The sequence below is a fragment of the Bradyrhizobium sp. genome (assembly GCF_050014615.1).
In the GTDB taxonomy this organism is placed as follows: domain Bacteria; phylum Pseudomonadota; class Alphaproteobacteria; order Rhizobiales; family Xanthobacteraceae; genus Bradyrhizobium.
The window spans coordinates 1-40,907 of the sequence record NZ_JBEKCZ010000037.1 but is presented as its reverse complement, the minus strand read 5'-3'; the positions used below and the strand labels follow the sequence as shown (position 1 = coordinate 40,907).

Genomic DNA, 40,907 nt, shown 5'->3' with positions numbered 1-40,907 from the left:
GCTTCCGCGCGCACGATCTCGGCAAAGCTCGAGGCCGCCCGTTCCTTGATGCCGGCGTCGCTGGAAATTCCCGCCGACAGCCGGGCCTCGCGCATCGCCGCGGCCAGCAACGACGACAACACACTGTCCTTGGCGCCGAGCGCGAATTGCGCCTCCGCCAGCGACCTTGCGTCGCTGATCTTGACGAGGGCCGCGCGGAGCCCGCGCTGGATCAGCCACAGCTCGATCATTTTGGCGATGAAGATTCACCAGCGAGGCGAAAGCAAGGCCGATCATGACCGCCTTGACCAGGATATCCGCCGACAGGAACATCGACCACGGCGACAATTCGCGCAGCGCCACACCCGTCGATTTCAGCGATCGGCCGCCATCGACTGACGTTGCAGCGGCTGGCGCCGCGGTCGCGTCGGCGGCTACGGCCGGCGCGGGCTGAATAGCGGCGGCGGGCGATGGAGCCTGCGCCGGCGCAACGGATGGCTGAGACGACACCGGAACCTGCTGCGGAGGCGGCGCGGTTTTCTGTTGCGCGAATGAAGGCTGCGCCAGCGACAGCATCGCCAGCGCCAACAGCACGCGATAGATCGCCCGAAGAGGTGACGTGTTCATATTCATATTTCGGCCCAGCAGCAGAAAGGATTTGCGACAGATACCGGTCAATTTGACCGTTTCAGGGTCAACTCGCCAACACACTCCACCAGACTCTGAATTGCAGCATCGAGATCGATCAGGCCGCGGGGCGCAGGCATCCCGTATCATGCGGCTGGTTCCGAAAAAAGGCGCAACGCGCCATTCAGCGCCCAATCGAAACGATTCTAATCTGTAGTTTGAAACTGTTCTAAACAGGATTTGTGCGCGTCGCAGAATGCATACAAGACCGGGGCAAACCGGCGGCCAATGGCATCGGCAATGTTCAAGTAACCCTGATTACTTGACCGCGACGTTGCCGGGGGGCTCGGCAAAGCTCTTGATCCGATCCTTGATCTCCCTGAGTGTTTCGAGGCTGGCCTCGATCGCCACATCTGGAATATCCTGCAACACATCGGTTGCAATGGAGTCGCGCAAACTGTCGAGGTCATCAGCCAGCTGACGGCCGCTCGCCGTGAGAAACAATCGGTTGGCGCGGCGATCCCTGGGATCGTGCCGGCGCTCGACAAGTCCATGTTCCACCAGGCGATCGAGCAGCCGCACCAGCGAGATCGGTTGCAGTTCGAGCACATCCGCCAGATCGACCTGCGACAACCCCTCCTGCTCACGCAGTCTGAACAGGACGATCCACTGCGCGCGCGTGGAACCGCGGCCCTTGGCGCGATGATCGATATAATTGCGCAGCAGCCGCGAACTTTCGACAAGTTGCGCAATCAGCTGTTTTTTCAGATCGAGAGACATGGTCTCGGCGGTCCCCAAATCTTTCAAATAGTTTAGAATTCTCAAGTTATAGTGTGTTTACACATTAAGTGCATGCATACTATATCTAGGGTGCCTATGAACGTTTTTGAAGACCCGATAATCTAATATTTTCTTGAACCGACAGGCCAACATGAAGAAGTCGCGGACGATGCGTTGGGTTTTACTGCTCCTGGCCGCGGTCGCGCTGGGCTATTATGGCTGGCAGCGATTTCACGGCGAGGACCAGGCAACGGCCGCCAGTAACGCCCAAAAAGCGGCACGCAATGCGGTGCGCGTATCCATCGCCCCCGTCGAGAAGACCGACTTTCCGGTCTATCTGACCGGGCTCGGAACCGTTCAGGGCTTTAACACCGTCGTCGTGCGCACCCGGGTCGATGGCCAGATCGACAAAATCGCCTTCACGGAAGGCCAGGAGGTCAAGCAGGGCGATCTGCTCGCCGAGATCGATCCCCGGCCCTACCAGGCCACGCTCGATCAGGCCAAGGCCAAGAAAGCGCAGGACGAGGCCAACCTGTTCAATGCCAATCTGGACCTCGACCGCTACACCAAGCTCGGCGAATTCGCGACCCGGCAGCAGCTCGATACCCAGCGTTCCACCGTCCAGCAATTGACCGCGCAGATCGCTGCCGACGTGGCGGCCATTGCCAACGCCCAGACCCAGCTCGACTACACCGCGATCAAGTCACCGATCTCGGGCGTCGTCGGCCTGCGCCAGGTCGATATCGGCAACATCGTCAATGCCGCGACCCAGACCGGGATTGTGACGATCGCCCAGATCGAGCCGATTGCCGTGATTTTCACCGCGCCGGAGGAGAACTTACCGTATATAAACGAGGCGCAGACGATTCAGCCGCTCAAGACCATCGCGATCACAACCGATGGCAAGAAGCCTCTCGCAGAAGGAAAACTGGCGGTGGTCAACAATCAGGTCGACTCCACCAGCGGCACCATCCGCCTCAAGGCGGTGTTCGAGAACAAAAACCACGCCTTGTGGCCGGGCCAGTCGGTATCGACGCGGCTTCAGGTGAATACGCTGAAGGATGCCACCGTGGTTCCGGACGAAGCCATCCAGCACGGAACCGATGGCCTCTACGCCTATGTCGTCAACCCGGACAACAAGGCTGAGCTGCGCAAGGTCAAGGTCAGCCAGTCGATCGACGGACGCTCGGTGGTCGATAGCGGCCTATCGCCCGGACAGAAGGTCATCACGGCAGGTGTGTACAAAGTACAGCCTGGAACCCTCGTGAGCACCGCGGTGGCGAGTTCGGATCCGGCACAACCCAAGGTACGGCAGGAATGAGCCAAGCTCCGACAGGAACGAACGAAGGGATTTCAGCGCCCTTTATTCGCTATCCCATCGGCACCTCGCTGATGATGGCCGGCATTCTCTTTGTCGGCCTCGTCGCCTATCCGCTGCTGCCCGTCGCGCCGTTGCCGCAGGTGGACTTCCCCACAATTCAGATCACCGCGACACTGCCGGGCGCGAGCCCCGAAACCATGGCGTCGTCGGTGGCGCAGCCGCTGGAACGGCAGTTCGCGCAGATTCCCGGCATCGCCCAGATGACCTCGACGAGTTACCTGGGAACCGCCGCGGTCACGATCCAGTTCGACCTCAATCGCAACATCGACGGCGCCGCCAACGACGTCCAGGGCGGGATCAACGCCGCCGCCGGCCAGTTGCCCAAGAACCTTCCGACGCCGCCGACCTATCGCAAGGTCAATCCGGCGGATTCGCCGATCCTGCTGTTGTCGGCGGTATCGGAGAGCCTGCCGCTGACGACGGTCAGCGACGCCGTCGACGCCCAACTCGCCCAGCAGATCAGTATGATTTCGGGCGTGGCGCAGGTCACGATCGGCGGCCAGCAAAAGCCGTCGATCCGTGTCCAGGTGGATCCGGCGAAACTGGTCGCCAAGGGCCTGTCGCTCGAGGACGTGCGCAACCAGATTTCGATCGTGACGGTCGATAGCCCGAAGGGCAACATCGACGGCGAGACGCGCGCCTTCACCATCTACGCCAACGACCAGATGCTGGATTCGAAGGACTGGAACGACGTCATCGTCGCCTATCGCAATGGCGGCCCGTTGCGGGTACGCGACATCGGCCAGGCGGTCACTGGGCCCGAAGATGCCAAGCAGGCGGCGTGGGCCAACGGCAAGCGCGGCGTGTTCCTGGTGGTCTACAAACAGCCCGGCGCCAACGTCATCGACACCGTGGACAAGATCAAGTCGCTACTGCCGAGGCTGGTGGCCGCGATTCCACCGGCGATCAAGATCGAGGTCATCAGCGATCGCACCCAGACCATTCGCGCCGCCGTCGAGGACGTTCAATTCACACTACTGCTGACCATCGCGCTCGTCGTCATGGTCATCTTCGTGTTCCTGCGCAGTTTCTGGGCCACGGTGATTCCGACCGTGACCGTGCCGCTTGCGTTGCTCGGCGCCTGCGCCCTGATGTGGGTATTCGGTTACACGCTCGATAATTTGTCGCTGATGGCCTTGACCATCGCCGTCGGTTTCGTGGTCGACGACGCGATCGTGATGCTGGAAAACATCACGCGCTATATCGAAGAGGGCGAGAAGCCGATGGCCGCCGCGTTCAGGGGCGCCAGCGAAATCGGATTCACGATCGTGTCGATCAGCGTCTCGTTGGTCGCGGTGCTGATTCCGCTGCTGCTGATGGGCGGCATCATCGGACGCCTGTTCCGCGAATTCGCGGTGACGCTGACCATGACGATCTTCGTCTCGATGGTGGTGTCGCTGACACTGACGCCAATGATGGCATCCCGTTTCCTGCGTGCGCACAACGAAAATCTTCAGCACGGAAAGTTCTATCAGTGGAGCGAACGTGGCTTCGACGCCATGCTGAATGCCTATGAGCGCGGCCTCGACCTTGCCATGCGCTGGAAATTGACGACGCTCGTCATCTTCTTCGCGACGCTGGGATTGTCGGTCTATCTGTTCGTCATCATTCCGAAAGGCTTCTTTCCGCAACAGGACGTCGGCCTGATTACCGCTACGTCCGAAGCCAATCAGGACGTATCCTTCGTCGAGATGAAGCGGCGCCAAGAGGCACTTGGCGCCATCGCCCAGGCAGACCCCGCCGTCGACTCCGTGGCGATGGCGATCGGCGGCAACGGCCGTGCCGGCAACAACGGCAGCGTTTACATGACGCTGAAGCCACGCAACGAACGCACCGCCTCCGCCCAAGAGGTCATTACGCGCCTGCGTCCCCAGCTTGAAAAAGTCGAGGGCGCCCGCCTGTTCATGCAGGCGGCGCAGGACGTGCGGCTCGGTGGCCGGCCGACGCGGACGCAATTCGAGTTCACGCTGCAGGACGCCAACCTCGACGAGCTCAACGAATGGGCACCGAAGATCCTGGCAAAGATGAAAACGCTGCCGGAATTGCGCGACGTTGCAACCGACCAGCAGAGCGAGGGAACCACGCTGCAGCTGAAGATCAACCGCGACACCGCCTCGCGCTATGGCATCCAGCCGCAGTTGATCGACGACACGCTATATGATGCGTTCGGACAGCGCCAGGTCACCCAGTATTTCACCCAGCTCAACAGCTACCACGTGATCCTTGAAATCCTGCCTGAGCTGCAGGGCAATCTCGATACGCTCAACAAGCTCTATATCAAATCGCCCCTGACCGGCGAGCAGGTGCCGCTGGCGACATTCGCGACCTGGACCAACGTGCCGGTCCGTTCGCTTTCGATCAGCCACCAGGGCCAGTTTCCGGCCATTACCATCAGCTTCAATCTTGCAACCGGCGCCGCGCTCGGTCAGGCGACCGATTCCGTGCAAAAAGCGATGGCTGATCTTGGTACGCCCGCCACGCTCAATTCGAGTTTCCAGGGCACCGCGCAGGCGTTCCAGCAATCGCTTGGTACCGTGCCGCTGCTGATCATGGCGGCCCTTGTGGTCGTGTATCTGATCCTTGGCATCCTCTATGAAAGCTACATTCATCCGCTCACGATTCTGTCCACGCTTCCTTCGGCCGGCGTAGGCGCCCTCGCGATCCTGATGGCGTTTGGATATGACTTCAGCCTGATTGCGCTGATCGGCATCATTCTCCTGATCGGCATCGTCAAGAAGAACGGCATCATGATGGTCGACTTCGCGATCGCGGCGGAACGCGACGAGCATCTGACTTCGGAACAATCGATCCGAAAGGCTGCCCTGCTGCGGTTTCGCCCGATCATGATGACGACGATGGCGGCCTTGCTCGGCGGCGTCCCGCTGATGCTGGGCACCGGCACCGGATCGGAAATCCGCCAACCGCTCGGTTACGCCATGGTCGGCGGACTGATCGTCAGCCAGGCGCTCACCTTGTTCACGACACCCGTGATTTACCTCTATCTCGACAGGCTTTCGAACGCATTTTCGGGCTGGGGACGCTCGGCGGATGCCGATGGCGATCATCCGGCAGAGCACAGCGCGGTCAAGGAAGCTGCCGAGTGACTTGACTTTGATTGGCCGCCGCCGCATCGGGAGGCACCCATCGCGGAGGCCGGTCAGTGAAATTACCCATCAAATTAGCAATGCTTGTTGCCGTCCTGGCGTTCGGGCCGATCGAATCCAGCCTCGCCCAAACGCCCAAGTCCAAGGGTACGGCACAAGTCGTGCCGACGCCGGCAGCACCACCGGCTGGCACCGCCGCACCTGCTACGCCCCCGGCCTCGCCTGGCTGGGCCGTACGCTGCTCCAGCGTGAGCCGCGATGCGCCGCTCGAATGCGCGATCGAACAGAGCGCGGTCCTCACCAAGACCGGACAATTGATCATCCTCGTCAGCGTTCGCGTGCCGGGCGACACCCATTTGCCGGTGGCTCTCGTGCAATTGCCGCTCGGCCTCAATCTGCCGGTCGGCGCGAAAATCCAGATCGATGACGGCAAGACCGTCGATCTGCAGATCCAGACCTGCGAAAACAGGGGCTGCTATGCCAGCACACCGGTCACGCCCGAGCTGCTGACCGCGCTGAGATCGGGAAAGCAGTTGAAGGTGTCGTTCCAGGACATGGCCAAGGAAACCATCGCCATTCCGATCCCGCTGGCCGATTTCGCCACCGCCTACGACAAGATAAAATAGACGCTGCAGGTTTTTTCAGCCGGTGCCGAGATACACCTTCTGCACCTGCGGATCATGCGCGAGATCGGCGGCGGGGCCTGACAAGACACTCTTGCCCACCTGCAGGACGGTCGCAAAATCCGAGACTTCGAGCGCGAGCTCGATGGATTGCTCCGCCAGCAGGATCGTCAGCCCTTCCTTGTGCAGCCGGCCGAAGGTCTCGTACATAGATTCCACCACCGCCGGAGCCAGGCCCAGCGACGGCTCGTCCAGCATCAGGAGCTTGGGATCGCTCATCAGGGCCCGGCCAACCGCCAGCATCTGCCGCTCGCCGCCGGACATGGTGCCCGCGCGCTGGTTGCGCCGCTCCGCAAGCTTCGGAAAGATCTCGTAGACGCGACCAAGCAGCGCCGATACCCGCGCCTTGTCGCGCAACGGGGTCGCTCCCAGCCGAAGGTTATTCTCGACGCTTTGCTGTACGAACAGCCGCCAGCCCTCCGGCGACAATGCCAGGCCTTTGCGCACGATCGAAAACGCACTCTGCCCGCCGATCTCCTGACCGCGAAACCCGATCGATCCGGAATGCACCGGGATCAGGCCGGCGATGGCGTTGAGCACGGTGGTCTTGCCCCCGCCATTGGAGCCGAGCAGCGCCACGACACTGCCCTCGGGCACCTCAAGCGAAACATCGGATACGCCGATCAGGTCGCCATAGCGCACTTCCAGGTGCTCGATCCTGAGCAAGGGCGTCATGTCGCGGGCCCGCCCATCAGTTCGATCGGGGTATGGGCCGCGGCGGCCCTGGCGGCGCGCTTGCCGAGATAGGCTTCGATGACGGCCGGGTTGCCGGTGACGTCGCGCGGGCTGCCGCGCGCGATCTCCCGGCCCTGATGGAACACCACCACCCTTGTCGCCAGCGACATGATGACTTCCATGATGTGCTCGACAATGACCAGGGTGATGCCGGAACGATGGATGTCACGCACCAGATCGATCGCGAGCTGCACTTCGCGCTGGGTGAGGCCTGCCATCGCTTCGTCGAGCAGCAGCACCTTGGGCTCGGTCGCCAGCGCGCGCGCGATTTCGAGCCGCTTGCGGCCCGGCGTTCCCAACGATCGCGCCGGCGCATCCGCCAGCCGGCCCATGCCGACGCGCTCCAGCACGGCCCGCGCCCGCGCTTCGGCTTCGGAGCGATGCGACGTGCGCAGAAACGCGCCGATCATCACATTTTCCAGCACCGACATGGTCTCGAAGGTCTGCGGCACCTGGAAGGTACGGGCAAGGCCGAGTTGCGCGCGGGCTTCCGGCGCCAGGCTGGTGATGTCCTGGCCTTCGAACAGGACCTGGCCGGATGTCGACAACAGGTCGCCGGTCAGACAATTGAAGAAGGTGGATTTACCGGCGCCGTTCGGTCCGATCAGGCCGAGAATCTCGCCCTGCTCCAGCGTCACCGAGGCGGCATCGACCGCCTTGAAACTGCCGAAGGCTTTGGTGACGTCGCGGGCTTCAAGGAGCATGCGCAGCTCCCCTCGTCGCATCGGCCTGCGGCATCTTGCTGTTTCGCCGGGCCCAGATCCGCTTGATCAGCATCACGATGCCGCCCGGCTGAAACCGCGCAATCAGCACGATGATCGCGCCATAGAGAACAAAGGTCAGGCCGGCGCCTTTGCCGCCCAGCACGTTGTTGGAAATCTCTTCCAGCGGCACCAGGATCGCCGCCCCGACCAGCGGCCCGAACAGCAGGCCGGAGCCGCCGAGCGCCGCCATGATCAGCATCTTCACCGAGATCAGGATGCCAAGTCCCGACTCCGGATCGACGAATCCAAACATCATCGCGTAGAGCGCGCCGGCGACGCTGGTCAGGCCGGCGCTCAGCATGAAGGCGTAGAGCTTGGTGCGGCTTGCGGGAGCGCCCAGCGAGCGCGCGGCGCGCTCGGAGTCGCGGATCGCGCGGAGATAAAATCCCATCCGGCTATTGGCGATCCACCAGGTGATGCCAAGCGTGATCGCGAGCACCGCCAGGAACAGATAATAATAGGGCAGCGCCGAGATGAAGGAGAGATCGAACAGGTTCCGCGGCACGGTCGGACCGCTCAGTCCGACCGCGGCGCCGAGATAGTCGGTGTTGGTGACGATCAGCCTGACGAGCTCGGCGACCGCGATCGTGGCCATGCTGAAATAATGGCCCGACAGCCGCAGCGTCGGCACGCCGATGACGGCCGCGATCGCGACGCTGACGACGATGCCGACCGGAATTCCAACCAGCGGCGACAAGGCGAAATGCGCGTAGGCGCCCATCGCGGCATAGGCGCCGCAACCGAAGAACACGACGTGACCGACCGACACCTGGCCGGCATAGCCGCCGACGATGTTCCAGGCCGATGCCGCGAAGCCGCTGCTGGAATGGCGTCGAGAACAACAGGGGATAGGCGACCACCAGCGCCAGCACCACCGAGAGCCACAGCAGGCGCCGCATCACATCTTGCCCATCAGGACTTGCCCATTAAGCCTTGCGGCCGGAACCAGAGGAATCCGAGAAACAGGGAATACACCACCATATCCTTGTACACGGGGCCGATCAGATAGCCCGACAGCGACTCGATGACTCCGATCAGCAATCCCGCCACCAGCGCGCCGGGCACGCTGCCGAAGCCCCCCAGCGACACCGTCACGAACGCCACAAGGCTCAGCGTTTCGCCGACCGTCGGCACGATGTAGAAGAATGTCGCGATCAGGGCGCCGGCCAGCCCCGTTGCGCCCGCGGCAATCGCCCAGGCGATGGCGTGCATGGTATCGGGCCGGATCCCCATCAGCTGCGCCGCCGTGGAATCCTCGGCGACCGCCAGCATCTTCGAACCCAGCGACGTGCGCGTCAGCAACAGGTGCAGGCCCAGCGTCACCAGCAAGGCGACCACGCCGGCCAGCAGCCGCGACGCCTGGATCCGCAGGCCGGCGATGTCAAACGTGCCGCCGACCAGATTTTCAGGCAGTGACAGGAAGTTGGCGCCGAACCACCAGAACACCGAATAGCGCAGCAGCAGCGCGAGCCCGAAGGTGCCGAGGATCTGGGCCAGCATCGGCCCTTTGGTGATGTGGCGGATCAGCCCGAAATAGACCACGACCCCGAGCGTCGCGAGCGCCAGCGCCGCGATCGGCGCGCCCAGCCACGGCCCCGCGCCGAACAGCGTCCAGACCACGAACGCCACATACATACCGAGCATCACAAAATCGCCGTGCGCGAAATTGACGAGGTTCATCATGCCCCACACCAGCGTGAGGCCCGAGGAGAACAACGCGTAGACGGCACCCAGCAGAAGGCCGCCGACAATCACCTGAACGAGAATGGAGGACATGCCAGCGGGAGGTCTTGCGGGTTAAGTCTCGGGGATTGCGATGCGACACGGCAAAGTCAAACAAGACAAGTCAGGACAGATGACGGCGGGACCCCTGCCCCGCCCTCGATATTCACCAGCCCTTGTAGGGCAGCACCGGCGTTTTCTCGGCGCCGGCCTTCGGCCAGACCGCGACATAGTTTTCACCGTCTTGTAGTTGAATGATGAGGCCCGATGCCAGCATGTTCTGGCCCTTTTCATCGAACTTGATGCCTTTGTAGCCCATCATCAGCTGATCGGGTTTCAGGTCGGTGGCCTTCAACGCCGCCTGGATCTTGGCGGGATCGGTCGAGCCCGCGCGATCGATCGCATCGCACAGCACGAAGAACGCCTGCATTTCACGCCCGGCGGTATCGTCCAGTTCGTCGCCGCTCTTCTTCTTGTACAGGTCGGCGATCAGGGCCGTCGGCGAACCGGGAGGGCCGACGCTCCACGACGAGCGGTTGAAGACGCCTTGCGAAATCTTGCCGACCGACTTGATGAAGGACGGGTCGGAATAGCCGGAATCATCGGCAATGATCATCGCAGGTTTGTAGTCCAGCGCCTGCATCGTCTTGGCATAAAGGATCGCGTCGGACGTATAGGCGATCATGATCACGACGTCGGGCTTCTTTTCCTTCAATTGCAGGACCTGACTCTGGACGTCGGTCGCATTGACGGCATAGGCGATATCGAGCGCGATGGTCTGGCCCTTTTCCTTGAATGCGCTGGTGATCACGCTCGAGACCGAGGTGCCGTATTCGGTGTTGTCGTGGACCAGCGCGACGCTGTCGGTCTTCACACCGGCGGCCTTCAGGTCGCTCAGAAAATCGTAATAGATCTTGGCGAAGTCCGCGGCCACCGGCGTGACGCGAAAGAACCACTTGAAGCCGCGTTCGGTCAGGTTGGCGGCAACCGACTCGCCGTTGACGAACGGAATTCCGTATTTCTCGGCAATCGCGCTCGCCGTCAGCGTGATGCCGGACTGATAGGCGCCGGTGAGCGCCACCACCTTCTCTTCGGTGATCAGCCGCAAGGTCTGGTTCTGTCCGGTAGCCGGACTGCCCTGGTTGTCGGCGAAAACCACCTCGACCTTGGCGCCGCCGAGACCCGCGAGCCCTGCGTTTTTCGCCAGCGGGAAATTGCCGAACTCGGGATGGGCGTTGTTGATGATATCCATCGCGACTTCGATTGCGGCCTTGGCATGGACGCCGGCACTGGCGGCGTTGCCGCTCAACGGAAATACCGCGCCGATCCTGACGGTCTTGTCCTGCGCGAAAGAAGGACTCGCCAGCGCAACCGAAATCGAGGCGGCGCACAGCAGCCCGATGATACGCTCCAATCTCATACTGATCGTCTCCGAGAGGTCCACCCTATGCCAGGCTCTGAGGCCGGGATGCGCGAGGCGTTGCCGCCCGCTACCTCCCCTGTTTTTGACGCTTTCAACATTGCATGCCGGATTGGCAGGGGCAAGTTGGCGCGCCGCCTGCGCGCGCTTGTCACGCGATTGCCTTAGGCAACTCAGCCGTGACGCCGACATAGACGGTGTTGCTGGCATCGTGATCGCCGCGCCAATTGTCGAAGGTCACGACATGCGACGCCGATGTCGCAAAGGCGTCCGCCAGCACGCGCTCGAACGCGGCATCGGGCGGGTCGTTCGACCACAGCGCGAACACGCCGCCGGGATTGAGATGCTGTGACAGCCGGGCCATCCCCTCCGGCTGATACAGCGCGGCATGGCGCGGATGCAGCAGGTTGCGCGGCGAATGGTCGATATCCACCAGCACCGCATCGAAGCGGCGCCCCGGTTGCTCGGCGTCAAATCCGGCGGCGGAATGCGACAGCGCGAAGAAGTCGCCATGGACCAGGCGGCAACGCGGATCGCTTGTGAATTGCCGGCCGAGCGGCAACAATCCCTGCTCGTGCCATTCGATCACCTCGGCGAGCGCGTCGACCACGACCAGCGATCGTACGCCTGAATTTTCGAGCACGGCTGACGCGGTATAGCCGAGCCCGAGACCGCCGACGACGACATCGAGGTCGGTTCGTTGCAATGCCGCCAATCCAAGCCGCGCCAATTCGATTTCGGCGACGGTGAACAGGCTCGACATCAAAAACTCGTCGCCGAGTTTGATTTCGTAGATGTCGATGCCACTGGACGGCTGCCTGCGGCGCCGCAGGCTGAGCACGCCCATCGGGGTCGGACGAAAATCCAGCTCTTCGAAATTAACGCTCATGCCCTGACCGCCCTGACCGCGACGGACCCCCCATCGCTAATGGCCGCGCACCGCCGCAGCCCCGTCACCAGAGCAGTATCGCCCCGTGCTTGCCAAGGCCGGGACTGAGCGGGTAGAACGGCGCACGCTTTGGCGGGATCTACCCGGTCCCGTGCCAGACGATTGCCTTTCAGATCATCAAGCCATTGAATCTGTTGAGCAATTATTGGGGAATGGTGTAACGGTAGCACAACAGACTCTGACTCTGTTTGTCTAGGTTCGAATCCTAGTTCCCCAGCCACCCCCTGCATCCTGCAAAAATACCTCCGCGGCCTCCTTTTGAGGCCAGGAATCGCCAAGGATCGGCCCGGCCTCGGGGGCGTATGCCCGGGCATGGGCGCGGTCCTTTCCATCATTTCAAACAGCCAAGATAATTCCGTCGTAGAGCCGTCATTGCGAGCGAAGCGAAGCAATCCATCATGCAACAAAAAAAGTAAGAGTGGATTGCTTCGCTTCGCTCGCAATGACGTTGGAATATGACTCCACGCTCCCGCGGCGCGATGCGCCCGGGTTGTACAAAAATCGTCCGCCCGCACAGAGGGCGCAGGGAATGCCGGATGCGCGCTGCACCCGCGGTCTCGTGCGCAAAGGAGAGAGAGGATGCGCGCACGAGCATACAGGCTCAGCGGAGGCACCCGGCATCCCCTGCGTGATGGCTTTACGGCTTATGCCACGCTCTCCCCGGCGACGAATTCGTCTTGTCACCGTCGCCTGCGGATTTTGCGGCCAACCAATCCGGTCGGATTTGAGTTAGCCACCGCCGGCTTGGCACCAGCAACGGGTGTCAGGACCACACGGTTTTGCCGTACGCTCAAACGTCGTTCGTCCTGCGCGCCTGCCCGTCGCTCACGAGTTCAACCCGCCCTGCGACATCCCTGGCGCGCCGACGCTCTCGCGTCCACCACATCCCGTCCCGCGTTCGTGACGACGCGCGACCGCCCCTCTTGCCGGAACAGGACGGCCGCAGTTAGCCGCTGATTTGCGGTTGGCGTGAACCGGAATTTTGCCCGTCGTGCCAATCTGTCGCAACCCGACGGGCAATCGGTTGGTGCGGCGGCCGACAGCCGAGTTCATGCCGCGACCGCGACACCACCGCCTGGTCGCGTGTCCGCTTCACTCAGAGCGGACACGGCTGGAAGCGGCTGGCGTGGTTGCGCGCCGATTGGATCGACAAATGTTGCGGATCGGGTTTGGACGCGGTCAATCAACCCGGCTCCATGCCCTTTGCCTTGATAAATGCCAGCGCGGCCGGCGCAGCGAGAAATTTGATGAATGCCTTGGCCACATCGGCTTCCTTGCTGGCCGCCGACACGGCGGCAGAGAAATAAGTGTAGGACTGAACATCTGACGGCAGCGGCCCGACAAGTTCGGCGTTGGCATAGGGTAAAATCTCGCTGATCTGGGTCATGCCAATTTCGACTTCGCCATTAGCGACAGCTTCGCCGGCCGCACCCTGCAACAGTTTGAGCTTGGGTTTTAGCTCATCGGCAATACCGAGTTTCTCGAACAATGTTTTGAGATAGGCGCCGCTGGCACCTCCTGCCGTAAAGCCGACAGATTTGGCATTGAGAAGCGCCCGTTTGAATGCCTCCGTCGTGCTGATATCGGGCTTCGGGGCGCCCTTCTGAATCGCAACGCCTATCCCCGAATGCGCGATGGCGGTGCGTGTCGCATCGATCTTCCCTTCTCCGGCAAGGCCGTCAGTGATCGGCACCGTGAGGATGGCAACGTCGAATACCGCGCCCTGGTCAATTTTCACCTTCAAAATCGCAGCCGGCGCGAACTCAAGGTCGACTTTGTTCCCGGTGGCTTTCTCGAATTGCGCTCCGAGCCCTTCAAGGGTCGTCTTCACGGCTGTTGATGCCAAAACCTTGATCTCCGCCGCCTGCGCTTGACCTGCCAGGAACGGCAATGCCAATCCGACGATCGCAGCAATCACATGTTGAGTTTTCATGATCTCCTCCCAAGCTGCCCTTTTTAATCCCAGAGTCGCGCTAACTTAGCGAATGCCGCCCGAGACCACCAGCAACACTGTCTAGGCATAAACCTCCAACTCAATCAACGTCCCATGCTCTAAGCCTTAAGCGTCGGCAATTTTCGGCGCAGGTCCAAGCGGTCGAATGTCCGAGCCGGGTCATTCGCGTTGTTTTGACTGTCGTCCGGCGACTTCCGGTCTTCCCCCGGAAACGGGCACGGCCATCTCCACCTTTGACATTTTCCCACAGCAGCCATTGTGAATTGCAATCGCTGAAATGTCCCGTCACTTCATTGTTGGATGATAACTCGGCGCGTATCTTGGGCTTATCAATTGTCCAGGACAGGAGCGCTACCGTGCCACTGACTCATTCTCCCCTGCGTCTGGCGATCAGAATCGCCGCGCTGTGTACCGCCATCTTCTTTGGCCTTGATGCCTCAAGGGCGGCGGAGGTCACGACGGAGAACGCCAACGGGATGACGACCCAGGAGCTGGAGCGCCGCCCGATCCCGGGGACAGACCTTGAGATGCGCTTGAACCTGGTCACTCAACCGCCGGGCTATTCCGAGCCGGTTCATCATCACCCCGGGCCAAGCTTCGTCTATATGCTGGAGGGAACGGCAGAAAGCGCCTATGGCGACGATGTGATCAAGCGCTTTCACGCAGGGGATCACTGGAGCCAGCCGGTCGACGTCGCACATCGGATTGCGCGCAATCCCGACACCCAGACGGCGCGCCGGTTCCTGGTCTTCACGGTGAACCGACCAGGCGAGCCCAGTACAGTTTTTCCATGAGATCATGGCGAGGACCCGGCGTCGGGTTGTTGCGGAGGCATCGCAGACCAGCGCGTCGTTGCCGCCCATCTAACTTATCAACGACTCGCGAGTTCGGGGGTATGCAACCTGAAACGCCAGCGCGTGAACCTTTCAGCCAACGCGAGAATCAAATATCTGTTCGACAGGAGCGGATATTGAGATGTTGCAATGAACGATCGCGAGGGCAACGCGGCCATGGAGTCTGCCAGATCCGGCCAAGGCGCTCCTGACGGCGTGGTTCAGCTTTATCAGTCGGGCATCGATCATATGCGCGCGGGCCGATCTCTCGAGGCCCAGCTCAGCTGCGAACAGGCGCTTGCTCTCGACCCCGATCACGCCGACACGCTGCACCTGATGGGGCTGTTGTGTATCCACACCGGACAGTTTGATCATGCCGTGGAATGGCTTTCCCGCGCGATCAGGCGCGAGCCGAAGCCGCTCTATCTCACGACGCTCGGGACCGCGCTTCTGCAGCAGGGGCGAGGCGCCGAGGCGATCAAGGTGTTCGAGAAGGCAATCGAGCTCAAGCCCGACAATGCGGAGCTGTGGCGAAATCTCGGACTGGCACTGGCAGAGCTGCGCCGCAATCACGAAGCGATCCTCAGCTTTCAGCACGCGCTTGAACTCGAGCCCTCTTGGGACACCGCGAACAAGGCCGCGGCCCTCCTGCATCAGGCGGCGCGTTTTGAGGACGCACTCATCTACTTCAATCTGTGCGACGAGCTGAAGCCCGACAATGTCCAGACGCTTGGTTTGCGCGCGGAAACGCTGCAAAGGTTACGGCGGTACGAAGAGGCCCTCGGCGACCTCGAGCGTGTGCATTTGCTTGATCCGACGCATGCGGATTCCTGTAGCCAGATGGGGAACTGTCTCGCGGCGCTCGACCGATGCGAAGAGGCGTTATCCTGGTACGACAAGGCCTTCGCCCTGCGCGACAAGCACGCCCTGAGAAACAAGGCGGTCGCGCTCGAACAGCTCGGCCGCTTCGACCAGGCCATCGCGGCCTATCGGCAAGCCATCGCTGAGGATCCCAACGACGCCAGCGCCGAATGGAATTTGGCCTTGCTTCAGCTGCTCACCGGGGATTTCGAAGCAGGCTGGGCGGGTCGTGAGGCGGCGCGCTGGAAGATTCCGGTTCTTGTCGAGGGCTATCCAAGGCTTTCGCGACCGATCTGGCAAGGCGCCGAACCCATCGATGGCAAAACCATCCTGGTCTGCCCGGATGAGGGTCTCGGCGACGTCATTCAGTTCGTACGCTACGTCCCGATGCTGGCGGCGCGAGGCGCGCGTGTCATCCTGATTGTCCAGGACGAACTCTTCCCGCTTCTCTCGAGGCTTCCCGGCATCACGCGGTGCCTTCCGAGATCGGCAACGACGGTGCCGCCCTACGACCTCCACTGTCCCCTGACCAGCTTGCCGCTGGCTTTCGGGACCCGCCTCGACACAATACCGACCGAAGCGTCCTATCTTCCTGCTCCGGCGCCCGATCGCGTAAGGGCTTGGGAGCAACGTCTTGGCTCGCACGACCGTTTGCGGGTCGGCCTCGTCTGGTCCGGCAATCCGCGACACCCCAGAGATCGCAGCCGTTCGATGCCGTTCCGGACAATGGCTCGTATCCTCGATGCCGATGCGACCTTCGTCAGCCTGCAAAAGGACCCGCGAGCGGAAGACAGGCCGGCGCTGCTGGAACGGACCGACGTCATCGATCTGACGGCGCATCTCACCGATTTCGTCGAGACGGCGGCGCTGGTGTCCTGCCTGGACCTGGTGATATCGGTCGATACCAGCGTTACGCATCTTTCAGCCGCGCTCGGCCGCCCGACCTGGACCCTGTTGCCCTACGCGCCGGACTATCGCTGGCTGCTGGGTCGCGAGGACAGTCCCTGGTATCCGAGCATGCGCCTGTTCCGGCAGGACGAGCGTCGTGACTACGCGCATGTGATCGAGCACGTCAGCGCGGAACTAGCTAACGTGCGAACCGGCCGCACCCAAGGTAGCTGCGGCCGTTAGATTGCCTCACCGAACTCCTTGCCGGGCTGCGCCGGTTGCAGCCGCAGAAGCCGCGAATCGGCGACTGCGGCCTGCCGATGCTTGACCGCCTCGCGATAGGCGGGATCGCGCAACATGTCGGCGAAAGCCCGCACCGATGGATATTCCGCGATGAAGGCGATGTCCCATTGCTCGCAATCCTGCGGACCGATCAGCATGAGTTCCGGCCTGCCGATCCACACTTGCCTGCCGCCGAGGCTGCGGAAGACGGGGCCGCTTTCGCGCGCATAAGACCGATAGGCGTCAGCGCCCGTTGCCGCGCGGCCGTCGGGATAAGCGGCCTTATCGCGCAGCTTCACGAGATTGAGCATGTGGATCGGGCCCGGCCGGTCCATTTCGCGGAATTTTGCGAAAATTTCTTTCGTGGGATCGAGATAGTCGGTCATGGCTTTTTTCCTGCGAAAACAATCAATCGATGCGCTGGTCCGGTACAACCCGATCAGCGTTTTCTTTCCGCCACAAGCCCAATCAACTCGCTCCGCACCCGATCGACCACCTCTGTATAGTCGCGCTTCTCGGTCTGCCGGAACAGCCGCACCGTCGGATACCAGGGGCTGTCATCGCGACCCAGCAGCCAGCGGTAGTCCGGCGTGTAGGGCAGCAGGATCCAGGTCGGGCATCCCAGGGCGCCGGCGAGATGGGCCACACTGGTATCCACGGTAATGACCAGATCGAGACAACTCACCAATGCCGCCGTCTCGTTGAAATCGGTGAGATCAGCGGTGAGGTCGACGATGTCATTGCGTTCGCGCAGAGCTGCCTTGTCGTCGGGCCTTGGATCCTTCTGCAAGCTGACAAAGGTCGCATCGACGTCGAGGAGGCGTGAAAAAATTCGCAGCGGGATCGATCGATTGTGATCGTTGCTGTGGTTGGGATTGCCGGACCACACCAGGCCGACCCGCAGCCTGTCGTGGGCGCCGAGGCGCTGTTCGAGGCGATCTTGCCAGGCCTGCACACGGCTCTGCGCGGGAGTTGGCAGATACGATATCCCGGATGGAATCGTATCGAGCCTGGTTCCGAAAGCGAGCGGCAGGCTCGACATCGCGCAATGCAGGTCGAACTCCGGCAGCACACCGGTCGATTTCGGAAAGCTTTGCGAGACGCCTGACAGCGCCGACAACAAAGGATAGGCCGCGTCATCCACGACCAGGATCACGCGGGCGCCGCGCGCCGCCACCATCGGCACATAGCGCGCGAACTGAATGGCATCTCCCAGGCCTTCATCCGAGCAGATCAGGATGGTCTTGCCTTTGAGGCTTTCCTCGCCGAGCCACATCGGCTGCGAGACTTTCGGGTAGATCATCGAATGGGCTTTCCACCGCGCCTCGCGGCCGGCCCAGCCGGCCTCGAAATCGCCGGTCAGCATGTGCAGCAGCGCCAAATCCCAGTCGGCCTGCGCACCATCCGGATCGATCGTCTTCATGTAATGGTAGATCGCGGCGGCTTCGTCAAAGCGGTGAAACTGCTGGAGCGAGGATGCCTTGTTGGTACAGGCGAACAGGTGGTCCGGCCGCAGCGCCAGGGCCTTGTCGAACCACGGCAGCGCCTCCTGGTCCCGGCAGGACGATTGCAGAATGGCGCCGATGTTATTGCAGATGTTGGCGTTGCCTGGATTGAGCGCGTGCGCCCGCTTGTTATCGGCCAGGGCTTCCTCGGACCTTCCCAGCCTGTGCAGCACAATGGCACGCCTTTCCAGGATCATGGCCTGGTCCGGCCGCAGCCTGTCGCTGAGATCGAGATAGGAAAGCGCCTCCGCCGTCCGTCCCAGTTTATGCAGAAGAAACCCACACCGAAATGCCGCATCCCCGTGCAGCGGGTCGAGCGTGAGCACATGCTGAAAAGCCAGCAGCGCTTCGTTCGAACGCTCCAGGTCCACCAGAATGGTGCCGAGATTGATCCATAGTCCGGCGTCTTCGGGCTTGAGCTGCACCGCCTTGTCGAGGGCCTTGAGGGCCTCGTCGAACCGTCCCTGCTGCCGCAACGTGGTCCCGAGGCTGGAAAGATATTCCGCCCTGGGCTGTTGCCGGATGGCGCGGGCGATCCACTCCACCGCGAGTTCGTATTGCTGGGCCTGGCACGACAGCAGACCCATCAGATGGAGGCTGTCGGCATGATTGGAATCCGCCGCCAGAGCCTGTTCGCAGCATAACTGCGCGTCGAGAGGTCGTCCGGCCCGCAGATGGCGAAGGCCGGCCTCATAACAGGCGGCAGGTATGCTTGCGCCCGGACCGTTTGGGTTTGCCTGGGGCTCTTCGGCAGTTGCCCCGCGATGGTTCATCAGCACATTTCAAATGTGGCCAGTGATCAACCCCTAGATGATTCGTCGCTGTCCATACATCTGTTTGGCGGCCGTCAGAAGGCCCGGCCGGCTCGGTTACGACGGCCGGGCGCCTTCAAACAGCCGCTTGCTCAGGATGGCGTGAACGCCCCAGTTGCCGTCCACCACTTGCGTGACGCCGAAATCCACCGCGGCGGACATCAGCGCAATCGCTTCGTCCTCGCTCAGCCCTTTGATGTTCATCAGAAAGCGGCGCATCTTCCGGAACGCGTCCTTCATCGCGAGATCGAGCGAGGAAGTCGCATAGACCTCGCTCTGCCCCTTGGCGCCGAACTCCGCCAGATAGTTCGGATGGCTGAAGCCGGTCAAAACCCAATCGGTTGCGGTCTCAATCAAGGGATAGGTCAGGTCGGCGAACACCCGGCCGGCCAGATCGGCTTTCTTGTGCAGAACGAGCTGGAAGGTCCCGGTCATCGAACATTCGATCGCGGTGCCGCCGAGTTCGCCGTCGCCCTGCGTCGCGTGGGGATCGCCGACCGACAGCAACGCACCGGGCACTGACACCGGCAGATACACCGTCGATCCCTTGCCGAGCCGCCAATTGTCGAGATTGCCGCCGAAATAGGACGGCGGAATCGAATCGACGAAATCGACCTCGCGCGGCGCCACCGCGATCACCCCGAAATGCGGACGCAGCGGAATGCGGATGCCGTCGAGTACGTTGTGCCTGCGCTTGACCGAACCCGGGACGACCGGCACGCCGGGATAATCATAGGTGGAATGCAGCACCCCGAACGGATCGGTCTGCGGCTCCCAGCGGTAGGAATAAAGCGCGCGTGCATGGGGCGTCTCGTCGGGATCGCCTTCGTGGCTCGCGAAGATCTCATAGATCGTCACGGCTTCGCGCAGTTGCGGCGCGGCGAGCAACTCGTTGTAGTGATATCCCCACCAGGCCGCGACGCTGGAGCCAAACACCTGGCCTTCGAAGTCAGGGTTGCGGCTGGGCCGCGGCACGATGTCGAGGATGCGGACTTCCAGCACGTCGCCCGGCTGCGCGTCCCTCACCGCGACCGGACCGGTGCAGATGTGAACGCCAAAACCTTCGCCGGCGCCGCGGCCGTAGACCGACGCATCCATCGGCCCGGCGCCGCGCCGATCGACATTCTTCGCATTGCGCGTCCAGTGAAACACGCTTTCGGCGCCGGCGTCGCCGGTGATCATCCGCGCCGGATCGTCCGAGGCGTGCTGGGTCAGGGTCTCGATCGTGATCGTGTCGCCGGAATTGACTTCGGTCTGCGGCGCCAGCGACCGCGAGAAATATCCCCAATGCACGCGCGACGCTTCCACCGAAAGATGGTGGTGACGATGCTCGCCCTCCGTGCAGGGGCTGACCAGTTCCGGCGGTAACGGCGCGATGCTCTTGCGCGCGCCCGCCAGTGGATGATGGCTGCGCAACTGCGCCAGCGCCTGCTGCGGCCAGCCGCGCTGACCGGCCGCGGCGGCGCAGGCCGTCGCGCGTTCGATCTCCTGCTGACGGAATTCGCGCGGCGACAGTCCGAAGCGGTGACGGAACGCCCGGCTGAAATGCGCGGAATCATTGAAGCCGTTGCGATAGGCGATTTCGGAGATCGAATGATGCGCCTCGGCCGGGCTCGACAATTCCGCCGATGTCCGCTGCAACCGGCGCTCGCGCAGATAATGCGTGAAGCTGCTTCCGGAACCTTCAAACAGTTTTTGCAGATAGCGTTCGGAGATTCCTTCGGCCTCCGCCACCCGTGCCGGGGTCAAATCGGGATCGTCGAGCTTGCGTTCGATGGCCTGGCAAAGACGGTGCAGGATCGCGGCCTGCGTCGCCGTACCCCCGGCCTCCTTGGCCGGCGCCCGGACGAAAGTCGGCAGCAAATCCGCCAAGCTTTGCGCCACCGCCGCCCATTCGGTATCGGACAGCGTCTCGATGTTGCGCGCGGCCGCCTCCAGCGTGCGCGAAAACACCTCGGTAAAACCACCCGGCGCCAGCACCCGAACTTCGTCGAATACCGGCTTGCCGACCTTGCGGCCATGAAAGGCTTCCGACGTCACCGACAATACCACCGTGCGCATGTCACGCTGGAATGCCACGCTCCAGTCGCCCTTTCGCGGCAATAAAATCAGCTGCCCGGTCGAGATGATCTGATGGCCCGCATGGGTTCTCAAGGTGACGCCGTCCTCGATCGGCAGCAGCACGATCGGCATATCGTCGGCGACATGTGACAAGGGCGAGACGGCCTGCGATCCCGCCGCCAGCCGCGCCAGCACAACGCCCTCGGCGTTGCGGCGCGAGGCGGTCGCATGCCCGGTCTGGACGGTCGAGCCCGCCGATGGCTGAAGCCCGACGGCGCTGAGAACGTCCCGCCATGCCTCCAGCCGGTCGTTTTCGGAATACGATTCACTGGTGAACGGGCGAAAGCTCATACATCGACCCCAAACGCAGGAATCGAAGCAACCTCCGTGCCAAAGGCGCGGCCCAGATCGTCCCGCCGGCCACGCAGGGCAGCTCCCGGCTATCCCCGGGTAGCCTGCAATTTGGGCATACCCGTCAGTCGCACCTGAACAGGTTCTTCCGGAGCGTGCCGTGGACGCCCCAATTGGCGTCGACCACCTGGGTGACGCCGAAATCGGCCCCCACCGACATCAGCGAAATCGCCTCGTCTTCGCTCAAGCCATGCACAGTCATCAAAAACCGGCGCAGCTTGCGGAACGCATCGCGCATGGCGCGGTCGAGGCTCGAATGGTTGGCGATTTCGGTCTGGGCATCGGCGCCCAGTTCGGCGAGGTAATTCGGATAGGTAAAACCGTAGACCGACCAGGCCTGGTCGGTCTCCAGCATCGGATGGGTAAGCCCCTCTAGCTCAGTTCCGCCGAGATCGCGGTGCTTGTGCAGGACGAATTCGAAGTCGCCGGTCAGGGAGGTTTCGATCGCGGTGCCGCCGAGTTCGCTGTCGCCCTGGGCCGCGTGCGGGTCGCCCACCGAGAAGAAGGCGCCAGGCACCGCGACCGGATAATACATCCGCGCGCCCTTGCCGATCCGCCAGTCATCGATGTTGCCGCCGGTATAGCTCGGCGGGATCGAGCTGACGAAATCCGACTCCGAGGGCGCCAACCCCATGGTGCCGAAATGAAGCCGCGCCGGCACCTTGACGTGCTTCAGGATATTCTCGCGCTTGCGGATGGTGGTGTGGTCGACCCGCACGCCGGGATAGTCGATGGTCGGATGCACGATGCCATCCGGATCGGTCTGCGGCGTCCAGACATAATTATAGACGGCCTTGGCGAACGGCTCGCCCGATGTATCGAGTTCGAAGATGGTGATGACTTCGCGCGGCTTCGGCTCCTCGATCAGGTCATGGTAGTGGAAGCCCCAATTCGCCGACGCGTTGGAACCAAAGCAACGCCCGGCGTGACAGGCGTGACAGCTCGGCCGCGGCCGGACGTCCAGGATGCGAACTTCGAGCACGTCGCCGGGCTCCGCATTCTCGACCGCGATCGGCCCGGTCAAGAGGTGAACCCCGACGCCCTCGCCCGATCCGCGAATGAACGGCCCCTCGATCGGGCCGGCGCCGCGGCGGACCACCGCCTTATGCTCGCGGGTCCAGTGGAACACACTTTCGGCGCCCGGATCGTCGGCGATCATGCGCTCGTAATCATCGTTGGCGTGGTGCGTCAATGTCTCGATGGTGGCGCGGTCGCCCGAACGCAGCGTCAGGGCGGGCTTCACTTTCTTGCTGAAGTAACCCCAGTGAACGGAGGCCGGCGATACCGGCAGCGTAAAGTGCTTCATGCAAGTGCCTCCTGGGAAAGCGATCGAATATTGAACGGACGACGAGCGCGCGGCGGGCGGATCATGCTGTTCTCTCCGGCGCCTTGTCGGCCTCCATCAAGCTCAGGAAGCGCGCCGTCACCGGATGGCGCGGATTGGTGAGGACTTCGTGGGCCGGTCCCTCCTCCAGGATCGAACCGCCGGAAAGAAACGCGACGCGATCGGCCACATCATCCGCAAAGCGGATCTGATGGGTCGAGATAATCATCGTCAGCCCGTCGTCGATCGCCAATCGCCGGATGACTTCCAGCACCTCGTTGACGAGTTCGGGATCGAGCGCGGAAGTCGGCTCATCCAGCAACAACACGCTCGGATTGGGCGCCAACGCGCGGGCGATCGCGACCCGTTGCTGCTGGCCACCGGAGAGATGGCGCGGCAACGCATCGGCGCGGTGGCCGAGGCCGACGCGTTCGAGCAATTCGCGGGCCCGCCGGTCGGCATCGACGCGGGTCATGCCGTGAACCCAGCGCAACGGTCCGGCAACGTTTTCCCTCGCGGTCAGATGGCTGAACAGGTTGAACTGCTGAAACACCATGCCGACGCCGACGCTGGCACGTTCGTTGGCGATCTCGCGCGGCGACAGCGGTCTGCCGTCGTCGCGATGCCCGAGACGGCGGCCGCCGACGCGTACCATGCCGGAATCCCAATTTTCCAGATGGTTGATGCATCGCAGAAGCGTGCTCTTGCCCGATCCGCTGGGTCCCATCAGGGCGACGACTTCGCCGACGCGCACCGTCAGATCAAGCCCATCAAGCACGGTCTGCGCATCGTATTTCTTGCGTAAGTCTGTCACCTCGACCGCGACATTGTTGCGTGCGACCATGGCGGCGTGCTTGGCGCGGTCCACCCTCGAGGCCGCGCGTGGCGGCGGCACCGATAGATCCGGCGGGGCCTCCGCCGGGGCGGTCGGGGCCTGCTCGGCAAGCCGCAATTTGGTCGACAGATCGACCCGGCGCCAGGGCAGGAAAATCGCAAGACGCCCTTGCGGCGTGGCGCGATCCAGATCGAGCGCGCGCTCCACGAACAACTGGATGACGCTGACCGCGGTCGTCAGCACCAGGTAAATGAGCCCCGATGCGAAAAAAATCGAGAAGAAATCGAACGTCGAGGACGCCAGTTGCGTACTTCGCAGTGTCAGCTCCTGCACCGAGATGACGCTGGCAAGCGACGAATTCTTCAGGGCGCTGACGGTTTCGTTGCCGAAGGCCGGAATCATGGTGCGAATGGCCTGCGGCGCGATGATGCGCCGCATCAGCAGCGCCGGCGTCATCCCGAGCGCCTGGCCGGCCAGCACCTGTCCGCGGTCGACGCCGAGCACACCGGCGCGAAGCATTTCAGCGATGAAGGGCGCTTCATTGGCGGCCAATGCGAGACCGGCCGCGCCGACCGCGCTGAGCTTGAGCCCGATCTGCGGCAACGCGTCGTAGGCGAACACCATCTGCAGGATCAGCGGCGTGCCGCGGAAGATCACGGTATAGCCCCGGGCGAACACAGCCAGCATCCAGAACCGGCTGAGCTGCATCGCCGCGAGGACCAGACCGACGATCAGCCCGCCGGCCAGACCGAGAGCGGTTACCATGACGGTAAACCAGATGCCCTCGATCAGGTACGGTAGGCTGAGATAGTGGACGAAGAGCGACATTACTTAACGGAGAGAATGTCGGGTTCTTTGAAGTTGTTCGGATCGAGTTCCCACTTCTTGAGCAGTTCCTTGTGAATCCCGGCCTTCTGCACCTCGATCAGCGCAGCCATCACGGCGTCGCGGAATTCAGGCTTGTCCTTGGGCACCGCGATGCCGACCGAATAAGGGATGGTGACCGCGATCGCCTTTTCGAGCTTGTCGGGATTGGCCTTGACCGCCTGATCGACGGTGTTGACGTCGTTGACATAGGTGTCGGCGCGCCCTGCGAGAATGGCCTGGATGCAGTTGGCGTTATTGTCATAGAGCTGGAGCGTCGGTTCGGGTTTGCCTTCGGCCTTGCACGGCGCGATCATCGCCTGGACCAGCGGGACTTCCACAAAGCCGGTATTCTCGGCCGCCGCGGCGCCGCACATCGATGTGTTGATGCCGGTGATCTTCTTCGGGTTGCCCTTGGCCACCAGCACACCGTCGAACACCTTCGAATAGGTGATGAAGTCGGCGGCCTTGGCCCGCTCCTCGGTCGCATAAATATCGGAAATCACGATATCGGCCTGTCCGCTCGACAAGGTCGTCAGCAGCGCTGCGAAAGTCACCGCCTTGTAGGTCAGCGTAAAGCCGAGGCACTCGCCGATCTGCTCGCCGAGATCGATATCAAAGCCGACATATTTGTTCGGGTCTTTCGGATCGATCGCTTCATAGCCCGGCGTATGCGGGTTGATCGCGTTGACGAGTTGCTTGCCTTTCAGGCTGGGATATTTCGCCTGCAAGGCGGCGCAGCCGGCTGGTGCTGCGTTGGCAGACATTGGCGCACAGAGGCCGGCCAGGAGGAACGCACCCAGCGCAGCGATACGCAATCCGGCACGCGCGGCGGACGGCGTCCGCTGCGTCCGGGTTTCGGTGGAAAACCACTTATGCATTTGATCTCTCCTTCGAAGTTGTCATGGCGATGCCATGTTCCAAGTTCGGAGGGGAGCCTACGGTCGCCGGCCCGCGTCAGGCTTGTCTCGGGGCGCACAAAATGTTGGATCATCCCGTGCCAGGATTTAGGCAGGGCTGCGAAAATTATGGGCGGCAGGTCGATCGTGCCATTCGCGCCGGGTCCGGACCTGCGGCGCCCGTCCGATCGGGCATTGCGGATAATGCTGCGTCGGCAGCAACTTAAGCTTTCCCGAACGGAGCCTTCAGCTTTCCCGAACGGCGGCTTCGCGAAGTTTCACGGGTCAGGCAATCGCCCACGCGCCTTGCGGCGCGCGGGCATTGTCACTGGCACATGCGATGGCTGGGAGTTGGACTACAGCGACTTGATTTCCACCTTGCGGAACTTCACCACGCCCCTGTCGTTGACGACGCCCTTGTCGTCCTTGACACCCAACCCGTGCTGCAGGGCGATCCGTCCGCTCGCGAACTTGGCGTCCTGCGCGGCATCGACGGTTTTCTGCCCGTTGAGCACCACGGTGAAGGATGAGCCCTTCGCGGTGATCTCCATGACGTTCCATTTACCCCCGGCCCTCGGCATCGGATCGACCTTGCCGAGGTTGACGATCGCGCCGGTGCCATAGCTCGGATCGGGACGGGTATCCCAGATATTCACCTCGTAGGCGTTGTCGGCACCTACCTTCTCGGGATTGGTGCAGCGGATGAAGATGCCGCTGTTGGCATCGGCATCGACCCAGAATTCGGCCCTGATCTGATAATCGGCATAGGTATCCTTCGTGACCAGGAAACCATTGCCCTTGTCGGCGACGACGGAACCATCCTCGAGCCGCCAATTGGCGTCACCGATCGGGTTGAAATGGTCGAGGCTCTTGCCGTCGAACAGCGTGACCCACCCGGTCTCGCTGGACGCCTGAGGCGCATAGGCAAGGGCGGCGAACCCAGCGACTAGCAGGGCGATGGCTGAGCGGCGTTTCATGATGATCTTCTCCCAAATTGACTATTGTTTTTGATGCGGGTCTTGTCGAAAGGCCCCCACGGTGGATCGCGGCTGACGATAGCAGGCGGCGGGTTCCCCGGGAAGCTATCGGACCGGGCATCGCGCGACCAGACCTCCGCGATCGGTCAAGATTAGTTGAGCCTCAACCGCCCCCGACCGGCGGGGTGCCGTGGGTATGAAAGGACTCGATCGTCTTCAGGCCCCACGCCTGTCCCTTCTTGCGCTCCTCCTCGGTCCACACGATCGGTTTCCAGTCCGGCGCCAGAATGAGACGCGCGCCGGCATTGGCGACCTCGACCCGGTTGCCGCCGGGCTCGTAGACATAGAGGAAGAAGGTCTGCTGGATGGCGTGCTTGTGCGGACCGGTCTCGATGTAGACGCCGTTCTCCAGGAAGATATCGGCGGCTCGCAGCACATCCTCGCGGCTGTCGAGCGCATAGGTGATGTGATGGAAACGGCCCGGGGTGTTGGAGTGATCGTGTGAATAGGCAAAGTCATAGCTCTTGTTCGACACCGCCATCCACATCGCGGCTTCAGTGCCATCGTTGAGCACGATCTGCTCGGTCAGCCGGCAACCCAGATATTTTTCAAAGAAAATGCGGTTGGCCTTGATGTCGACCGCGAGACAATTGAGATGATCGAGACGGCGGACATTGACGCCGCGCGCCGGAAAGCGCTGCGCCTGATTTTTCAGCGCCGGCTTGAGTTCGGGCGGCGCCTCGTACCATTCGGTCTCGTAATAAAGCTCGACAATATGGCCGTCCGGATCGTGGCAGCGGAACGCCGGACCGTGGCCGAGGTCGCCGTCGGTCCAGCCGATGTCGAATCCGGACCCCTTGAGGGCGGCGACGCGCCGCTCCAGCGCCTGCGGGCTGCGCGCCCGCAGCGCCATGTGCTCCATCCCGGAGGTCCTTGAAGCCGTCAGCTTGAGCGAATAGCGCTCGTAATCGTCCCAGCCGCGCAGATAGACCGACTCCCCCTTGCGGCCGCTGACGGTCATGCCCATCACGTCGACAAAGAATTTCAGGCTCTCATCGGGCTTCGGCGTCAGTAATTCCATATGGCCGAGATGGGCGAGATCGAAAATCGGCTCTGGAGTCATCGTATCGTCCTTCTAAGTGAGAGTCCGCGTCAGATCGTCGAACAATTCATCGACCGAGAACGCACGCGGAATCAGCCCCTGTTGCACGGCATATCGGATAATCATTTCCAGCGAGCGGCCCATTTCGTCGGCACTGAAACGTGGCGAGGCCGCTGGCGCGCGCGCCGCGCTCTCGCGCAACAGCCTGAAGACTTCGCGCACCGCTTCCGGATGGTTCTGCGCCAGCTCTTCGCTGACCACCACCATATGATTGATCGGCGTCACGCCGTGCTTTGCGAACCATGATTTCTCTTCGCTGCCCGCATCGGGAAACAGTGGCTTGAGGCCCGGCAGTTCCGACTTCTCCCCGAGCACGGCATCGAGTTCGCCGTCGATCAGCATCTGGATGATCTCTTTGCCCGCCGGCGCTCGCTTGGTCGTATCCCTGAATTCGGCGACGTGCGCGTCCTCGAACGTGACCCAGTCGATCGAATCGAGATCGACACCATAATCATTGGCGAGAATGCCGCGCAGCCACGCACCGGTCGTGGTGGTGAAGGAACGGATGCCGACGCGCTTGCCGTTCAGATCGGCCGGCGTCATCGTTCCCGATTTGGCATTGTAGAGTGCGTAGCCGTGCTGAAACCGCGCCAGCACCACGCTTGGCAGCAGCACCATCGGCTTGCCGAAGCTCCTGGCCATCAGATAGGTGACGATCGCCATCTCCGACACATCGAAGGCGGCTTCGCGAACCATCGGCTTGAAGCCCTTGTTGGTCGGCGAATAGTCCGCGAAGTCGAACGTTACCAGGTCCGACTTCAGCGATCCATCCTTCAACGATTTGGTGCAGGGATGGTCGCCAAGCAAAGTGCGCAAACGCATCGTCACTTCAGTCTGACTCCGGTTCATCGAGATAGACGAGACCGGCCTGCGCCAGCGGCTCGCGCATCTTGTACATGTCGAGCCCGAGCACGCCGGAGGCGAGGATCTGGCGCTTGCCCTCTTCGTCGGCCTGGCGCTTTTCACCCTTGGCGGCGACCTCGCCGGTATCTTTCCTCCTGACGACCACAACGCCATCGTCGTCGGCGACGACGGCATCGCCGGGGTGAACATTGATCCCGGCGCAAACCACGGAAACGTTGACCGCACCCAATGTGGCCTTGACGGTGCCCTTGGCCGAAATCGCCTTCGACCACACCGGAAAACCCATTTCCCGAAGCGACTTCACGTCGCGGCAACCGGCATCGATGATAAGGCCAGTAACGCCGCGCGCCTTCAGCGAGGTCGCCAGCAGATCGCCGAACATCCCGTCGGTATTGTCGGTGGTGCAGCCGACCACCAGGATATCGCCCGGCCGGCATTGTTCGACCGCGACATGCAGCATCCAGTTGTCGCCGGGCTGTGCCAGCACCGTGACGGCGGTACCCGCCGCTTCGCCACCAGCCCATACCGGGCGCAGATAAGGCTTCATCAGCCCGCTTCGGCCATAGGCCTCGTGCACCGTCGAGGTGCCGAGCGCACCCAGCCGCTTCACGACATCAGCATCGGCTCGCTTGATATTGCGGACAACGACCGTCTTCATACCAATTCCTCCATCGCCATCGGGAACAGCCGCTGATAGGCCTCGCCATAGGTCATGGCCTTGCCGGAATTGCGGCCGCCCTGCATGCCCCGTTGCAGCGCGACCCGCTCGTAATAGGCCCACAGATGCTTCTGGGCCGCGAGAATCTCGAACGTCTTGCGCTTGATGTCCCAGACTTCGTCGATGTTGAGGATGACCTGCGGCTTGAAGTTGCACATCTCCGGCTGATGCGGCTCGAACAGGAACACCGGCGGCGCCGAGTAGCTGTAATCGGCCTGCGGCTTGTGACCCATCGCCTGCGCCACGATGCGCGCCTCCTGGGCATAGGCGGTCGCCGCCGGATGATCGACGTTGTAGGGATCCTCCAGCGAATGCGTCAGCACGAAGCTCGGGTTAAGCTCGCGATAAATGTCGATCAGCCGATCCATGTGCGCCTCGGTGAGGCGCAGCGGGTAGTCGCCGGCGTCGAAGAACTCGATCTCGGCGCCGAGCGACGCCGCGGCGCGCTCCGCCTCGTCCTTGCGGCCGGCCTTGACCTTGTCCAGCGTCATGCCCGCCTGCTTCCAGGCGAACTGGGATTCCCCGCGCTCGCCGAACGCCAGACAGACGATCTTGACGCGGTAACCCTTTTTGGCGTGAAGCGCGATGGCACCGCCGGCGCGCCAGACGAAATCTCCCGGATGCGCTGAAACCACCAAACCTGTCTTTGCCATGGCCGTCCCTCTGATATTGCCAACTTCTCGATGATCGAACCTGGTTTGCCGGAACGCCAGATGCGATCGCAATCCGCGCGCCGCGATGATCTTCCCTAAGGCGATCTTCCCCTAAGGCTTGGATTGTGCCGCTATTCGTCGGCGCAACGGCGCGGGCCGATCAAGTCCGGCAGCTTGAAACGACGCGACGGTTGCCCGCACCAGCTGCTCGATGGCGCCGGCCGCATCGGAACCATCGGCGTCACCGCGCGACAGCCGCGACACGCGTTCAGGCTGGACCAGCGTGTAATAAAGCGCCCCCAGAAGAAAATGGCTGCGCCAGACGATTTCGGCACGCGGGACGTGCGGCAGGCTGTCGTGGATCGCATCGATAAAGGCATGGCTGGTGTCGTCGAAGGTCTGCGCGATGATCCGGCCGGCGACCTCGTTGCCTTCCGCCGACATCACCGCGCGCAGCCTGGTAAAGCGCGCGCCCCCGCCCGCGAGGTCGCTGCCTGAAGAAAATGCGGGCAGGACATAGGCGCGCACGATCGCCTCCAGCCTGTCCTGGAGATCCCGCACCCGCCCCGCCGCCGCCAGCAACTCCGAACGCCGGCGGTTCATCGGTCCGCAATGACGCCGGTAGATTTCGAGCAGCAGTCCGTCCTTGGTCTTGAAATGATAGGTCACGCTGCCGGGATTTGCCCCCGCAGCCTGCGCGATATCCCGAACCGACACCGCGTTGAAGCCGTTCGTGGAAAACAACTCTTCCGCGGCGCACAGGATCGCCTCGCGCATATTGGGCTTGCGCACGGCGGATTCTTCGCTGGCGGAAAACTGGGCCATGATTTGTACAAATGTACAAACTATCCGGTCAAGTCAACAAATAAAGCGATGGCCCTCGGCCGCGCGGGCCCCGCGGCTGACATCAGGCGGTTGACGGGGCAGCGCCAGCCGGGGCCAGCCTCAGGGCCGTTCGGGACAACAAAGGCCATTCCGCAAAAGGCGCCGCCGGGACCGCCTTCGTCGCAAGCGTGGTGAATAAAACATTAAGCGGCCGCGGACGGCGACGCCAAAGGACCGACAGAGAACCAAGCTTTTCCCGCGGAATCGAACGGTCAAGGCAAGGCTGGACTGCCCGGCACAACTAACCCCGACAAATATGCCGCAGATTTAACGAACCCGCGAGCGGCCCCGCTTAACCGTTTCTCCAACGACCGGATGCATAGTGACGGATGCAATTCATGAAATATCGGGTTCCAGCACTGTGACATCCTTCGGACGTGTGATTTCGGTGCGTGGATCCCTTGCCCGCGTCGGACTTCTGGCGGCGAGCCAGATGGGCCTGTCCGCGGTGCGGGCGACCGTCGGCCGGTTCGTCAGCATCCGCTGCGCGAATTCCACCATCGTCGCCATGATCACCGAGGTGACCTGCGAGAACCTGCCGGCCTCCGACGACTACATCGCCAGCGCCTCGGTCGATCTGCTCGGCGAAATCTTCGGCGGACCCGAGCGTACCAAATTCCAGCGCGGCGTCACCACCTATCCGACCATCGGCGACACCGTCGACCTGATCAGCAGTCAGGAGCTGCGCACGATTTACACGCCGACCGGATCCGACCAGATCCATATCGGCACCCTGCAGCAGGATCCTTCGGTCCTCGCCTATGTCGACGTCGAGGAGATGCTCTCGAAACATTTCGCCGTGCTCGGCTCGACCGGCGTCGGCAAATCGACCGGCGTATCGCTGCTGCTGAACGAAATCCTCAAGGCGCGGCCGAACCTGCGGGTTTTCCTGCTCGACGTGCATAACGAATATGGCCGCTGTTTCGGTGACCGCTCGCTTGTCCTCAATCCGCGCAATCTGAAGCTGCCGTTCTGGCTGTTCAATTTCGAGGAGATCGTCGATGTGCTGTTCGCCGGCCGGCCCGGCGTAGCCGAGGAACTCGACATCCTCGCCGAAGTCATCCCGATGGCGAAGGGAATCTATACCCAGTACCAGAACACCGATCGGCTTGGATTGAAGCGCGTCGATCCCAAAAACATCGGCTATACCGTCGATACGCCGGTACCCTACCGCCTGGTCGATCTTATTTCGCTGATCGACGAACGCATGGGCAAGCTCGAAAACCGCTCATCGCGGATCATCTATCACAAGCTGATTTCGCGCATCGAGACCGTGCGCAACGACCCGCGTTACACCTTCATGTTCGACAACGCCAATGTCGGCGGCGACACCATGGCGGAGGTCATCAGCTACCTGTTCCGGCTGCCGGCCAACGGCAAACCGATGACCATCATGCAGCTTGCCGGCTTCCCCGCCGAAGTCGTCGATTCCGTGGTGTCGGTGCTGTGCCGGATGGCGTTCGACTTCGGGCTGTGGAGCGACGGCGCTTCGCCGCTGTTGTTCGTCTGCGAAGAGGCGCATCGCTACGCCTCGGCCGATCGCAACATCGGTTTCGGGCCGACGCGCAAGGCGGTGTCGCGCATCGCCAAGGAAGGCCGCAAATACGGCGTCTATCTCGGCCTCGTCACGCAGCGCCCCGCCGAACTCGATGCCACCATCATTTCCCAGTGCAACACGCTGTTTGCGATGCGGCTCGCCAACGATCGCGACCAGGCGCTGTTGCGCTCGGCGGTTTCGGATGCCGCGGCCAACCTGCTGTCGTTCGTCCCCTCGCTCGGGACCCGCGAAGTGCTCGCTTTCGGTGAAGGCGTGGCGCTTCCGACCCGGCTGCGCTTCAAGGAAGTGCCGGTTCATCAGCTGCCGCGCAGCGACGCCGCCTCTTCAACGGTTCCGTCGGCCGCCGCCGGCCACGACATGCATTTCGTCAGCGCCGTTCTCGAGCGCTGGCGCGGAGCCACGTCGCATCGCGACGTGCCCAACGATCCCGGCATCAACGAACGGCCGGCCGCGCGCACGGTGGAAGCGCCGATGCTGCAGCCGTCGATGGGCCTCGATCCCGACCGCTTTTCGTTGCTGAAAAAGCCGCTGCGCTGACGGCTTCGGCGTTGCCGTCGCCCGCAAGGTCGCCTTGCGCCAGAGTCTTTTCCGTTCCGATTGAATCGGAACGGAAGCTCTAGTTCTTGGTTTGACGCGTTTTCTTCACGCCAACCGGTATCCACTTTGCGCGAAAACGCGATATGGTCGCGGTCGACCGCAGCAGGCGGTATCAGCCGGAATATTTCCATGACGCAGCCGATCGCCAACCGTTTCCCGATGCCCTCCATCGAAAGACTGCCGGAGGATATCCGCGCCCGCCTGCTCGCGGTGCAGGAGAAATCCGGCTTCATTCCGAACGTGTTCCTGACGCTGGCCTACCGGCCCGACGAGTTTCGGGCGTTCTTTGCCTATCACGATGCGCTGATGGACAAGGAAGGCGGCCTGACCAAGGCGGAGCGCGAAATGATCGTGGTTGCGACCTCCAGCGCCAACCAGTGCCATTACTGCGTGATCGCACACGGCGCAATCCTGAGAATCCGGGCGAAGAATCCGCAGATATCGGACCAGATCGCGATCAACTACCGCAAGGCCGACATCACGCCACGCCAGAAAGCCATGCTCGACTTCGCGATGAAGGTCAGCACCGAGGCGCAGAAGATTTCCGAGCAGGATTTCACCGCGATCGCCAGCCACGGCTTTAACGACGACGACATCTGGGATATCGCCGCGATCTCCGCGTTTTTCGCGCTGTCAAACCGGATGGCCAACGTCACGGCCATGCGTCCGAACGACGAATTCTACCTGATGGGACGTCTGCCGAAATAGCGCGCGAGCGCCAGGACTCGTCGCTAGTTACGCCGCGCTAGCTGTCCGACGCGGGTCCGCACCAGCCGGGCAAATAGACCGCGTCCTTGCTTTTCGCCAGCGCCAGGCTTTTTTCCATCGCTTTTGCGAAATTTTCGTCGACGCTCTTGCTCGACATCCGGCGGCGCAGAAAATCAGCCCACAGGAATTCGCTGAACGGCGTGGTGTCCTTGGCGAAGCCGCCGGCACGCCGCAATTCGCCGGCGAGACTGCGGAACGGGTCGTCCTTGAGGTCCGTGACCGACTTCGGAATGTCCTTGAAGTGCCGGCGTTCACCCTTGGCGTCGTATGGATAGACCCATCTCTTATTGTCCATCACACCCCAGAACGCGTCGCGGTCGACCATGGTGAGATCGCCGATCACGGTCACCAGAATATCCGTCACGCCTTCGTCGTGAAGCGCGCGCGCCAGATGATGGTGATCGACCACATAGTATCGTTCGTCCGGTCCATGAACCACCGGGATCATGTGTTTACCCAGAAGCTCGGCCTGTTTTTTCTTGGATTTTTGTTCCCGCCAGCGCTTGCGCTTTTCCTTCACCTCCCTCAGTCCGACGGTCATCTGGGTGGGACGAAGCGAGAGAATCGGAATCGGCTTGATCATCGGTTCGCGCGTATTCGTCATGACTTTAACCCCCGTACTCGATCGCCAAAAATGCCGCTGCAACCGGCACGATTATGGCATGATGGGGCTGGCGATCAAATCCCCGAAGCGCGGCCAGCATGACGGGGGCCGGTTTTGCGTCCGATTGCGCGCTAAATCATTAAGGGCAAATGATCTTTTCGCAAGCCGCTCACGTTTTGACGGATCATGCGCTAACTTCGGAAGAGAATCGGAAAAGATGGTCAAAAGCCAGAACGATCGAACATCGAAAGCGCGGGTGGTCCGATTTGGCGATCGCGAGATCGTCACCGAAGGCCTTCACTTAAGTTTTTGGGCCGATATCAGCCATCGCTGCATGACAGCCTCATGGCAGGCTTTTATCGGCGGCGCCGTGCTGGTGTTCATCGCCTTCAACGCGGTCTTCGCGGTGCTCTACTGGGTCGGAAATCAGCCGATCTCGAACGTGCCCGGCGGCGCCTATATCGATTATCTCTATTTCAGCATCGAGACGCTTTCGACCGCCGGCTACGGCGACATGCATCCGCAAACCCATTACGGGCACTTCATCGCCGCGGTGGAGCTGTTCACGGGCATCTTTTCGATGTCGTTGATGACGGGGCTGATCTTTGCCCGGTTCTCGCGGCCGAATGCCCGGTTGTTGTTCGCCGACTACCCGGTCATTTCCAACCACGACGGCAAGCCGACCCTGATGCTTCGCCTCGCCAACGAACGTCACAACATCATCAGCAATGCCAACGCCAAATTGTGGTTGTTCAAGAATATCGTGAGCATGGAGGGCGAGCAGCTTCGAAGGTTCTACGAACTGCAACTGACGCAAAACCAGAATCCCGGGCTGGCGCTGAGCTGGACGCTCTATCATGTCCTCGACGAGAACAGCCCGCTTTACGAGGTCAATGCGGACGAACTCGCGGCGTCCAAGGTTTCACTCGCGCTCGTGGTGTCTGGCTACGATGTTGTTGCAGCGCAAACCGTCCACGCCCGAAAGGCATACGAATATTCCGACATTCGGTTTGGGCAGCGCTATGCGGACATCATCGGCACCTCGGAAGATGGCCGGCTGCGAATCGACTACGGCAGGTTCCATGAGACTTTAGAGGGATAGATTTTTGGCGGGGACAGATTATCGCGTCCCTGCCATGTCAACATTTTCTGGGAGACGCGTCGCCAGCGTGCTAAATAGCATCAGGATGTCACGGAACTGGCGGCAGTGAAAACCCAGCGGCCCATTGTTTCCACGTCGGCCTCTTCGGATGGTGAGCACCGCGTGCTCCAATTCCGGCCGAGAACCTTTGCCCCTGTGCCGGGTCAGCGCGGTAACCTGAGCGACCGGGTTGAGCCAGCCGGCGAAGCCAACGATCTGTCACGCTATGAGCGCGACCGGGAAGAACCGGACGATTATCGCCATCGCATGCTCGCCAACATTGCGGCTTTCGCCTTTACCGTCGCCCTGACCGCCATTGGAATATGGCTCGCCATGAGCATTCAGGATCTGCGCCGAACCCAGGACTGCGTGCTGATGGGGCGGCACGACTGCGTGCGCATTTCCTCCCCGCATCGCTAGCATTTTCGACCCGGCCGGCCCGTTGCCCCCGGATCCGGTCCGGCCGGTTTGGCCCGCCTCCATTGAACTCGGGGCGGCGCTCCGATATACGGGCACTCGACTCCGGGCGGTGGATGGGGCATTCCGGGGGGCTGTGGCCACCTCCTCCGCTATTCCAGAATTTATCCTCAATATATCAAAGGCTTAGTGATGTCCTCTACATTCGATCAGGTCGCCACGATTATCGCTGAAACCTGCGACATCCCGCGCGACACGATCACGCCGGAGAGTCACGCCATCGACGATCTCGGGATCGACAGCCTCGATTTTCTTGATATCGCGTTCGCGATCGACAAGGCGTTCGGGATCAAACTGCCGCTGGAAAAATGGACCCAGGAAGTCAATGACGGCAAGGCGACCACCGAGCAGTACTTCGTCCTGAAAAACCTCAGCGCCCGCATCGACGAATTGGTCGCGGCCAAGGGCGCGTAACCGCCCGCCATGCAACTCGAATATTTCCAGCTGATTGACCGTATTCTCGACCTCAACACCGGCGAGAAGACCATCACGGTCGAGGCCCGGGTTCCCGAGCACAGCACCATATTCGAAGGGCATTTCCCGGGCTATCCGATCATGCCCGGTGTGTTGCTGATTGAATCGATGGCGCAGACCTCGGGCTGGCTGTTGCTGGCGCTGATGAAATTCGAGCGCATGCCGTTTCTGGCCGCGGTCAAGGAGGCCAAGATGCGCGGCTTCGTGACCCCCGGGGAGTTACTGACAATTGACGCCAACGTCCTTCACGAAGGCTCGGGCTATGCCATGACCGAAGCCAGGGTCAGGGTCGGCGGCAAGCTGAAGTGCAACGCGACGATCACGTTCAGCCACATTCCTTTCCCGAATCCGGATTTGCGCGGACACATGGATGCCATGGCCAAGCGTATCGGATTTCCACAACAGGCCATCGCCGATGACTGAGACGAAATCCTCAAATCCGGCGGCGGAAGTCTGGATCACCGGTATTGGTCTGGCCACTTCGCTGGGCGAAGGCCTCGACGCGCATTGGGACGCGCTCAATCAGCGGCGGATCAACGTCGATGAGAAGGGCTTCGCGCCCTACATCGTTCATCCCTGGGCGCCGGTGAATTTTGACTCCCAGATCCCCAAAAAGGGCGATCAGCGTCAGATGGAAGCCTGGCAACGGATCGGCACCTACGCCGCCGGGCTGGCGCTGGAGTCGGCCGGCCTCAAGGGCAACAAGGAAATCCTGGCGCGAATGGACATGATTGTCGCCGCCGGCGGCGGCGAGCGCGATCTCGCGGTGGACTGCAACATTCTGAATTCGGAAGCCAAGGGCAATTCCGCTCCCGGATTTCTCAATGAGCGGCTGATGAACGATCTGCGTCCGACACTTTTCCTGGCGCAGCTGTCGAACCTGCTGGCCGGCAACATCGCCATCGTTCACGGCGTAACCGGATCGTCGCGAACCTTCATGGGTGAGGAAGCCGCGGGCGTTGACGCGGCAAGGATCGCGCTCGCGCGTATCGCCGCCGGCCAGAGTGACATCGCGCTGATCGGCGGCTCGCAAAACGGCGAGCGCAAGGATCTGCTGGTTCTCTACGAGTTCGGTGATTTCAATCTCACCGACAAATTCGCTCCGGTCTGGGCGCGCGGCGACAACCGCGGCTTTGCGCTCGGATCGGGCGGCGCGTTTCTTGTCATCGAGTCCCGGGCGCACGCCGAAGCGCGCGGTGCGAAACCCTATGCGCGACTGACCAACGTCGTGGCCGATCTGGCCCGCCGCAACCATCCCGGTGAGGTTACGGCGACGCTGGAAAAACTGTGGTCCAAGATCGGCAAGCTTGGAAACAATGGCGCCATCATTACCGGCGCGACCGGCGCCGAACCGGCCACATCCGAAGAACGGGCGTTTCTGGGCGAACATCCGGATTTTGCGGTGCGGGCCAGCGGCACGGCGTTTGGCCACACCATGGAGACGCAGTTTCCACTAGGGCTGGCGCTTGCCGCGTTGTCGATCTCACGCGGTGCATTGTTTCCGCCCAACGATCCCACCGGGCTGGAGGTTGAAATGTCCAACCCGCCGACCCAGATTGTGGTGATCGGGACCGGTCATTGGCGGGGCGAAGGCATGGCACTGGTCGAGGCGATCAAGTGAGCGCGGTGCTCAACCGGCGAGGAAAAGATGGCAGCTACGCGCGATAAATTCGGAAGGCCAATCGTCGTCGTCACCGGCATGGGCGTCGTCACATCGCTCGGCACGGGCAAGGCCGACAACTGGAAAAAACTCACCGCGGGCGAATCCGGCATCCGGACCATCACGCGCTTCCCGACCGACGGGTTGAAGACAACGATGGCGGGAACGGTCGATTTCATCCCAGTCGAACCGTTCTCATCCACCGATCTTTCCGAACGGCTCGGCGAACTCGTCGCCGAGGAAGCCATCGCCCAGGCCGGCATCGGGACCAGGAGCGACTTTCCCGGCCCGCTGTTTCTCGCGGTGGCGCCGGTCGAGGTCGAGTGGCCTCAGCGCCAGGAGCTCGGGCGCGCGATCGGAGCGAGCACGGAAGTCGACTATGATGCGATGCTGCGGGTCAGCGGCGGCGGCAGGTTCGCACAATACCACCGGCGCTTTCTGTTCGGATCGGTGGCCGATCATCTGGCCGAGAAGTTCGGCACCAAGGGTTCGCCGATTTCGCTTTCCACCGCCTGCGCGTCCGGCGCCAGCGCCATCCAGCTCGGCGTTGAAGCCATTCGTCGCGGCGAAGCCGATGCCGCGCTTTGCGTCGCCACCGACGGCTCGGTCAATCCGGAAGCCCTGGTTCGCTTCTCCCTGCTGTCGGCGCTTTCGACCCATAACGAACCGCCGCAGGCCGCGGTGCGGCCATTTTCGAAGAACCGCGACGGTTTCGTGATGGCGGAAGGCGCCGGTGCACTGGTGCTGGAAAGCTATGAAGCCGCCACGGCACGCGGCGCGCAGATTCTCGGTATCCTCGCCGGCTGCGGCGAGCTTGCGGATTCCTTTCACCGCACCCGCTCCAGTCCTGACGGCAAGCCGATCATCGGATGCGTGCGCAATGCATTGTCCGACGCCGGCATTGTCTCCGACCAGATCGACTACATCAACGCGCACGGCACCGGTACGCCGGAGAACGACAAGATGGAGTATCTCGGCATCTCCTCGGTGTTCGGCGAGCGCGCCAAGCAAATCCCGGTATCGTCCAACAAATCGATGGTCGGACACACGCTCTCCGCCGCGGGTGCCGTCGAGGCCGTGTTCTCGCTGCTGACGCTCGAGCACCAGCGGATTCCGCCGACCATCAATTACGACATTCCGGATCCGGCGATTCCCTTCGACGTCGTTCCCAACAAGGCGCGCGACGCCCGCGTCACCGCCGTGATGTCGAATTCGTTCGGCTTCGGCGGCCAGAATGCCTCGCTGATCCTGACGCGCGAACCGGTTTGACCGGCATTGCCCTTGTCGATGTCGGCGGTTGACGTCCTCCTGCGAACCGGCGATACGCACGCGACCAGACATCATCCTTCCTGCCGGAGACATGGCGGCATGCGTGCGCTTACTCTCGTTGCCGACCGCCAGCTGGCGATCGCGGACATGCCGGCACCGCCGCCGCCTCTCGCCGGCGAGGTACAGATCCGCGTCAAGGCGGTCGCACTCAATCACATCGATGTCTGGGGCTATCGCGGCATGGCGTTTGCCAAACGCAAGCTGCCGCTGGTGATCGGCGCGGAGGCCTCCGGCGAAATTGCCGCGGTCGGCGAAGGCGTCACCCGCTTCAGGCCGAAACAGCCGGTGGTGATGTACGGCGCCATCACCTGCGGAATCTGCCGCGCCTGCAACGAAGGCCGCGACAATCTTTGCGAGGATGTCGCTGGCATCATGGGCTTCCATGTCGATGGTTTCGCGCGCGAGCTTTTGAATCTTCGGGAGCGGCTGGTGATTCCGGTGCCCGACGGCGTCAGCGGACGCGACGCGGCCTGCGCGCCGATTGCGTTCTCGACCGTGCAGCACATGTTGTTCGACAATGCGAAACTGCAGCCGGGCGAAACCGTGCTGGTGCATGCCGGGGGCTCGGGCATAGGAACGGTCGCGATCATGATGTGCAAGGCGATCGGCTGCACCGTGATCACCACCGTCGGCGATGATTCCAAGATCGAGCGCGTCAGCGCGCTCGGCGCCGATCATGTCATCAACTATCGCAAGGATCGCTTCGAGCACGAGACCCGCAAGATCACGAGGAAGAAGGGTGTCGACGTCGTGTTCGAGCATGTCGGTGCCGATACGTTCGCCGGCTCATTGCTGTCCCTGAAGCGCGGCGGCCGGCTGGTGACCTGCGGCTCGACGTCGGGACCGACCACGACACTCAACCTGATGCAATTGTTCCAGCAGCAATATCGCATCTTCGGCTCGTTCGGTGCGACCATGCGCAACATCGCGGAGAGCCTCGACAAGATGGCCGGCGGGATGGCGCCTGTGATCGACACCGAAGTGCCGATCGAGGATGTTGCGGTCGCGCTCAAGCGCATGGAAAGCCGGCAAGTGTTCGGCAAGATCGTCGTTGGTTTCTGATGCATCCCCTGCTGCTTCGCGCCAAGGCCCGTATTCGCGACGCGACCAAGCCGATCGGCGAAGCCGCGGTGGGCGCATTGACCATTGGCCTCCTGCGCGTCACCCGCTATTTCGATCCGATCAAGACCGCCGATCTGTTCGGCCGGATCGCGCGTCTGATCGGCCCGCTGACGCGCGAGCAAAGGATCGGGCGCGCCAATCTCACGGCAGCTTTCCCGGAAAAATCACCCGAAGAGATCGAGCGCATTCTCGCCGGCGTCTGGGACAATCTCGGCCGCCTCGGTGCCGAATTCGCCCATCTCGAT

36 protein-coding genes, 1 tRNA gene and 1 pseudogene are annotated in these 40,907 nt (G+C 62.2%); 16 read left to right on the top strand and 22 right to left on the bottom strand.

Annotated features, from left to right (window positions below):
• Positions 1–606, bottom strand: a pseudogene (locus ABR948_RS08780) (MotA/TolQ/ExbB proton channel family protein); the annotation flags it as partial.
• 318 nt (positions 607–924) lie between these two features.
• Complete coding sequence (locus ABR948_RS08775; protein ID WP_428115957.1) at positions 925–1,386, bottom strand: MarR family winged helix-turn-helix transcriptional regulator; 462 nt, start codon at positions 1,384–1,386, stop codon at positions 925–927.
• 151 nt (positions 1,387–1,537) lie between these two features.
• Between ABR948_RS08775 and ABR948_RS08770 the strand changes: the two genes are divergently transcribed.
• From ABR948_RS08770 to ABR948_RS08760, 3 genes are all read left to right on the top strand, one after another.
• Positions 1,538–2,707, top strand: coding sequence for an efflux RND transporter periplasmic adaptor subunit (locus ABR948_RS08770; protein ID WP_428115954.1), 1,170 nt, complete (start codon positions 1,538–1,540; stop codon positions 2,705–2,707).
• Positions 2,704–5,871 carry an efflux RND transporter permease subunit gene (locus tag ABR948_RS08765; RefSeq protein WP_428115951.1) on the top strand — a complete coding sequence of 1,056 codons (3,168 nt, stop codon included), beginning with the start codon at positions 2,704–2,706 and terminating at the stop codon, positions 5,869–5,871. Before ABR948_RS08770 ends, ABR948_RS08765 begins: the two co-directional genes overlap by 4 nt.
• 80 nt (positions 5,872–5,951) lie before the next feature.
• Positions 5,952–6,497, top strand: coding sequence for an invasion associated locus B family protein (locus tag ABR948_RS08760; RefSeq protein ID WP_428115948.1), 546 nt, complete (start codon positions 5,952–5,954; stop codon positions 6,495–6,497).
• Positions 6,498–6,512: 15 nt separating this feature from the next.
• Here the strand turns inward: ABR948_RS08760 and ABR948_RS08755 are convergent, their stop codons facing one another.
• From ABR948_RS08755 to ABR948_RS08730, 6 genes are all read right to left on the bottom strand, one after another.
• On the bottom strand, positions 6,513–7,229 hold the full coding sequence (locus ABR948_RS08755) for an ABC transporter ATP-binding protein (RefSeq protein WP_428115945.1): 717 nt from the start codon (positions 7,227–7,229) through the stop codon (positions 6,513–6,515).
• Positions 7,226–7,993, bottom strand: a complete 768-nt coding sequence (locus ABR948_RS08750) for an ABC transporter ATP-binding protein (protein ID WP_428115943.1) — start codon at positions 7,991–7,993, stop codon at positions 7,226–7,228. The genes ABR948_RS08755 and ABR948_RS08750 overlap by 4 nt, the downstream gene beginning before the upstream one ends.
• Positions 7,983–8,822: a branched-chain amino acid ABC transporter permease gene (locus ABR948_RS08745; protein ID WP_428115940.1), complete on the bottom strand. Its 840-nt coding sequence runs from the start codon at positions 8,820–8,822 to the stop codon at positions 7,983–7,985. Before ABR948_RS08745 ends, ABR948_RS08750 begins: the two co-directional genes overlap by 11 nt.
• A 143-nt stretch (positions 8,823–8,965) precedes the next feature.
• Positions 8,966–9,829, bottom strand: coding sequence for a branched-chain amino acid ABC transporter permease (locus tag ABR948_RS08740; RefSeq protein WP_428115937.1), 864 nt, complete (start codon positions 9,827–9,829; stop codon positions 8,966–8,968).
• Positions 9,830–9,941: 112 nt separating this feature from the next.
• The gene (locus tag ABR948_RS08735) at positions 9,942–11,195 is read right to left on the bottom strand and encodes an ABC transporter substrate-binding protein (RefSeq protein ID WP_428115935.1); all 1,254 of its coding nucleotides are present in this window, start codon (positions 11,193–11,195) and stop codon (positions 9,942–9,944) included.
• Positions 11,196–11,346: 151 nt separating this feature from the next.
• Positions 11,347–12,084 (bottom strand): polyamine aminopropyltransferase, encoded by a 738-nt coding sequence (locus ABR948_RS08730; RefSeq protein ID WP_428115932.1) that lies wholly within the window; start codon positions 12,082–12,084, stop codon positions 11,347–11,349.
• A 206-nt stretch (positions 12,085–12,290) separates the two neighbouring features.
• Between ABR948_RS08730 and ABR948_RS08725 the strand changes: the two genes are divergently transcribed.
• Positions 12,291–12,364: transfer RNA gene (locus tag ABR948_RS08725), tRNA-Gln, on the top strand.
• Positions 12,365–13,327: 963 nt separating this feature from the next.
• On the opposite strand, the gene ABR948_RS08720 is transcribed toward ABR948_RS08725, so the two are convergent.
• Positions 13,328–14,077 (bottom strand): molybdate ABC transporter substrate-binding protein, encoded by a 750-nt coding sequence (locus ABR948_RS08720; protein ID WP_428115929.1) that lies wholly within the window; start codon positions 14,075–14,077, stop codon positions 13,328–13,330.
• Between the two features lie 377 nt (positions 14,078–14,454).
• Here ABR948_RS08720 and ABR948_RS08715 point away from each other — a divergent pair, with 377 nt between their 5' ends.
• Together ABR948_RS08715 and ABR948_RS08710 are read left to right on the top strand one after the other, a co-directional pair.
• Positions 14,455–14,892: a cupin domain-containing protein gene (locus ABR948_RS08715; RefSeq protein WP_428115926.1), complete on the top strand. Its 438-nt coding sequence runs from the start codon at positions 14,455–14,457 to the stop codon at positions 14,890–14,892.
• A gap of 189 nt (positions 14,893–15,081) precedes the next feature.
• Entirely contained in the window at positions 15,082–16,923 is a 1,842-nt protein-coding gene (locus ABR948_RS08710) for a tetratricopeptide repeat protein (RefSeq protein WP_428115923.1), read from the top strand.
• Here the strand turns inward: ABR948_RS08710 and ABR948_RS08705 are convergent.
• The 12 genes from ABR948_RS08705 to ABR948_RS08650 all read right to left on the bottom strand — a co-directional run bounded on the left by ABR948_RS08705 (position 16,920) and on the right by ABR948_RS08650 (position 30,872).
• On the bottom strand, positions 16,920–17,348 hold the full coding sequence (locus ABR948_RS08705) for a DUF1330 domain-containing protein (protein WP_428115921.1): 429 nt from the start codon (positions 17,346–17,348) through the stop codon (positions 16,920–16,922). The genes ABR948_RS08710 and ABR948_RS08705 overlap by 4 nt on opposite strands.
• A 53-nt stretch (positions 17,349–17,401) precedes the next feature.
• Positions 17,402–19,240 (bottom strand): tetratricopeptide repeat protein, encoded by a 1,839-nt coding sequence (locus ABR948_RS08700; protein WP_428115918.1) that lies wholly within the window; start codon positions 19,238–19,240, stop codon positions 17,402–17,404.
• Positions 19,241–19,336: 96 nt separating this feature from the next.
• On the bottom strand, positions 19,337–21,691 hold the full coding sequence (locus tag ABR948_RS08695) for an acetamidase/formamidase family protein (protein WP_428115916.1): 2,355 nt from the start codon (positions 21,689–21,691) through the stop codon (positions 19,337–19,339).
• Between the two features lie 124 nt (positions 21,692–21,815).
• Positions 21,816–23,057, bottom strand: coding sequence for an acetamidase/formamidase family protein (locus ABR948_RS08690; protein WP_428115914.1), 1,242 nt, complete (start codon positions 23,055–23,057; stop codon positions 21,816–21,818).
• 61 nt (positions 23,058–23,118) lie between these two features.
• On the bottom strand, positions 23,119–24,738 hold the full coding sequence (locus ABR948_RS08685) for an amino acid ABC transporter permease/ATP-binding protein (protein ID WP_428115911.1): 1,620 nt from the start codon (positions 24,736–24,738) through the stop codon (positions 23,119–23,121).
• A complete protein-coding gene (locus ABR948_RS08680; protein WP_428115908.1) occupies positions 24,738–25,655 on the bottom strand; it encodes an ABC transporter substrate-binding protein in 918 nt (305 codons plus the stop codon). The genes ABR948_RS08685 and ABR948_RS08680 overlap by 1 nt, the downstream gene beginning before the upstream one ends.
• Before the next feature lie 374 nt (positions 25,656–26,029).
• The gene (locus tag ABR948_RS08675) at positions 26,030–26,650 is read right to left on the bottom strand and encodes a 3-keto-disaccharide hydrolase (protein WP_428115905.1); all 621 of its coding nucleotides are present in this window, start codon (positions 26,648–26,650) and stop codon (positions 26,030–26,032) included.
• 163 nt (positions 26,651–26,813) lie between these two features.
• Entirely contained in the window at positions 26,814–27,773 is a 960-nt protein-coding gene (locus tag ABR948_RS08670) for a catechol 2,3-dioxygenase (protein WP_428115903.1), read from the bottom strand.
• 12 nt (positions 27,774–27,785) lie between these two features.
• A complete protein-coding gene (locus ABR948_RS08665; protein ID WP_428115900.1) occupies positions 27,786–28,634 on the bottom strand; it encodes an ABC transporter substrate-binding protein in 849 nt (282 codons plus the stop codon).
• A gap of 7 nt (positions 28,635–28,641) precedes the next feature.
• Positions 28,642–29,334 carry a 4-carboxy-4-hydroxy-2-oxoadipate aldolase/oxaloacetate decarboxylase gene (locus tag ABR948_RS08660; RefSeq protein ID WP_428115897.1) on the bottom strand — a complete coding sequence of 231 codons (693 nt, stop codon included), beginning with the start codon at positions 29,332–29,334 and terminating at the stop codon, positions 28,642–28,644.
• Positions 29,331–30,047 (bottom strand): PIG-L deacetylase family protein, encoded by a 717-nt coding sequence (locus tag ABR948_RS08655; protein ID WP_428115895.1) that lies wholly within the window; start codon positions 30,045–30,047, stop codon positions 29,331–29,333. The genes ABR948_RS08660 and ABR948_RS08655 overlap by 4 nt, the downstream gene beginning before the upstream one ends.
• Positions 30,048–30,158: 111 nt before the next feature.
• Complete coding sequence (locus ABR948_RS08650; protein WP_428115893.1) at positions 30,159–30,872, bottom strand: TetR/AcrR family transcriptional regulator; 714 nt, start codon at positions 30,870–30,872, stop codon at positions 30,159–30,161.
• Positions 30,873–31,293: 421 nt separating this feature from the next.
• On the opposite strand from ABR948_RS08650, the gene ABR948_RS08645 reads away from it, so the two are divergent.
• Positions 31,294–33,027 (top strand): ATP-binding protein, encoded by a 1,734-nt coding sequence (locus tag ABR948_RS08645; RefSeq protein ID WP_428115960.1) that lies wholly within the window; start codon positions 31,294–31,296, stop codon positions 33,025–33,027.
• A gap of 189 nt (positions 33,028–33,216) precedes the next feature.
• Entirely contained in the window at positions 33,217–33,795 is a 579-nt protein-coding gene (locus ABR948_RS08640) for a peroxidase-related enzyme (RefSeq protein ID WP_428115890.1), read from the top strand.
• Positions 33,796–33,832: 37 nt separating this feature from the next.
• Here the strand turns inward: ABR948_RS08640 and ABR948_RS08635 are convergent, their stop codons facing one another.
• Entirely contained in the window at positions 33,833–34,459 is a 627-nt protein-coding gene (locus ABR948_RS08635; RefSeq protein WP_428115887.1) for a ParB-like protein, read from the bottom strand.
• Positions 34,460–34,676: 217 nt separating this feature from the next.
• On the opposite strand from ABR948_RS08635, the gene ABR948_RS08630 reads away from it, so the two are divergent.
• The 8 genes from ABR948_RS08630 to ABR948_RS08595 form a co-directional block, all read left to right on the top strand.
• The gene (locus ABR948_RS08630) at positions 34,677–35,561 is read left to right on the top strand and encodes an ion channel (RefSeq protein ID WP_428115884.1); all 885 of its coding nucleotides are present in this window, start codon (positions 34,677–34,679) and stop codon (positions 35,559–35,561) included.
• Between the two features lie 105 nt (positions 35,562–35,666).
• Positions 35,667–36,020, top strand: coding sequence for a hypothetical protein (locus tag ABR948_RS08625; protein ID WP_428115882.1), 354 nt, complete (start codon positions 35,667–35,669; stop codon positions 36,018–36,020).
• A 189-nt stretch (positions 36,021–36,209) separates the two neighbouring features.
• Entirely contained in the window at positions 36,210–36,491 is a 282-nt protein-coding gene (locus tag ABR948_RS08620) for an acyl carrier protein (protein ID WP_002711294.1), read from the top strand.
• A 9-nt stretch (positions 36,492–36,500) separates the two neighbouring features.
• Positions 36,501–36,974, top strand: coding sequence for a 3-hydroxyacyl-ACP dehydratase FabZ family protein (locus ABR948_RS08615; RefSeq protein ID WP_428115878.1), 474 nt, complete (start codon positions 36,501–36,503; stop codon positions 36,972–36,974).
• Positions 36,967–38,172 carry a beta-ketoacyl-ACP synthase gene (locus ABR948_RS08610; RefSeq protein WP_428115875.1) on the top strand — a complete coding sequence of 402 codons (1,206 nt, stop codon included), beginning with the start codon at positions 36,967–36,969 and terminating at the stop codon, positions 38,170–38,172. The genes ABR948_RS08615 and ABR948_RS08610 overlap by 8 nt, the downstream gene beginning before the upstream one ends.
• Positions 38,173–38,199: 27 nt before the next feature.
• Positions 38,200–39,480: a beta-ketoacyl-ACP synthase gene (locus ABR948_RS08605; RefSeq protein WP_428115873.1), complete on the top strand. Its 1,281-nt coding sequence runs from the start codon at positions 38,200–38,202 to the stop codon at positions 39,478–39,480.
• 99 nt (positions 39,481–39,579) lie between these two features.
• The gene (locus ABR948_RS08600) at positions 39,580–40,602 is read left to right on the top strand and encodes a zinc-binding dehydrogenase (RefSeq protein WP_428115870.1); all 1,023 of its coding nucleotides are present in this window, start codon (positions 39,580–39,582) and stop codon (positions 40,600–40,602) included.
• The coding region (locus ABR948_RS08595) for an LpxL/LpxP family acyltransferase (protein WP_490337838.1) at positions 40,602–40,907 on the top strand (306 nt) is incomplete at its 3' end. The genes ABR948_RS08600 and ABR948_RS08595, both read left to right, overlap by 1 nt.

What these genes read in the sequence shown, in the direction of transcription:
- ABR948_RS08775 (WP_428115957.1), bottom strand. Translation starts at nt 1,386, where the DNA reads ATGTCTCTCGATCTGAAAAAACAGCTGATTGCGCAACTTGTCGAAAGT.
- ABR948_RS08770 (WP_428115954.1), top strand. Translation starts at nt 1,538, where the DNA reads ATGAAGAAGTCGCGGACGATGCGTTGGGTTTTACTGCTCCTGGCCGCG.
- ABR948_RS08765 (WP_428115951.1), top strand. Translation starts at nt 2,704, where the DNA reads ATGAGCCAAGCTCCGACAGGAACGAACGAAGGGATTTCAGCGCCCTTT.
- ABR948_RS08760 (WP_428115948.1), top strand. Translation starts at nt 5,952, where the DNA reads ATGCTTGTTGCCGTCCTGGCGTTCGGGCCGATCGAATCCAGCCTCGCC.
- ABR948_RS08755 (WP_428115945.1), bottom strand. Translation starts at nt 7,229, where the DNA reads ATGACGCCCTTGCTCAGGATCGAGCACCTGGAAGTGCGCTATGGCGAC.
- ABR948_RS08750 (WP_428115943.1), bottom strand. Translation starts at nt 7,993, where the DNA reads ATGCTCCTTGAAGCCCGCGACGTCACCAAAGCCTTCGGCAGTTTCAAG.
- ABR948_RS08740 (WP_428115937.1), bottom strand. Translation starts at nt 9,829, where the DNA reads ATGTCCTCCATTCTCGTTCAGGTGATTGTCGGCGGCCTTCTGCTGGGT.
- ABR948_RS08735 (WP_428115935.1), bottom strand. Translation starts at nt 11,195, where the DNA reads ATGAGATTGGAGCGTATCATCGGGCTGCTGTGCGCCGCCTCGATTTCG.
- ABR948_RS08730 (WP_428115932.1), bottom strand. Translation starts at nt 12,084, where the DNA reads ATGAGCGTTAATTTCGAAGAGCTGGATTTTCGTCCGACCCCGATGGGC.
- ABR948_RS08720 (WP_428115929.1), bottom strand. Translation starts at nt 14,077, where the DNA reads ATGAAAACTCAACATGTGATTGCTGCGATCGTCGGATTGGCATTGCCG.
- ABR948_RS08710 (WP_428115923.1), top strand. Translation starts at nt 15,082, where the DNA reads ATGAACGATCGCGAGGGCAACGCGGCCATGGAGTCTGCCAGATCCGGC.
- ABR948_RS08705 (WP_428115921.1), bottom strand. Translation starts at nt 17,348, where the DNA reads ATGACCGACTATCTCGATCCCACGAAAGAAATTTTCGCAAAATTCCGC.
- ABR948_RS08700 (WP_428115918.1), bottom strand. Translation starts at nt 19,240, where the DNA reads ATGAACCATCGCGGGGCAACTGCCGAAGAGCCCCAGGCAAACCCAAAC.
- ABR948_RS08695 (WP_428115916.1), bottom strand. Translation starts at nt 21,691, where the DNA reads ATGAGCTTTCGCCCGTTCACCAGTGAATCGTATTCCGAAAACGACCGG.
- ABR948_RS08690 (WP_428115914.1), bottom strand. Translation starts at nt 23,057, where the DNA reads ATGAAGCACTTTACGCTGCCGGTATCGCCGGCCTCCGTTCACTGGGGT.
- ABR948_RS08685 (WP_428115911.1), bottom strand. Translation starts at nt 24,738, where the DNA reads ATGTCGCTCTTCGTCCACTATCTCAGCCTACCGTACCTGATCGAGGGC.
- ABR948_RS08680 (WP_428115908.1), bottom strand. Translation starts at nt 25,655, where the DNA reads ATGCATAAGTGGTTTTCCACCGAAACCCGGACGCAGCGGACGCCGTCC.
- ABR948_RS08675 (WP_428115905.1), bottom strand. Translation starts at nt 26,650, where the DNA reads ATGAAACGCCGCTCAGCCATCGCCCTGCTAGTCGCTGGGTTCGCCGCC.
- ABR948_RS08670 (WP_428115903.1), bottom strand. Translation starts at nt 27,773, where the DNA reads ATGACTCCAGAGCCGATTTTCGATCTCGCCCATCTCGGCCATATGGAA.
- ABR948_RS08665 (WP_428115900.1), bottom strand. Translation starts at nt 28,634, where the DNA reads ATGCGTTTGCGCACTTTGCTTGGCGACCATCCCTGCACCAAATCGTTG.
- ABR948_RS08660 (WP_428115897.1), bottom strand. Translation starts at nt 29,334, where the DNA reads ATGAAGACGGTCGTTGTCCGCAATATCAAGCGAGCCGATGCTGATGTC.
- ABR948_RS08655 (WP_428115895.1), bottom strand. Translation starts at nt 30,047, where the DNA reads ATGGCAAAGACAGGTTTGGTGGTTTCAGCGCATCCGGGAGATTTCGTC.
- ABR948_RS08650 (WP_428115893.1), bottom strand. Translation starts at nt 30,872, where the DNA reads ATGGCCCAGTTTTCCGCCAGCGAAGAATCCGCCGTGCGCAAGCCCAAT.
- ABR948_RS08640 (WP_428115890.1), top strand. Translation starts at nt 33,217, where the DNA reads ATGACGCAGCCGATCGCCAACCGTTTCCCGATGCCCTCCATCGAAAGA.
- ABR948_RS08635 (WP_428115887.1), bottom strand. Translation starts at nt 34,459, where the DNA reads ATGACGAATACGCGCGAACCGATGATCAAGCCGATTCCGATTCTCTCG.
- ABR948_RS08630 (WP_428115884.1), top strand. Translation starts at nt 34,677, where the DNA reads ATGGTCAAAAGCCAGAACGATCGAACATCGAAAGCGCGGGTGGTCCGA.
- ABR948_RS08620 (WP_002711294.1), top strand. Translation starts at nt 36,210, where the DNA reads ATGTCCTCTACATTCGATCAGGTCGCCACGATTATCGCTGAAACCTGC.
- ABR948_RS08615 (WP_428115878.1), top strand. Translation starts at nt 36,501, where the DNA reads ATGCAACTCGAATATTTCCAGCTGATTGACCGTATTCTCGACCTCAAC.
- ABR948_RS08610 (WP_428115875.1), top strand. Translation starts at nt 36,967, where the DNA reads ATGACTGAGACGAAATCCTCAAATCCGGCGGCGGAAGTCTGGATCACC.
- ABR948_RS08605 (WP_428115873.1), top strand. Translation starts at nt 38,200, where the DNA reads ATGGCAGCTACGCGCGATAAATTCGGAAGGCCAATCGTCGTCGTCACC.
- ABR948_RS08600 (WP_428115870.1), top strand. Translation starts at nt 39,580, where the DNA reads ATGCGTGCGCTTACTCTCGTTGCCGACCGCCAGCTGGCGATCGCGGAC.